Annotated in this window: 56 protein-coding genes and 2 riboswitches (2 of these 58 running past the window's edge); of the genes, 26 read left to right on the top strand and 30 right to left on the bottom strand. The window is 54.8% G+C overall.

The genetic code is table 11. From position 1 onward, the window contains the following. The 12 genes from ACIGCM_RS09500 to ACIGCM_RS09445 all read right to left on the bottom strand — a co-directional run. Positions 1 to 207, bottom strand: the 5' end (the start) of a protein-coding gene (locus tag ACIGCM_RS09500) for a VWA domain-containing protein (RefSeq protein ID WP_397501795.1). Its footprint begins 315 nt before the window's first position; 207 of the gene's 522 nt are visible here — the first part of the coding sequence; its start codon is at positions 205 to 207; its stop codon lies off the left edge, out of view. A gap of 131 nt (positions 208 to 338) precedes the next feature. Further along, the gene (locus ACIGCM_RS09495) at positions 339 to 1,340 is read right to left on the bottom strand and encodes an ATP-binding protein (protein ID WP_397501794.1); all 1,002 of its coding nucleotides are present in this window, start codon (positions 1,338 to 1,340) and stop codon (positions 339 to 341) included. Further along, entirely contained in the window at positions 1,337 to 5,113 is a 3,777-nt protein-coding gene (cobN, locus tag ACIGCM_RS09490) for a cobaltochelatase subunit CobN (protein WP_397501793.1), read from the bottom strand. Before cobN ends, ACIGCM_RS09495 begins: the two co-directional genes overlap by 4 nt. Positions 5,114 to 5,116: 3 nt before the next feature. Next, positions 5,117 to 6,181: a cobalamin biosynthesis protein CobW gene (gene cobW / locus ACIGCM_RS09485; protein ID WP_397501792.1), complete on the bottom strand. Its 1,065-nt coding sequence runs from the start codon at positions 6,179 to 6,181 to the stop codon at positions 5,117 to 5,119. An 18-nt stretch (positions 6,182 to 6,199) separates the two neighbouring features. After that, positions 6,200 to 6,562 carry a DUF1636 family protein gene (locus tag ACIGCM_RS09480; RefSeq protein ID WP_397501791.1) on the bottom strand — a complete coding sequence of 121 codons (363 nt, stop codon included), beginning with the start codon at positions 6,560 to 6,562 and terminating at the stop codon, positions 6,200 to 6,202. After that, positions 6,559 to 7,347 carry an ABC transporter ATP-binding protein gene (locus ACIGCM_RS09475; protein WP_397501790.1) on the bottom strand — a complete coding sequence of 263 codons (789 nt, stop codon included), beginning with the start codon at positions 7,345 to 7,347 and terminating at the stop codon, positions 6,559 to 6,561. The genes ACIGCM_RS09480 and ACIGCM_RS09475 overlap by 4 nt, the downstream gene beginning before the upstream one ends. After that, the gene (locus tag ACIGCM_RS09470; RefSeq protein WP_397501789.1) at positions 7,344 to 8,354 is read right to left on the bottom strand and encodes a FecCD family ABC transporter permease; all 1,011 of its coding nucleotides are present in this window, start codon (positions 8,352 to 8,354) and stop codon (positions 7,344 to 7,346) included. Before ACIGCM_RS09470 ends, ACIGCM_RS09475 begins: the two co-directional genes overlap by 4 nt. Continuing rightward, entirely contained in the window at positions 8,351 to 9,196 is an 846-nt protein-coding gene (locus ACIGCM_RS09465; protein WP_397501788.1) for an ABC transporter substrate-binding protein, read from the bottom strand. The genes ACIGCM_RS09470 and ACIGCM_RS09465 overlap by 4 nt, the downstream gene beginning before the upstream one ends. Then, positions 9,196 to 9,801: a cob(I)yrinic acid a,c-diamide adenosyltransferase gene (gene cobO / locus ACIGCM_RS09460; RefSeq protein WP_397501985.1), complete on the bottom strand. Its 606-nt coding sequence runs from the start codon at positions 9,799 to 9,801 to the stop codon at positions 9,196 to 9,198. The genes ACIGCM_RS09465 and cobO overlap by 1 nt, the downstream gene beginning before the upstream one ends. Before the next feature lie 177 nt (positions 9,802 to 9,978). Continuing rightward, a riboswitch (cobalamin riboswitch) is annotated at positions 9,979 to 10,189 on the bottom strand. Positions 10,190 to 10,482: 293 nt separating this feature from the next. Then, entirely contained in the window at positions 10,483 to 11,163 is a 681-nt protein-coding gene (locus ACIGCM_RS09455) for an energy-coupling factor ABC transporter permease (protein WP_397501787.1), read from the bottom strand. A gap of 50 nt (positions 11,164 to 11,213) precedes the next feature. Then, positions 11,214 to 11,421: riboswitch (cobalamin riboswitch) on the bottom strand. Positions 11,422 to 11,718: 297 nt separating this feature from the next. Continuing rightward, entirely contained in the window at positions 11,719 to 11,946 is a 228-nt protein-coding gene (locus ACIGCM_RS09450) for a hypothetical protein (RefSeq protein WP_397501786.1), read from the bottom strand. Between the two features lie 91 nt (positions 11,947 to 12,037). Beyond that, positions 12,038 to 13,027, bottom strand: coding sequence for a sulfate/molybdate ABC transporter ATP-binding protein (locus tag ACIGCM_RS09445; RefSeq protein WP_397501785.1), 990 nt, complete (start codon positions 13,025 to 13,027; stop codon positions 12,038 to 12,040). Positions 13,028 to 13,445: 418 nt separating this feature from the next. On the opposite strand from ACIGCM_RS09445, the gene cysP reads away from it, so the two are divergent. From cysP to ACIGCM_RS09425, 4 genes are all read left to right on the top strand, one after another. Continuing rightward, positions 13,446 to 14,459, top strand: coding sequence for a thiosulfate ABC transporter substrate-binding protein CysP (gene cysP, locus ACIGCM_RS09440; RefSeq protein ID WP_397501784.1), 1,014 nt, complete (start codon positions 13,446 to 13,448; stop codon positions 14,457 to 14,459). Positions 14,460 to 14,529: 70 nt separating this feature from the next. Then, positions 14,530 to 15,378: a sulfate ABC transporter permease subunit CysT gene (cysT, locus tag ACIGCM_RS09435; protein WP_397501783.1), complete on the top strand. Its 849-nt coding sequence runs from the start codon at positions 14,530 to 14,532 to the stop codon at positions 15,376 to 15,378. Next, positions 15,375 to 16,205, top strand: a complete 831-nt coding sequence (gene cysW, locus ACIGCM_RS09430) for a sulfate ABC transporter permease subunit CysW (RefSeq protein WP_397501782.1) — start codon at positions 15,375 to 15,377, stop codon at positions 16,203 to 16,205. Before cysT (ACIGCM_RS09435) ends, cysW (ACIGCM_RS09430) begins: the two co-directional genes overlap by 4 nt. 111 nt (positions 16,206 to 16,316) lie before the next feature. Beyond that, on the top strand, positions 16,317 to 16,718 hold the full coding sequence (locus tag ACIGCM_RS09425; protein ID WP_397501781.1) for a hypothetical protein: 402 nt from the start codon (positions 16,317 to 16,319) through the stop codon (positions 16,716 to 16,718). 12 nt (positions 16,719 to 16,730) lie between these two features. Here the strand turns inward: ACIGCM_RS09425 and cysW (ACIGCM_RS09420) are convergent, their stop codons facing one another. The 4 genes from cysW (ACIGCM_RS09420) to ACIGCM_RS09405 all read right to left on the bottom strand — a co-directional run bounded on the left by cysW (ACIGCM_RS09420) (position 16,731) and on the right by ACIGCM_RS09405 (position 19,819). Then, positions 16,731 to 17,576 carry a sulfate ABC transporter permease subunit CysW gene (gene cysW / locus ACIGCM_RS09420; protein ID WP_397501780.1) on the bottom strand — a complete coding sequence of 282 codons (846 nt, stop codon included), beginning with the start codon at positions 17,574 to 17,576 and terminating at the stop codon, positions 16,731 to 16,733. Between the two features lie 9 nt (positions 17,577 to 17,585). Next, entirely contained in the window at positions 17,586 to 18,404 is an 819-nt protein-coding gene (gene cysT / locus ACIGCM_RS09415; protein ID WP_397501779.1) for a sulfate ABC transporter permease subunit CysT, read from the bottom strand. 83 nt (positions 18,405 to 18,487) lie between these two features. Further along, positions 18,488 to 19,486, bottom strand: coding sequence for a sulfate ABC transporter substrate-binding protein (locus ACIGCM_RS09410; protein ID WP_397501778.1), 999 nt, complete (start codon positions 19,484 to 19,486; stop codon positions 18,488 to 18,490). Between the two features lie 150 nt (positions 19,487 to 19,636). Beyond that, a complete protein-coding gene (locus tag ACIGCM_RS09405; RefSeq protein ID WP_397501777.1) occupies positions 19,637 to 19,819 on the bottom strand; it encodes a DUF2292 domain-containing protein in 183 nt (60 codons plus the stop codon). Between the two features lie 249 nt (positions 19,820 to 20,068). Here ACIGCM_RS09405 and ACIGCM_RS09400 point away from each other — a divergent pair, with 249 nt between their 5' ends. The 5 genes from ACIGCM_RS09400 to ACIGCM_RS09380 all read left to right on the top strand — a co-directional run bounded on the left by ACIGCM_RS09400 (position 20,069) and on the right by ACIGCM_RS09380 (position 24,799). Next, positions 20,069 to 20,650, top strand: coding sequence for an RBBP9/YdeN family alpha/beta hydrolase (locus ACIGCM_RS09400; protein WP_397501776.1), 582 nt, complete (start codon positions 20,069 to 20,071; stop codon positions 20,648 to 20,650). Between the two features lie 109 nt (positions 20,651 to 20,759). Continuing rightward, positions 20,760 to 22,052 (top strand): homogentisate 1,2-dioxygenase, encoded by a 1,293-nt coding sequence (hmgA, locus tag ACIGCM_RS09395; RefSeq protein ID WP_397501775.1) that lies wholly within the window; start codon positions 20,760 to 20,762, stop codon positions 22,050 to 22,052. Positions 22,053 to 22,447: 395 nt separating this feature from the next. Beyond that, complete coding sequence (locus ACIGCM_RS09390) at positions 22,448 to 23,242, top strand: outer membrane protein OmpK (RefSeq protein ID WP_397501774.1); 795 nt, start codon at positions 22,448 to 22,450, stop codon at positions 23,240 to 23,242. Positions 23,243 to 23,368: 126 nt separating this feature from the next. Continuing rightward, positions 23,369 to 24,217 (top strand): DMT family transporter, encoded by an 849-nt coding sequence (locus ACIGCM_RS09385; RefSeq protein WP_397501773.1) that lies wholly within the window; start codon positions 23,369 to 23,371, stop codon positions 24,215 to 24,217. Between the two features lie 99 nt (positions 24,218 to 24,316). Beyond that, on the top strand, positions 24,317 to 24,799 hold the full coding sequence (locus ACIGCM_RS09380; protein WP_397501772.1) for an LEA type 2 family protein: 483 nt from the start codon (positions 24,317 to 24,319) through the stop codon (positions 24,797 to 24,799). A 9-nt stretch (positions 24,800 to 24,808) separates the two neighbouring features. On the opposite strand, the gene ACIGCM_RS09375 is transcribed toward ACIGCM_RS09380, so the two are convergent. Next, positions 24,809 to 25,894, bottom strand: coding sequence for a GGDEF domain-containing protein (locus ACIGCM_RS09375; RefSeq protein ID WP_397501771.1), 1,086 nt, complete (start codon positions 25,892 to 25,894; stop codon positions 24,809 to 24,811). Positions 25,895 to 26,486: 592 nt separating this feature from the next. Between ACIGCM_RS09375 and ACIGCM_RS09370 the strand changes: the two genes are divergently transcribed. The 4 genes from ACIGCM_RS09370 (at position 26,487) to ACIGCM_RS09355 (ending at position 28,479) form a co-directional block, all read left to right on the top strand. After that, on the top strand, positions 26,487 to 26,882 hold the full coding sequence (locus tag ACIGCM_RS09370) for a hypothetical protein (protein ID WP_397501770.1): 396 nt from the start codon (positions 26,487 to 26,489) through the stop codon (positions 26,880 to 26,882). Between the two features lie 134 nt (positions 26,883 to 27,016). Next, complete coding sequence (locus ACIGCM_RS09365) at positions 27,017 to 27,358, top strand: zinc ribbon domain-containing protein YjdM (RefSeq protein WP_397501769.1); 342 nt, start codon at positions 27,017 to 27,019, stop codon at positions 27,356 to 27,358. A 182-nt stretch (positions 27,359 to 27,540) separates the two neighbouring features. Next, a complete protein-coding gene (locus tag ACIGCM_RS09360; RefSeq protein WP_397501768.1) occupies positions 27,541 to 28,266 on the top strand; it encodes a substrate-binding periplasmic protein in 726 nt (241 codons plus the stop codon). Positions 28,267 to 28,317: 51 nt separating this feature from the next. Beyond that, positions 28,318 to 28,479 carry a hypothetical protein gene (locus tag ACIGCM_RS09355; protein WP_397501767.1) on the top strand — a complete coding sequence of 54 codons (162 nt, stop codon included), beginning with the start codon at positions 28,318 to 28,320 and terminating at the stop codon, positions 28,477 to 28,479. Positions 28,480 to 28,491: 12 nt separating this feature from the next. On the opposite strand, the gene ACIGCM_RS09350 is transcribed toward ACIGCM_RS09355, so the two are convergent. Then, the gene (locus ACIGCM_RS09350; RefSeq protein WP_397501766.1) at positions 28,492 to 29,019 is read right to left on the bottom strand and encodes an AAA family ATPase; all 528 of its coding nucleotides are present in this window, start codon (positions 29,017 to 29,019) and stop codon (positions 28,492 to 28,494) included. Further along, complete coding sequence (pnuC, locus tag ACIGCM_RS09345; protein WP_397501765.1) at positions 29,016 to 29,582, bottom strand: nicotinamide riboside transporter PnuC; 567 nt, start codon at positions 29,580 to 29,582, stop codon at positions 29,016 to 29,018. Before pnuC ends, ACIGCM_RS09350 begins: the two co-directional genes overlap by 4 nt. A 562-nt stretch (positions 29,583 to 30,144) precedes the next feature. On the opposite strand from pnuC, the gene ACIGCM_RS09340 reads away from it, so the two are divergent. Then, complete coding sequence (locus ACIGCM_RS09340) at positions 30,145 to 30,975, top strand: hypothetical protein (RefSeq protein ID WP_397501764.1); 831 nt, start codon at positions 30,145 to 30,147, stop codon at positions 30,973 to 30,975. A 358-nt stretch (positions 30,976 to 31,333) separates the two neighbouring features. Here the strand turns inward: ACIGCM_RS09340 and ACIGCM_RS09335 are convergent, their stop codons facing one another. The 4 genes from ACIGCM_RS09335 to ACIGCM_RS09320 all read right to left on the bottom strand — a co-directional run bounded on the left by ACIGCM_RS09335 (position 31,334) and on the right by ACIGCM_RS09320 (position 35,279). Next, entirely contained in the window at positions 31,334 to 31,702 is a 369-nt protein-coding gene (locus tag ACIGCM_RS09335) for a hypothetical protein (protein ID WP_397501763.1), read from the bottom strand. Between the two features lie 340 nt (positions 31,703 to 32,042). Then, positions 32,043 to 33,539 (bottom strand): CoA-acylating methylmalonate-semialdehyde dehydrogenase, encoded by a 1,497-nt coding sequence (locus ACIGCM_RS09330; RefSeq protein WP_397501762.1) that lies wholly within the window; start codon positions 33,537 to 33,539, stop codon positions 32,043 to 32,045. 100 nt (positions 33,540 to 33,639) lie between these two features. After that, positions 33,640 to 33,933: a cupin domain-containing protein gene (locus ACIGCM_RS09325; RefSeq protein WP_397501761.1), complete on the bottom strand. Its 294-nt coding sequence runs from the start codon at positions 33,931 to 33,933 to the stop codon at positions 33,640 to 33,642. Then, positions 33,933 to 35,279 (bottom strand): aspartate aminotransferase family protein, encoded by a 1,347-nt coding sequence (locus tag ACIGCM_RS09320; RefSeq protein ID WP_397501760.1) that lies wholly within the window; start codon positions 35,277 to 35,279, stop codon positions 33,933 to 33,935. The genes ACIGCM_RS09325 and ACIGCM_RS09320 overlap by 1 nt, the downstream gene beginning before the upstream one ends. A 278-nt stretch (positions 35,280 to 35,557) precedes the next feature. Here ACIGCM_RS09320 and ACIGCM_RS09315 point away from each other — a divergent pair, with 278 nt between their 5' ends. The 4 genes from ACIGCM_RS09315 to ACIGCM_RS09300 all read left to right on the top strand — a co-directional run bounded on the left by ACIGCM_RS09315 (position 35,558) and on the right by ACIGCM_RS09300 (position 40,362). Next, positions 35,558 to 36,478 carry a LysR family transcriptional regulator gene (locus tag ACIGCM_RS09315; protein WP_397501759.1) on the top strand — a complete coding sequence of 307 codons (921 nt, stop codon included), beginning with the start codon at positions 35,558 to 35,560 and terminating at the stop codon, positions 36,476 to 36,478. 198 nt (positions 36,479 to 36,676) lie between these two features. Further along, the gene (locus tag ACIGCM_RS09310; protein ID WP_397501758.1) at positions 36,677 to 38,071 is read left to right on the top strand and encodes a nucleobase:cation symporter-2 family protein; all 1,395 of its coding nucleotides are present in this window, start codon (positions 36,677 to 36,679) and stop codon (positions 38,069 to 38,071) included. An 84-nt stretch (positions 38,072 to 38,155) separates the two neighbouring features. Next, complete coding sequence (locus tag ACIGCM_RS09305; protein WP_397501757.1) at positions 38,156 to 39,079, top strand: aldo/keto reductase; 924 nt, start codon at positions 38,156 to 38,158, stop codon at positions 39,077 to 39,079. Between the two features lie 2 nt (positions 39,080 to 39,081). Then, positions 39,082 to 40,362 (top strand): NTP/NDP exchange transporter, encoded by a 1,281-nt coding sequence (locus ACIGCM_RS09300; RefSeq protein WP_397501756.1) that lies wholly within the window; start codon positions 39,082 to 39,084, stop codon positions 40,360 to 40,362. On the opposite strand, the gene ACIGCM_RS09295 is transcribed toward ACIGCM_RS09300, so the two are convergent. The 6 genes from ACIGCM_RS09295 to ACIGCM_RS09270 all read right to left on the bottom strand — a co-directional run bounded on the left by ACIGCM_RS09295 (position 40,359) and on the right by ACIGCM_RS09270 (position 46,809). Then, positions 40,359 to 41,321 carry a PDR/VanB family oxidoreductase gene (locus ACIGCM_RS09295; RefSeq protein WP_397501755.1) on the bottom strand — a complete coding sequence of 321 codons (963 nt, stop codon included), beginning with the start codon at positions 41,319 to 41,321 and terminating at the stop codon, positions 40,359 to 40,361. The genes ACIGCM_RS09300 and ACIGCM_RS09295 overlap by 4 nt on opposite strands. After that, on the bottom strand, positions 41,318 to 42,754 hold the full coding sequence (locus tag ACIGCM_RS09290) for an amidohydrolase family protein (protein ID WP_397501754.1): 1,437 nt from the start codon (positions 42,752 to 42,754) through the stop codon (positions 41,318 to 41,320). Before ACIGCM_RS09290 ends, ACIGCM_RS09295 begins: the two co-directional genes overlap by 4 nt. A 232-nt stretch (positions 42,755 to 42,986) precedes the next feature. Then, complete coding sequence (locus ACIGCM_RS09285; RefSeq protein WP_397501753.1) at positions 42,987 to 43,790, bottom strand: ABC transporter permease; 804 nt, start codon at positions 43,788 to 43,790, stop codon at positions 42,987 to 42,989. Between the two features lie 55 nt (positions 43,791 to 43,845). Beyond that, a complete protein-coding gene (locus ACIGCM_RS09280; RefSeq protein ID WP_397501752.1) occupies positions 43,846 to 44,682 on the bottom strand; it encodes an ABC transporter ATP-binding protein in 837 nt (278 codons plus the stop codon). After that, on the bottom strand, positions 44,679 to 45,713 hold the full coding sequence (locus tag ACIGCM_RS09275; protein WP_397501751.1) for a Rieske 2Fe-2S domain-containing protein: 1,035 nt from the start codon (positions 45,711 to 45,713) through the stop codon (positions 44,679 to 44,681). Before ACIGCM_RS09275 ends, ACIGCM_RS09280 begins: the two co-directional genes overlap by 4 nt. Before the next feature lie 64 nt (positions 45,714 to 45,777). Continuing rightward, positions 45,778 to 46,809 carry an ABC transporter substrate-binding protein gene (locus ACIGCM_RS09270; RefSeq protein ID WP_397501750.1) on the bottom strand — a complete coding sequence of 344 codons (1,032 nt, stop codon included), beginning with the start codon at positions 46,807 to 46,809 and terminating at the stop codon, positions 45,778 to 45,780. A gap of 533 nt (positions 46,810 to 47,342) precedes the next feature. Here ACIGCM_RS09270 and ACIGCM_RS09265 point away from each other — a divergent pair. The 6 genes from ACIGCM_RS09265 to ACIGCM_RS09240 all read left to right on the top strand — a co-directional run bounded on the left by ACIGCM_RS09265 (position 47,343) and on the right by ACIGCM_RS09240 (position 52,993). Beyond that, the gene (locus ACIGCM_RS09265) at positions 47,343 to 48,008 is read left to right on the top strand and encodes a TetR/AcrR family transcriptional regulator (protein WP_397501749.1); all 666 of its coding nucleotides are present in this window, start codon (positions 47,343 to 47,345) and stop codon (positions 48,006 to 48,008) included. Next, the gene (locus tag ACIGCM_RS09260) at positions 48,008 to 48,592 is read left to right on the top strand and encodes an IMPACT family protein (protein ID WP_397501748.1); all 585 of its coding nucleotides are present in this window, start codon (positions 48,008 to 48,010) and stop codon (positions 48,590 to 48,592) included. Before ACIGCM_RS09265 ends, ACIGCM_RS09260 begins: the two co-directional genes overlap by 1 nt. Further along, complete coding sequence (locus tag ACIGCM_RS09255; protein WP_397501747.1) at positions 48,589 to 49,152, top strand: DUF922 domain-containing protein; 564 nt, start codon at positions 48,589 to 48,591, stop codon at positions 49,150 to 49,152. The genes ACIGCM_RS09260 and ACIGCM_RS09255 overlap by 4 nt, the downstream gene beginning before the upstream one ends. A 212-nt stretch (positions 49,153 to 49,364) precedes the next feature. Beyond that, positions 49,365 to 50,906: an ABC transporter ATP-binding protein gene (locus tag ACIGCM_RS09250; RefSeq protein ID WP_397501746.1), complete on the top strand. Its 1,542-nt coding sequence runs from the start codon at positions 49,365 to 49,367 to the stop codon at positions 50,904 to 50,906. A 10-nt stretch (positions 50,907 to 50,916) separates the two neighbouring features. Further along, positions 50,917 to 52,014, top strand: a complete 1,098-nt coding sequence (locus tag ACIGCM_RS09245; RefSeq protein WP_397501745.1) for an ABC transporter permease — start codon at positions 50,917 to 50,919, stop codon at positions 52,012 to 52,014. Between the two features lie 52 nt (positions 52,015 to 52,066). Next, on the top strand, positions 52,067 to 52,993 hold the full coding sequence (locus ACIGCM_RS09240; protein ID WP_397501744.1) for an ABC transporter permease: 927 nt from the start codon (positions 52,067 to 52,069) through the stop codon (positions 52,991 to 52,993). Between the two features lie 33 nt (positions 52,994 to 53,026). Here the strand turns inward: ACIGCM_RS09240 and ACIGCM_RS09235 are convergent, their stop codons facing one another. Then, on the bottom strand, positions 53,027 to 53,740 hold the full coding sequence (locus ACIGCM_RS09235) for a Crp/Fnr family transcriptional regulator (RefSeq protein ID WP_397501743.1): 714 nt from the start codon (positions 53,738 to 53,740) through the stop codon (positions 53,027 to 53,029). Between the two features lie 242 nt (positions 53,741 to 53,982). On the opposite strand from ACIGCM_RS09235, the gene ACIGCM_RS09230 reads away from it, so the two are divergent. Further along, on the top strand, positions 53,983 to 55,950 hold the full coding sequence (locus tag ACIGCM_RS09230; RefSeq protein ID WP_397501742.1) for an alkyl/aryl-sulfatase: 1,968 nt from the start codon (positions 53,983 to 53,985) through the stop codon (positions 55,948 to 55,950). 154 nt (positions 55,951 to 56,104) lie between these two features. Further along, a protein-coding gene (locus tag ACIGCM_RS09225) for an SDR family oxidoreductase (protein WP_397501741.1) crosses the window boundary here: on the top strand, positions 56,105 to 56,242 show its beginning. Its footprint extends 549 nt past the window's final position; 138 of the gene's 687 nt are visible here — the first part of the coding sequence; it begins with the start codon at positions 56,105 to 56,107; its stop codon lies beyond the right edge, outside the window.

Below are 56,242 nucleotides of genomic sequence, written 5' to 3'. Positions count from 1 at the left end.
CTTTTGCAGCACACGAGCCTGACCGCCAGCGAAGACAATCACCGCCAATTCGCTGCGCTGTTTGTAGAGCTTGCGCGTCCAGTGCAGCAGCAGCCCCTTGGCCAGCGCCAGGTTCTGTCGTTTGAGCATGGAGCCGGAACAATCGAGCAGCAAGCAATGCAGTTGCCCCGCACCGCTGGGCTGAGGCTGAAACTGCAAATGTTCCATGCGCAGCCCTTGGTTGGCTTTTTTGAGCAGGCTGCGAGGCCAGTGAACCCTCGAACTTTGCGCCAGCCCTGCCCCGCGAATACGGCTAAAACCCAAGCCTTTGGCCGGCTGCTCACCTGTGGCAGCCGGTTTCAGGACTTTTTTGCGGGCAGTTGCCTTATCCCTGCGAGGGCTTGAGTCGGCACAGGCTGTGGCGGCATTTCTCCCCAATTGGATTCGCTAGTTTGATTGCCGTCAGTACTACCCGCAGCAGATGACTGTGGGGCAGAAGGCGCTTGCGCTGGATTCTTGCGGCGATGGGCCAACACCAACTCAGCAACCGCCTCGACATCTGCCGAACCGATCTCATCCTGGCCTTGCCACGCCGCATGGGCGCAGGCAGCGCGCAGTAACACCAAATCAGCTCTTACACCTTCCACTCCAGCAGCGACGCATAACTCACTCACCTGGCGGTGCAAGGCATCACTAAATTCCAACTGATTAAGCCGCTGGCGGCCTTGATGTAACTGGCTGATCAAATGTTGCTGGGCGAGCCCATGACGCTCAATAAAGGCAAGTGGATCACGGTCGAAAGCCAGACGGCTGCGCACAATCGCTTCGCGGGTCGGGCTATCAATATGTGCAGCCAGACGCACGAATAATCCAAAGCGATCAAGCAACTGCGGGCGTAATTCGCCTTCCTCCGGGTTCATGGTGCCGACCAGTGCAAAGCGCGCCGCATGTTGATGAGAAATGCCGTCGCGCTCGATACGGTTGACCCCGCTGGCGCAGGCATCGAGCAGCAGATCAACCAGACTATCGGCAAGCAGGTTGACCTCATCGACATAGAGCACGCCCCCATCGGCGTGGGCGAGCAAGCCAGGCTTGAAGCAGACTTCGCCGTTTTGCAGCGCGGCCTGAAGGTCCAGTGAGCCGATCAATTGCTCTTCACTGGTCCCCAGCGGCAAGTTGACGAAACGATCCTGCGGCAACAGGGCTGCCAGCGCCCGCGCACTGGTCGACTTTGCAGTGCCACGCGGGCCCTCAATCAATACGCCGCCGATTTGTGGATCGATGGCAGCGAGTTGCAGCGCCAGTTGTAACTGCGGCTGGCCATGTAGCGCAGCAAAGGGGTATTGCAGGCTTATGCTCATCGTTCCTCCAGAGAATGTTCAGCGCCAAGCAGGTGCTGCTCTATCTGCTCGCGGTATTCGCCGGGTTCCTGCCACAGCCCACGATGTATGGCCTCCAGCAAACGTTCAGTGATTTCCAGCAGCGCGTCAGGGTTGTGTTGCTGGAGAAATTCAAGGGTTGCCGGATCATTCAAGTAAGCGTCAGTCAGGCTCGCGTATTGGTCGTCACGCACCACACCTGTGGTGGCGTCATAGGCGAACAAGTAATCGACAGTGGCAGCCATCTCGAATGCGCCTTTGTAGCCATGGCGCTTGACCCCGTCGATCCATTTGGGATTGGTCACCCTCGCGCGCATTACCCGGCTGATTTCCTCACCCAGGCTACGAATACGTGGAGCTTGCGGGTTGCTGTGATCACCGAAAAGAATTGTCGGTTGGACGCCGCTGAGATGGCGCACAGCAGCGCTCATCCCCCCTTGAAACTGGTAGTAGTCATCCGAGTCGAGCAGGTCATGCTCACGGTTGTCCTGGTTTTGCACCACCGCCTCAAGTTCCGTCAGGCGGGTGACAAAACTGTCGCGCCGCTCTTCGCCGTAGACTTGCTGGCCGTAGGCGTAACCGCCCCAATTCAGGTAGGCACGGGCGAGGTCTGCGTCGCCTTGCCAGTCACGCGAGTCGATCAAGCCTTGCAACCCCGCACCGTACGCACCGGGCTTGGCACCAAAGATGCGAAAGCCAGCACGGCGGCGAGCACTGTCTTGATCCAGGCCCTGCGCCTGTAAGTGCGCGGTTTCTCGACGAATGCGCGCACGGATCGGATTGACCTCGTCCGGTTCATCCTGCTCAGCAACCTTCTGCACAGCCGCATCGAACATCTGCATCACATTAGCGAATGCATCGCGGAAAAAGCCTGATACACGCAACGTCACATCAACCCGTGGGTGATTCATACGCTTGGCTGGCATGACCTCGAAATCACTGACACGCCAACTGCCCTCTGCCCATTTCGGCCGCACACCAATCAAGGCGAAGGCCTGAGCGACATCATCACCACCTGTGCGCATGGTTGCCGTGCCCCAGACCGACAGCCCCAGGCTGCGCGGGTAGTCTCCGTGATCTTGCATATAGCGCTCGACGAGCAGCGCGGCAGACTTTTCACCCAACGCCCAAGCCGTTGGCGTGGGGATCATCCGGGTGTCCACAGAAAAGAAATTTCGCCCCGTTGGCAACACATCCGGACGCCCACGTGATGGCGCGCCGCTTGGTCCCGGCGGCACAAAACAGCCACTTAGCCCACGTCCCAATTGGTAGAGCTCTTGCTCACCGCAGGCGAGCAAACGCGGACGCAGATCAGTTTCAACACGCTGCAGTACCGCGCGGGTCTGCGGCAGATTTGCAACCAACGCGCAATCTGCCGAGCTGACATCTTCCAATAGCTGCAACGCCAGCAACTCCAACCGCTCACGCGTATCGCCGAGGGTACGCCAGGCTTGCTCGCTAACGGCCTGCAACAGGCTTGGCTGTTCACCATTCCAAGGCTCGCCCCATTCGGCATCCAGCGGATCAAAGGGGCCAGGCACTAGGTCGGCGGCCAAAGCACGAATCAGACTGGCGTTAGCGCCCTGACCGTCACCAACCCCATGCCTGGCCAACGCCAAAAGCGTGTCACGCAGCAGTCGGCCTTGCGGTGAACTGCCGAACACATGGAGCCCATCGCGGATCTGGCTTTCTTTGAGCTCACACAGGTAACTGTCCGTGCGGTTGAGTAGTAACTGTTCTTCGACCTCATTGGTCGGTGCACTCAAACCCAGATCAGCGTTAACGTTATGTTCGACGATCAACGCCAGTACTTGTTTGCGCAGCAGCGCGGCACGTCGAGGATCAAGAGTAAGCGCCTCATAGAACTCGTCGATCAACCGCTCCAGATCACGGGTCGGGCCGAAGCTTTCGGCGCGGGTCAAGGGCGGCATCAGGTGATCAATAATCACTGCCTGAGTCCTGCGTTTGGCTTGGCTGCCCTCACCCGGGTCATTAACGATAAAGGGATAAAGGTGCGGCATAGGCCCGAAAATCAGATCCGGCCAGCAGTTTTCGCTGAGCGCCACGCTCTTGCCCGGCAGCCATTCCAGATTACCGTGCTTACCGACATGGACGATTGCGTCACAGCCCCAACTGCGCCGCAACCACAGGTAGAACGCCAGATAATAGTGCGGCGGAGCCAGGTCCGGGTCGTGATAGTTGGCATAGGCGTCGAGCTGATAGCCTCGTGCAGGCTGGATGCCCACAAACACATTGCCCATGCGTAATCCGGCAATCATAAAGCGGCCCTGACGGAGCATGGGATCGGCCTCGGCAGCCCCCCAGCGCTCGATAATGGCGTTGCGATTGACCTCAGGCAGATCAGCAAAAAACGCCAAGTAATCAGCCAACGCCAGACTCTGCTGAGCCGGACGCAAGGCCCATTGCTCAGCGTCGTTGGTGATCCCCTGTTGCAGCAGACGCATGAGGGCATCACCGTCTTCAGGGATATTCTCAACCCGATAATTCTGCTCATGCAAACGCTGGAGGATGCCAATCATCGAGGCTGGTGTATCCAGCCCGACACCGTTGCCAAGGCGGCCTTCACGGGTTGGATAGTTGGCCAGAATCAACGCCAGTCGCTTGTCGGCATTGGCCAAGCCACGCAACCGACACCAGCGCTGCGCCAACTCGCTGACGAAGGCAATGCGCCCGGCCTCGGGTTGATACTCCACGATATCGGTTTGGGTCAGCTCACTGCGCTGACCAAGCCCTTTGAAGCTGATTGCACGCGTGATAATCCGTCCATCAACCTCAGGCAGCGCCACATGCATGGCCATGTCTCGCGGCTGCAAGCCATGTGCATCAGCACGCCAACTGGCCTCATTACCACCGCAAAGCACTACTTGCAGTACCGGGATATCCCCCACTAAAGCATGATCGCCAGGATCATCCATCGCCGAGGCGGCAAAGGCGGTGGTATTGAGAATCAGCGCCACACTCTGCTCAGTACAGAGTTGCCGCAAAGCCTCCAGGCAGTGGCCATCTTTCAGCGACAGCAATGCAATCGGTAGCGGGTTCAGACCATGGGCCAACAGGCTATCGCACAGCGCGGCGAACACCTTGGTATTGCCCGCCTGTAAATGCGCTCGATAAAACAGTACTGCAACACAGGGCGCATCTGCCAGCCAACGTGCCTGAACATCTTCCAGCACCGCGACATCGCGCTGCGAATCAAACAGCGCGAATGGCGGCAGCGCTCGCGGCGGCAATGGTTGGGCCGACAGTTGGAAAAACTGCGCGCCGATAAACCGATACAGCTCACGGGCGTTGCCCGGTCCGCCTTCGCGCAGATAGCGCCAAAGCTGATGACAAACCGCCGGCGCCACAGTGCTCAGCGCCGTAAGGTTGTGATCCTCGGTCATATCGCCAGAGAACATTGCCAGCGCAATGCCCTTGCGCTGGCACAGGCTGACCAACTGCTCAGTCCCGTAGGGCCAATAACTCTCGCCGCCCAAGTGATCGATGACTATCAAGCGCGCGTGCTGCAGCACCTGATCCAGATACAAATCGATCGACGCATGCTGGCGCAGGTGCAGCAGGTTCGCCAAACGCACAGACGGAAAATCCGCCTGTGGACAGGCCGCTGCCAGCAACGCCAGCGTCGTATCGGCGGCGCTGAGGATGACAATATCGGCAGGGTCTTGTTCGACCGTGGTGAGGGTCGCACCGCTGTCATCGACGTATCCACCGGGCAGCGCGGTCAGCATATGCATCGCTTAACCTTCGACCACCGCGGCCTGTAACGCTTGCTCCAGAGCCGCTGAGTCAAGGTTCTGGCCAATCAGAACCAAGCGCGTGACAGGGGTTTCATCCGCAGCCCAACGACGGTCGAAATATGCATCAAACCGTTGGCCTACACCTTGTACAACCAAGCGCATTGGCTTGTCGGCAAGAGCCACGAACCCTTTGATACGAAACAATGTGTGCTGCTCAACAAGGTCGTGCAAGACGCTAAGCAGACGCTCACGGTCTACCACAGGCAAATTGACGACCACTGAGTCGAACTGGTCATGGTCGTGGTCGTGCTCATCACCTTCACCGTGATCGTGATGGCTCTGACGCTGGTCAATGGTTGTCTCCGAGGCGCTGGATAATCCAAGGATCAAATCAAGATCGAGTCGCCCCTGATGACTGGTGACCAGCTTGACCTGTGCCGGAACTTCCTCACGCACCAAGGCTTCGACGCGCGCCACGGACTCAGCATCGGTCAGATCAGTCTTACTCAGAACCACCAAATCGGCGGCCAGCAACTGGTCTTCGAACAGCTCGTGCAAAGGCGACTCGTGATCAAGGTTCGGATCGGCACGACGTTGCTCGTCAACCGCTTGAGGGTTGGCGGCAAACTGACCGGAAGCGGCAGCTGGCACGTCGACCAGGGTAACCACCGCATCGACGGTGCAAGCGTTCTTGATTTCTGGCCAGTTGAACGCCTGTACCAAGGGTTTAGGCAACGCCAGGCCGCTGGTTTCGATGAGGATATGATCGATGTGATCACGACGCTCGATCAGCTCACGCATCACCGGGTAGAACTCTTCCTGAACGGTGCAACACACACAACCGTTGGACAATTCGTACAGTTGGCCAGCGCTCTCGGCAGCCTCATCATCACAGCCGATACCACAACCACGCAGAATGTCGCCATCAATCCCCAACTCGCCAAACTCGTTGACGATAACCGCAATGCGCCGGCCATTGGCATTATCCAGAATGTGACGCAGCAAGGTAGTTTTACCGCTACCGAGAAAGCCTGTGACAATAGTGACGGGGATCTTGGCGGACATAACAAGCACTCCAGTGAGTCAGTCTTCGAGCACGGGAATTCGTGCGATAAATTTACCTTTGATACCGCTCGGCCAATTGCGAAATGGGACCTGACCGGTTTCAGAAAGTTGGTACTGGCGGGCGTAATCAAGCAGTGCCGTAGCCGCCTCAGGCTCGGCCTGAAAATCACCGAGTACGTAGGTGATTTTGCCGGGCGCGCGTAACAGTCCTGCGCAATGCCGCTGGCAAGCCATCAGGCAGCGAGTGCGCTGAATGCGCAGTTCATCGTCAGCCTTGAGCTGACGCTCGACCTCACGAACAAAGCGGGCACCGGGCCGCTCTGCCTCAGGCTGGGCAGCGTCGTACCCACAGGTCTCGCAAAGCGTCAACGTGACGGTCATGGATGTTCCTCATCAGGGCGACAGGTCCAGGGCAACACAAACGCTTCCTGCTCATGCTCGCCAAGCATTGCGTGCACGCGGTACACCTGTTGCAGATTCTTGGGGGTAAGCACTTGGCGCGGGGGGCCATAAGCAATCAGGTTGCCGTGGTCGAGTAATAACAGGCGGTCGCAAAAGCGGCTGGCCAGAGTAAGGTCATGCAGAACCACCAGCGCGCTGCGACCTTGGGTGCATTGGCGGCGTAACAGCGCCATGACATTTAGCTGATGAAATGGATCGAGCGCAGCGACTGGTTCATCGGCGAGCAACAGTGGGCAACCAACCGCCAAGGCCCGAGCCAACCGAGCACGGGCGCGTTCGCCACCGGATAACTGATCAAATCGTCGCGCAACTAATCCGCTCAAGCCCATCTGCGTGATAGCGGCGTCGACTGCTTGCGCATCGTCGGCACTGCTGCGCTGCCATGGCGACCGGTGGGGCAAGCGGCCGAGCGCCACGTAATCACGCAACAACAGGGGCCAGCCACTGCTGTCACCTTGCCCAAGGTAAGCCAGACGCAGAGCACGCTGGCGAGGGGTCAGGGTTTGCAACACCACTGCATCCTGCTCGATCAGCCCGGAGTAAGGCATCAAGTGAGCAATGGCCTTGAGCAAACTACTTTTGCCCGCGCCATTGGGGCCAATAATGCCCAGCAACTCACCCGCAGCCAGCGCGAACGACAGATCATTGACCCGGTTTTTACCGTCAATCGCAACGCTTAGCTGTTCAATGCGTAAGCCGCTCATGATGCAACCAACCGTTGACGCAGCAACAGAACAAGAAAGAACGGTGCGCCCAGTAAAGCGGTCACCACACCCAGCATCAGTTCCTGTTCACCACTGACCACACGCAGCAAGATATCAGCGGCCAGCAACAGCACAGCGCCGCCAAGGGCACTACTTAATAGCAAGCGTGAGGGGTGGTAACCGACCCATTTTCGCAGCAGATGTGGCACCACTAGGCCAATAAACCCAATAGCGCCGGTCACCGCTACACTGGCGCCAACGCACAGCGCTGTGCCGAGAATGATCTGCCCCCGCAAACGCGGCAGGCTGACCCCGAGGCTGCTGGCCTCGTCCTCGCCAAGGGTCAACGCATCCAGTTGCGGGCCACAGGCCAGCAGCAATAAAACACCTGCCGCAATAAATGGCAGGCACAGGCGGATATCCGCGAAGCTGCGGTCACTCAACGACCCCATCAGCCAGAGTACGATGTCCTGCATATCGGTTGGATTGGGTGCCAGGCTGATGGCTAATGATGTGAGTGCCGAGCACAAGGCAGACAGCGCGATACCAGCAAGAATCAGGGTGAGATTACTCGCACGACGACGCGCAATCAGATAAAGCACCAAGGTTGCCAGTGCTGCGCAACTCATGGCCGCAACCGGGAGCAACCAAGCACTGAATGCAGTAAGCCCGTAGTACAAACACACCACCGCACCCAAACTGGCGCTGGAGCTGACGCCAAGCAAACCGGGTTCAGCCAAGGGATTGCGCAGCAGCCCTTGAAGGGCGGCACCCGCGGCACCCAGCGAAAGCCCTACCAGGATTGCCAGAATGACCCGCGGCAGACGAATCTGGTTAACGATAATCTGATGCTGCACGGCAACATCGGCCAGATCAGCGCTGGAATCTGCCGACCGCAGCAGGGCTCCAGCAACATCTGCGAGGCCAAGCGGCACGGCACCAATGGTCAACGACAGCAGAAACAACCCCAGCAGGATTACCAGCAGCAATGCGTTTAAGCGGCTCATTGCTGCCCCAACTGCAGCGCAGTCAGCGCAGTCAGCGCATCGATCTGCGCTGCTAAACGCTCGGCACTGAAGATCAGTTGCCAATCACTGCAACCCCAGCGATTGCCTTCAACCTGCAACACCGGACGGGTCGCTGTCAGTTGCTGCAGGAACGGGTGGCGCGAAAACGCTGACTTGGCATAACCTCGATCGATCGGCATGTCGGCACTGACGAAGACATCGGGCGGCTGGCGCACCAAGTCTTCCAGATTAAACCGTCCCCAACCGCTGCGCCCCAACGCGGCTTGATGGTTGATTACTCCCACCGCTTGAAACACGGTATCGACATAGGTGTCGCGCCCGGCACTGCCACCGTTAGGCCGCAGATACAGCGCACGCAGCGGTCGGGGATGTTGCTTGAGTCGATCAAGCCGCGCCTGGACGTCAGCAAGCAGCGCCTCACCCTCTTCTACGCGCCCTAGTTTTGCCGCAACCAGCCGCGTACTGGCGAAGATCTGCGCCCAGGTAGTGGGGTATGGCACCACCACGACCTCGATGCCATGCTGACGCAATAACTCAGCTTGATTGTGGCTTTGCCAGCGCCTTGAAGCGAGGACCAGGTCCGGGTGCAGCGCAATGATTTCCTCGCTGCTGGCATGATTCACCGGCACCCTTTGTGCCTGTCCGGCCATCGAGGACAACTGCGGGTCACGGCTCTTGCTCGACACCGACAACAATTGCTCTGGCGCAGCAAGGCGCAACGCCAACATATCGGCACACTGATTAGTCGAGACCACTCGCGGCAGCGCTGCCGATACGCCAGGCACGCAGAGTACTGCAACCAAAACGAGCCAGGCTCGCATCAGAAATCAATGCCCATCTGCGCCCGGACACCCTGTTTATAGGCATGTTTAACGTCGCGGATTTCACTGACGGTGTCTGCCAGCTCAACCAACTCGGGCTTAGCCGCGCGACCGGTGATGATAACGCTCTGCAGTGGCGGACGCGCCCGAATCGCCTCCAGCACCATTGAGGTGTCGAGGTAGTTGTATTTGAGCATGTAAGTCAGCTCATCGAGCAGCACCAGATTCAAACTGGGGTCCTGCAACATCTTTGCAGCATGTGCCCAGGCTTCATCGGCTGCCGCCTTGTCCTGATCCCAGTCTTGGGTGTTCCAAGTGAAACCGGTTGCCATGGCGTGGTACTCAACCAATGGCGCATGCTGACGCAAATAGGTGATCTCGCCGGATGCCTGAGTGCCTTTGATAAACTGCACCACACCAGCGCGATGACCATAGCCAAGCGCGCGGTACAAAGTCCCGAAGGCTGAAGTGGTTTTACCCTTGCCATTACCGGTGATCAGAATAACGATGCCCCGCTCTTCTTGGGCACGTTCGATACCGGCATCGACCACGGCCTTCTTACGTTGCATCCGCTCATTGTGGCTGCGTTTTTTGTCATCATCGATCACTTGGCGACACTCCTGAAATCAGAAAATGCGCACGCGACTAGGCGCACACAATTCAACGGAGCGCAGCAACAGGGGATGGCAGGACGTGGCAATGCCAAGACCTGAAAGACAACTACTGGAAATATTTGCCCGCGAAGGCAATACACAGCATCGGCAAACCCACACCCCGGGGTACGCACCTATTGTCGATCAGGCCGGTCTTCTGGCTCGCCTTCATTCGCTAATCGCACCTTCCCGGTTGCCCAGTGGTATATCGCGATTGCATCAGGCTCTACAGCAGCGGGGGCTGCGCCGGAATACGCCATGTTTAACCATGCGATCACCGGACTTCCCGTTTCACCCGTTGCGCGGTTGCGCTCGGGGCACCTGTTCGATGCCACGCAGAGTACCCGAGTCGCCTATGCACGGCAACCGTTCAACAGGGCGTGACAGCTGGATCGAACGCCTCTTACAAAGGCGATTTCAGCTAGATCGAAGAATTGCACCCAGCAGCCATCGACTCGCAATTGGCAAGCATCGCAATCAAGTGATTGGGCTGTGCGCTAGCACCCGACGTGAGCGCTCGGTGCACGCGCAAAAATACAGCGCGACACCTGTCGGTCTTCAACCAGACAGGCATCAATCAAGCGTTCACTGCATGGCGCCAAGCATCCGCCTGAGCGCCGCAGGACTCACCCTTTAAGCAGGTTGATGCAGGCGCACATTAAACGCCGGACCACTGCTGTAACGGGCTAATGCCTTGGCACCGGCCAACACCGCCAGATCAATCAAGGGCTCGACAATAATCACCGTCATGTACGCCAAGCCAAAGGTGCCAACGCTGGCAAGGTTTTCCACACTAAAGCCGTGACCATAGAATGCCCAAAACGCGACCCACAGAACGATGCCACCCTGATACGCCGTCGACAGCGCCAGCACTTGACTGTAACGGGTGTCTACGTAGGCCGTGCTTTGCGGAATGATCCGTTGAGCCAAGGCATTAATCGCCCATAGCGGCACCAGTAACGTGGTCACATTCATGCCGTATTGAGGCAAGTCGAAAGGGGCAAAAAATACACCCTGGATCAACAAGCCAGCAGCCAGCCCAATCGCCGAGGCACCGGCACCAAACACCAATAACAGTGTAGAGCCCAGAATCAGGTGAACCTCTGACACCCCAACAGCATGGTGTGGCAAGACTTCAAAGAAACAGAACACCAGCGTAGTGGTAATCAAACTGCGTAGCAGTAGCGCCGCAACGCCGCCGTTATTGCGAACGCTATCAATGGCCATTTTTGCCGCCAGACCAAAACCACCTACTGCTGTTGCATAACTAAGAATGATTTTGGCGCCATCAACGACACCCGGTTCGATATGCATAGTGAATCCTCCATCGCACCCACCGTGCGATAAATATGAGCGAATGACCGGCAAAATCCGGTTTTGATGACAGGTTTCCTGGCTTGCGCGTCATCGCTTCACCCACCTTCCCAGCAATGCCAGTGGTGTTCGGGTGTCACTCTTCGCTTACAGTTGCGGAGGCAGCTGAGGGTTCAAGCGCTAAAGCCTTCACCCCATTCCCTTTTTCATTTCGCCCCCCAGAGAAGGGGGCCGAAAACCATCGGCGGCTACTTTACTGATGAACCCAACAAAAGCCTAGAAACAAACTGAAATGGTGCGGTGCAGTAAACGTATCGCCTGCGGTGTAACTGCCAGAAACCACGCGCAACCAGGCGCTGGGGGCTCGCCTGATTGGTAGTTGGGAAAGGAAGAAGGGAGATATGTATTTGATATGTATTTAATGACGAATGATGGGATTGTGGACAGGCCATGCGTGGTGGCAGCAAACAGGCACAGCAATGCCTGGCTCACATAGGAGGGTCGAGGAAGCACTGGCCTATTTTGACACGCCCCCTCCCTCCCTCTTACTGCAACTCAGCTAACAACACGTATATCGCTGATGGCCAACACCTCGGCCTGCGCGAGCAGTTCATCTTCGGTGGCGTCGGCTGCTGGCATCAGCAAACTGTTTTCGGCATCGGCGTGATGCAGTTCAATCAGATGGCGAGCAGCTTCGCCTTCACTCAGTTGGGATTGCTCTAATTCGAGCCCATGACTGCGTGGTTGGTTGTGGAACCTGTAGTTAAGGGTGAATTGGGACATAAGGATTACCTCTGCAGGTTAAGCGGGATAAAATACTGACCCGGAGGTCAGCTTATTAGTTCCAGCTGTTTCAGCAGAGGCAAATTGCTCATCAAGGATTGATTAGCGCCTGGCCACCCTTGGGTTTGAAATACAGTGTTTCGCCACGATTAAGGTCATCAAGGCTCATATGATCCTTGGCCACCTCAGCTTCAATCAGATCAGTCTGCCCAGCCACCTTGAGGGTGACGCGGGTGATTGCGCCCAGCGGACGGATATCGCGTACTTCACCAGCCTGATGCCCTTCTTGTGGCTGGCGCGACAAATGGACTTCATGGGGACGGAACAAGACGTGGTGGTCTTCGCCGATATAGAGGCGGTTGGCATCCCCCAGGAAGTGGTAAACGAAGTCACTGGCAGGGTTCTCATAGACCTCGCGAGGTGAACCGATTTGCTCAATCACTCCCTTATTCATCACGACGATGCGGTCTGCCACTTCCATGGCTTCCTCTTGGTCATGAGTCACGAACACGGAGGTTAGATGTACATCTTCATGCAGGCGCGCCAGCCAACGGCGCAGCTCCTTACGCACCTTGGCATCCAGTGCACCAAAGGGTTCATCAAGCAGCAATACGCGGGGCTCAACGGCCAGCGCACGGGCCAGTGCAATACGTTGGCGCTGACCACCGGAAAGCTGCTCTGGGTAACGGTCAGCAAGCCAGTCCAGTTGCACCAGGCCCAGCAGTTCATGCACCTTCTGTGCAATCACAGCTTCAGTGGGACGCTCGCGCTTGGGCTTCATGCGTAAGCCAAATGCGACGTTATCGAATACCGTCATATGCCGAAAAAGTGCGTAGTGCTGGAATACAAAACCCACATTTCGGTCACGCACATCGTGCTCGGAAACATCCTCACCGTGAAACTGAATGCTGCCGCTATCAGGTGTTTCGAGGCCGGCAATGATTCGCAGCAAGGTGGTTTTACCGCACCCGGATGGCCCTAACAGAGCGACCAGTTCGCCACTCTGAATGTTCAGGTTGATCTGATTTAGCGCCTTGAACGCATGGAAATTCTTGCTGACGTTAGTGATTTCAATCGACATGCGTTGCGTCCTCAGCCTTATGGCGCGGGCAGTTAATTCTTACGTGCTCTGCAACCAAGGTTGCGGCTAGACAATGTCATAGACGGCAGGTGGACCAAGGCGATGCAAGGGTGTGCGGATCATAGCGCCGGCTTTATATTCTTAAAAATATCGTTTAGTCAGATCAATATTCATTTAAAGAATAAGAATTTATACCGACTCCCATCAAATCCGCGGACACACTAGCCAAGACGCTGCGCTGTGTAAATCCACTCGCCGGGAATGGAAGCCACTGAAATTCTATTTAGATCTATACATAGCGCTAAAAATTACTTTTTAAGAATAAAAAACCTAGGCAGTATCAGCCGACTATTTTTGACCTAATAATCGAATTATATGCCTGATTTAAACAGGCATCGCGACGGGGAACGTCTTGATCATGCTAAAGAAATTGCTTCTAGCCAGTGTTGTCTCCACAAGCCTGCTCGGCAGCCTGTCCGCTCTGGCAGCTGATAAGCCGATCCTTAATGCATCTTATGACGTCGCTCGTGAGGTGTTTGCAGCGATCAACCCCAAGTTCGTCGCCAAGTGGAAAGCCGAAACCGGTAAAGACCTGGTGATTGACCAGTCATTTGCTGGCACTTCACGCCAGGCACAAGACATCATCCAAGGTAAAAAGGTGGATATCGTCACCTTCAACCAAGTTACCGATATCGACATCCTCGCCAAGCGCGGTTTAGTGCGCAAAGACTGGGCGAAGCAATTCCCGAATAACAGCTCGCCGTATTACAGCACCACGGCGTTTCTGGTGCGCAAAGGCAACCCGAAGCACATCAAGAACTGGGATGATTTGGCCCGTGACGATGTGAAGCTGGTGTTCCCTAATCCGAAAACATCTGGTAATGCGCGTTACAGCTACCTGGGTGCTTGGCTCTATGCCAACGAGAAATTTGATGGTGATGAAGGCAAGATCAAAAGCTTCGTCGGTAAAATTCTGCACAACGTGCAAAACTTCCCTACTGGCGGTCGCGCTGCCACTGTAGCCTTTGCTCAGAATGGCCAAGGCGACGTGCTGCTGACGTTTGAATCTGAAGTGGTCAACATCGCTAACAGTGATGAATTCAAGTCCGGCGAATATGAAATCGTGGTCCCGCCAGTGAGCGTTCTGGCTGAGTTCCCAGTTGCCTTGGTCGACAAGGTTGTTGATTCCAAGGGCACCCGTGACGTCTCCAAAGCCTTTCTTGAGTTCCAATACACCAAAGAAATCCAACAACTGCTGACCACCTTCAACTACCGCGTACACAACCCGGAAGTCGTTGCAGCCACTGCCAGCCAATTCCCGCAGGTGCGCCTGATCAACCCGAATGAAGTACTCGGCACTTGGGATGAGATCACCGCGAAGCACTTTGCCGCTAACGGTGTGCTGGATCAGTTGCTGGCTGAAGGCCGCTAATTGATTTGTAGTTTTGAGTAGTACAATAAGCCGCAGCTTTGCTGTGGCTTATTCGTTCAGGAACCTTAGTGTGCAAACCTCTTCGCGTTTTTTTCTGCAGAAACCGCTGCTTCCAGGTTTTGGCCTGAGCTTCGGCTTCAGCACGTTTTATATCTCTCTGGTGATCCTATTTCCGCTGTCGGCCTTGCTGGTTTATGTCAGTGACATGGGTTGGGCCCAATATTGGCAGGCAATCAGTGATCCACGGGTGGTACAGAGTTATGAGGTGACTGTCAGCGGTGCCTTTTACGCCACCATTGCTACCGTGCTTATTGGCATGTTGCTGGCTTGGATCATTACTCGCTACGACTTCCCAGGCCGTCGTTTGGTCGACGCATTTATCGACCTGCCCTTCGCCTTGCCGACCTCAGTTGCGGGCTTAACCCTGGCAACGCTACTTGCTCCCAGTGGGTGGCTGGGTGCCTGGCTTGAACCTATGGGCATCAAACTGGCCTATGCCTACCCCGGCATCATGATCGCCATGGTCTTTACCAGCCTGCCCTTTGTGGTGCGCACGGTGCAGCCGGTGATGCAAGACATGGGGCACGAGTATGAAGAAGCGGCCAGAACCCTGGGTGCAAATCGCATGCAGACCTTCTTCCATGTAATTCTCCCGACGTTGCTACCTGCATTATTGACGGGAGCATCGCAATCGTTCATTCGCAGCCTCGGTGAGTTTGGCGCAGTCATCATGCTGGCTGGCAATATCCCGTTCAAAACCGAAGTGTCGTCGCTGATGATCTTTATCCGCCTCCAGGAGTTTAACTACCCTGCTGCTGCAGCCATCGCCTCAGTCATTCTGCTGGCCTCGCTGACACTGCTGTTTAGTCTCCAGGTACTACAGGGCCATCTGTTCAAATGGCAACGGCAGGGCAAATGAAAAAACCTCAACACTGGCATCAATGGCTGTTGATCGGCCTCGGCTTAAGCCTTGTCGTCTTGATTTTGCTGGTGCCCTTATTGCTGATTTTCAGCAAGGCGCTGTCAGGTGGATTGGCCTTGTTATGGGGCAATCTCAATGAAGACTACATGGTGCACGCCATTGGCCTGACGCTTATGGTTGCCGCCATGACCGTTCCAATCAATCTGGTATTCGGCATCCTGCTGGCGTGGTGCATCACCCACTATGACTTCCGTGGCCGCAAGGTGCTGACCACCTTTGTCGACATCCCTTACGCGGTTTCACCTGTTGTCGCCGGGTTGTGCTATTTGGTGGTGTATGGCATTGAAAGCACACTGGGTCAGTGGTTCTACGATAACGACATCCAGATCATGTTCGCTTGGCCTGGCATCGTCATGGTTACGGTATTCGTCACCGCGCCCTATGTTGCTCGTATCCTCATCCCTGTCATGCAAACCCAAGGGCAGGATGAAGAAACCGCAGCGCTGTGCCTGGGCGCAAATGGCTGGCAGATATTTCGTAACATCACTCTGCCTAAAATCAAATGGGCGCTGCTCTATGGCGTGGTCGTCACCAACGCTCGGGCAGTCGGTGAGTTTGGCGCAGTATCGGTGGTATCAGGCACCATTATTAACCAGACCCTGACCCTGCCTTTGCTGGTTGATCAACTGAATAACGACTACAAAACCGCAGCCGCCTTTACCGCAGCTGCACTGCTGGCGTTGATGGCGCTACTCACGCTGTTGCTGAAGACGTTTATGGAATGGCGTCAACGTAGCTTGATGCAAAAGGCAGAAGCCCAGTAGTTGTTAACCGCCAAGCCACTCCAGTTGGCTTTATGGCTACTCCGCCCGGCTCGTTGAATGCGTGCCCGGGCATATGGTCAATGCCCCTTCTGGCCGCTATGATCGGAGCCCATGAGCGAATCCTTTCAAACTCGGCAACCCTGCCCACCCGGCGCCTGCGACTGCGGGCGCGAACAATTGGCGCAGACCCCGGGCTCAGATGTACGCATCCTGCGATTGACTCGCCAAGAAGAAAAACGCCTGATTGAGCGGCTGGAAAACATTCAAAGCCTTGAAGATCTTGAGCGCCTGCAGGTGCGCATTTATGAACAACTGGGTGTACGCGTAAGTGTCGCTCCGGGGTTTAACGAGGTGCGCAGCATGCGCGGTATTGCCATTGAGATCGCTGAGCTGACCGGACTGTGCCGCAAGACTCGCCAATCCATTCCGGCAGCCATCCGTCGTGGGCTGGAAAAGAATCCCGAAATCGCCTTCCGCTTGCTCGACAGCCACGACTTGCTGCGTGACGCATAGTGGCTCCCATTCTCATCCTTTGCCTACGCGGGCGTTGAGCCGATGTTCGCTAAACTGTTTTAGCAGCAAGATTATCAGCGCCATCAACAGCAACAGGCTGGCCACACTGAAGGCTGCAACATGGTTGTATTCGTTGTAGAGAATCTCGACATGCAGCGGCAGCGTGTTGGTGTAACCGCGAATATGACCAGACACTACCGACACCGCGCCAAACTCACCCATGGCCCGAGCGGTACAGAGCACCACGCCATAGACCAAGCCCCATTTGATGTTCGGCAAGGTCACGTGCCAGAACATTTGCCAGCCATTGGCACCGAGCAGGCGAGCGGCCTCCTCCTCCTGAGTGCCTTGCTCTTGCATCAGCGGGATCAGTTCTCGGGCGACAAAGGGCACAGTGACAAATACCGTTGCCAGAATAATGCCCGGCAACGCGAAGACGATCTGAATATTGTGAGCCTGTAACCACTCGCCAAAAAATCCTTGAGCGCCAAACAGCAACACATAAATCAAACCGGCAATCACCGGCGACACCGAAAATGGCAGATCAATCAGAGTGACCAACAAACTTTTACCGCGAAACTCGTACTTGCTAACCGCCCAGGCGGCGCAAACCCCAAATACCAAATTCAGGGGCACTGAAATACCCACTGCAAGTAAAGTCAACTGAAGCGCTGACAACGCATCGGGCTCAAAAATGGCGCTGAAAAACACCGTCCAGCCTTGTTTCAACGCGGCACTAACCACCACGCCCAAGGGCAACAGAAGAAATAATCCAAACACCACCCATGCTGCGATTATCAGCAGGGGTTGCCCAAGCACAGTGTTGCGCCTGGCACTGGCAATTGCTTGCGAAGACATGGTTTACCCTTAGTTTTGTCTGATTCTGCGCTGCAGCAGATTGATCAGCAGCAGCAAAGCAAATGAAATCACCAGCATCAGCACGCCAATGGCCGTGGCACCTTGATAGTCGTATTGGTCAAGTTTGACCATGATCAGCAGCGGCAAGATTTCAGTCTTCATCGGCATATTACCGGCGATAAAAATCACCGAACCGTATTCACCAACACCACGGGCAAACGCCAATGAGAAGCCAGTCAACCAAGCCGGCAACATGGCGGGCAGCAGCACATAACGCACTATCTGCAAGGGCTTGGCACCCAGACAAGCAGCGGCCTCTTCTATTTCACGCGGCAAATCAGCCAGCACTGGTTGCAGTGTGCGCACCACAAAAGGCAGTGTCACAAAGGTCAGCGCCAGAGTGATACCCAGCGGGGTGTAAGCAATCTTTAAACCTATGTCGGCTGCCAGCTTGCCAATCAAACCGTTGGGTGCATAAAGCGCAGTCAAGGCAATACCGGCAACAGCGGTTGGTAGGGCAAATGGCAGGTCAATCATTGCCTCGATGACCTTACGCCCGGCAAACTCATAGCGCACCAGTACCCAAGCCAACAATGCGCCAATAACAGCATTGATCAGCGCCGCAGCGAAGGCAGTACCAAAGCTTAATTTAAGCGCGGCTATAACCCGTGGCGAGGTGACTATCGCCCAGAATTCAGCCCAACTTAGCTGCGCCGCATGCACGAACATCGCCGCCAAGGGGATCAGCACCAACAAGCTCAGGTACAGCACGGTGAAACCCAGCGTAATCCCGAAGCCGGGTATAACTGGGGATGTTCGACGCAACATGTTCAATCCTTAGTGAAGGCATGCGCACAGGCAGCGCACAGCCTTATTCAGGCCATGCTCCGCCACGTCACATGGGCGTTGAGTTACTGCACCTGATAGATCTGATCGAACACACCGCCATCGTTAAAAAACTTCGGTTGCGCGGCTTTCCACCCGCCGAAATCTTTATCAACGGTGACGAGCTTCAAGGCCGGGAATTGCTTGCTAAATTCAGCTGCAATTTGATCATTACGTGGGCGATAAAAGTGCTTGGCTGCCAGGCGCTGCCCTTCATCGCTGTACAGGAAATTGAGGTAGGCCTCTGCGACTTCCCTCGTGCCTTTGCGCTCGACGTTCTTATCGACCACGGCCACCGGCGGTTCGGCAAGAATCGACAACGAAGGCGCAACAATTTCAAACTGATCACCCCCCTCTTCTTTCAGCGCCAGGAAGGCCTCGTTCTCCCACGCCAGCAACACATCGCCAATTTGATTGTTGACAAAGGTGATGGTCGAACCCCGAGCGCCAGTGTCCAGCACGGGTACGTTGCCATAGAGCTTCTTCACAAAATCCTGAGCTTTTTCATCACTGCCAAAATGCTGTTTGGCATAGGCCCATGCAGCGAGAAAATTCCAACGAGCACCACCGGATGTTTTTGGGTTTGGGGTGATAACTGACACCCCAGGCTTGATCAGGTCATCCCAGTCTTTGATGGCCTTGGGATTGCCTTTACGCACCAGAAACACAATGGTCGAGGTGTATGGCGTGCTTGATTGTGGCAAGCGTTCTTGCCAGTTTTCAGGAATGAGTTTGCCGATACGGTTCAGTTCGTCGATATCACCCGCCAGCGCTAGGGTGACAACATCCGCAGGCAAGCCATCAATGACTGAACGGGCTTGTTTACCTGAGCCGCCGTGGGATTGCTGGATGGTGATACCGGGATGGCCTTCGGCCTGCCAATGCTTGTTAAATGCTGCATTGAATTCGCTGTAGAACTCACGGGTTGGGTCATAAGAGACATTCAGCAAGGTTTGCGCTGCAACAGCAGGCCCTGCAATCAGTGCGCTCGCCAAGGCGGCGAAAGTGAAACGACGAATGGACATGTTGCTGCTCCTAAAAACGTTTAGTTCTTTTAATCGGGGCATGGCTGCCTGCAGCAAAAGCTGCATGACAGTCGCAATACCGGTGCGTGTTGGACGTCACGCCCTCCGGTTGTCCAGTCGGGCTGCTATAGCAGGTGTTTCTTGAGAAACCTAACGGGGGTTTTGCTTTGCCGTGAGTAGCCTGAATTTCTCTTTACGCTCGATTTGCACCACTTGGCCGTTGTGTACGGCTATTTCCAACGAGCCATATTGCAGGCCGCTCAGTGCGTTTTTAATTTCACGCAATACGCTGACCTCATCGACGGCACCATGGGTTGTGTTTGTCACAGTCATCGCAAGTGTCCTCTCCAGCTATGCAGACTTATTCAGCCGCTACGAGTGGCTGTCGATTGATAGTAGGAGACCTTTTATATTCTTAAAAATACTAGTTAATTACATGAATATTACTTTTTAGAATATAAAATCACTGGCTTAGCATCACCAAAATCAACAAAAAAGAATAAGAACATATTTTTTTATTCTTTTATTTGATTTTAAAAAATGCCTAACCTGCTCATGTCATCGACTCAACGAGCCAAGTACATGTCCGAGCAATCGATCCGCTACCTCATCATTCCAGGCTGGAATGGCTCACCTGCAGAGCACTGGCAAAGCCATTGGCAACGGGTACTGCCAAACAGCATCCGGGTTGAACAAGGCGACTGGCAGTACCCGCAAAAAACTCACTGGGTCGAACAACTGCATCAAGTGATTGCGGAGGATTCGCGCCCTGCTGTGTTGATCGCACACAGCTTGGGTTGCATAACCGTCGCGCATTGGGCCGCGCATGCACCTAAACACCTGATTAACCGAGTACTCGGCGCTCTATTGGTCGCCCCAGCTGATGTAGAGCGATTAAATTGCCCTGAGCCACTGCGTAACTTTGCACCTATCCCAAGTGCCAAGCTGCCCTTCCCCAGCCAGCTAATTGGTTCGGATAATGACTCAGCTGCATCGCCACAACGCGCCCTGCAACTGGCTCACGACTGGGGCAGCGAAGCCTCGATCCTGCGCGGCGTAGGCCATATCAATGTGTCTTCCGGGCATAGTCGTTGGGAGCAAGGCTTCAGCCACCTTTACCGCCTACAGCGCCAGCTCGAACAAGGTGGCCTAAAGCGCGCTTAGTGGCCCTGACAACAGCCGTGGCGACGGACACTCGCCGCGGCCTGGATTGTTTGACGATCTGCATATCGCGAGTTACGCTTATCGTAATTCAATTACAAAAAATAAAATCATGAACACTGACGACCTCGCCTACTTATCAGGCTTTGCCAATCACTTCAGCAGTGAAGCGCTTCCGGGTGCTCTGCCGATCGGTCAGAATTCACCGCAGAAAGTCCCCTTTGGCCTCTATACCGAGCTGCTATCGGGCACCGCCTTTACGGTGCCGCGTGCAGACTCGCGGCGTACTTGGATGTACCGCATCAAGCCGTCGGCTAATCACCCGGCGTTTGTGCGTATGGACAAACAAATAAAGGGGGGTGAATTAGGCCCCGTCACGCCGAATAGGCTGCGCTGGAACCCGCTGCAAATACCTGAAGCGCCGACTGACTTCATCGATGGTTTAGTCACCCTTGCCGCGACCTCTGCCGCCGATCAGGCATCCGGTGTCAGCGTGCATATCTACCGGGCTAACTGCTCGATGAAGCGGGTGATGTTCAATGCCGATGGCGAGTTATTAATCGTCCCTGAGCAGGGCCGTCTTCGTATTGTCACCGAGCTGGGAATGCTTGAGGTCGAGCCACTGGAGATCGTAGTAATCCCACGCGGCATGAAGTTTCGAGTGGAGTTGCTTGAGGCCGTCGCGCGCGGCTATGTCTGTGAGAATCACGGTTGCGCATTCCATCTGCCTGAACTGGGGCCAATTGGCAGCAACGGCTTGGCGAATGCCCGTGACTTCCTCGCGCCGGTTGCCCACTTCGAGGACACAGACCAGCCGGTCCAATTGGTGCAAAAGTTTCTGGGTGAGCTGTGGGCCACTGAGCTTGATCATTCACCACTGGATGTCGTCGCGTGGCACGGCAATAACGTGCCTTACAAATATGACCTGCGCCGTTTCAACACCATTGGTACGGTCAGTTTCGATCATCCAGACCCATCCATTTTCACCGTATTGACCTCGCCGAGTCACATCCCTGGCCAGGCAAATGCTGACTTTGTGATATTCCCACCGCGCTGGATGGTGGCCGAAAACACCTTCCGGCCACCCTGGTTCCACCGCAACCTGATGAATGAGTTTATGGGCTTGATTAAAGGCGCATACGACGCAAAGGCGGACGGCTTCTCCCCCGGAGGCGCTTCCTTGCATAACTGCATGAGTGCCCACGGCCCGGATAACATAAGCACGACGCAGGCGATTGCTGCCGAACTGCAGCCGCACAAAATAGATAACACCATGGCGTTTATGTTTGAGACCTGCACGGTGTTGCGCCCGAGCCAGTACGCAATGCAATGCCCTGAGCGACAGACTGACTACGACGCGTGTTGGTCTGGAATGAGCAAGACATTCAACCCGGAACAAGCCTAGTCCTGCCCATTGATAGTGCTCATACGGCATCGCCCATGAGCACTATCAACTCTCCGCCGCCCCTCTTCGCTTGACCTTTGCGCCCGATTCCTTAGTATCCCGCCCGCTTAAACCACAGAGAGCTAAAAGCCCGACGCGGCGCATCACTGTGGGCATAAGAAATGACGCCCCAAACTGATGCAAATCTGTCCTTTTGGTCAGAAAAAGGGCAACCAAATGTGGCAGAACGATTGATCACTCTGTGACCAAACACGGCAAAAACCCTTGAGAAATTGCGTTTTAACGGCTCAAACGCAGAAAAAATCCTAATTGGCTTTGTTTTTGCTCTAGAACCTGCAGCCTGACCGATTAGACAGGTTTAAAACTATAATTCTGCGCACCAGGAGCACCACTTGATGAAGCGTTTTATCCCCACTTTGATGTTAGCCGGCGGGCTTCTGGCAGGCGGCCAGGCTGTTGCTGGTGACTTAATGCAATGGCAAAACAACAGCCTCACGTATCTGTACGGTGAAAACTTCAAGGTTGATCCCGACAAGCAACAAACGCTGTCGTTTGAACACGCCAGCGGCTGGAGTTTCGGTGACCTGTTCTTCTTCGTCGACGGCATCACCTACAACAGCGCTGAACGCAATGGCGCAGGCGATGCAAGCACGTTCTACGGCGAATTCGCACCCCGTTTGTCGTTCGGTAAAATGTTCAATACCAAACTGGAATTTGGCCCAGTCAAAGACGTGCTGCTGGCCATGACCTATGAATTTGGCGAGGACGACACTGAGTCCTATTTGATCGGCCCAGGTTTCGACTTGGCTATTCCGGGCTTCGACTACTTCCAGATCAATACCTATTTGCGCACCACTGACGGCGATCGCGATGGCGATAACGTCTGGCAGATCACACCCGTGTGGAGCTATACCATTCCAGTGGGGAACTCAGACATCTTGATTGATGGTTATATGGACTGGGTTGTTGATAATGACGACAGCTACCACGCTAACCTGCACTTTAACCCTCAGGTTAAATATGACTTGGGTAAAGCGCTCAGCTGGGGCGAGAAGCAGCTCTATGTCGGTATCGAGTACGATTACTGGAAAGACAAATACGGCATCGATAACGACAGCTTTCTCGGTGACACCATTCTTGATGGCACCAACCAGAGCGCGACCAACTTTATCGTAAAAGTGCATTTCTAAATGCAACGCCGCGCAGGCCTGAAGGGCCTGCGCGATATGCCAGCCTCCCCCTCTTTAGTCCTTCAGTCCAATGCCCCTGCTGCCACTTGTGTGTTTAGATACCCCATCTGCCTACAAGGATGGATCATGTCTTCACCCACGTTGCTGCTGACCGCACTGGCCATGCTGGCATTTGCCGGTAACTCGATTCTTTGCCGAATGGCCCTCAAAGCGACTGAAATAGATGCAGCAAGCTTTACCAGCGTGCGCCTTGTCGCTGGGGCATTTACCCTGCTGATTATCCTACGTTTGAAAACCGCAGCTCAGCCATTGTCTGGCAGTTGGCCGGGCGCACTGGCCCTGACCGCTTATGCAGCGGCATTTTCATTCGCCTACATCAATCTCGATGCAGGAAGTGGTGCATTGCTGCTGTTCGGTGCGGTGCAACTGAGCATGATTGCCTGGGGTTTCTATCGCGGCGAACGCTTCGGTATTGCGACAGCTGTGGGTTTGGCTTTAGCCCTCATCGGCCTGATTGCGCTATTACTCCCAGGCGCTAATACGCCTGCGCTTGGTAGCGCACTGCTGATGTTGGTCTCCGGTGTTGCTTGGGGCGCATACTCACTCATGGGCCGCGGCGCTGTGGACCCACTGGCAACCACAGCTGGGAATTTTTTACGGGCGGTGCCAATCGCGCTGTTAATCAGCCTGGCATTGATCAGCCGTTTGCAGTGGGACGTGGCAGGCTTGGGATACGCAGTGCTTTCAGGCGCGCTTGCTTCGGGTATTGGCTACGCGATCTGGTACAGCGCATTGCGCGGTCTAAAATCCTTTCAGGCGGCCACCGTACAATTGAGCGTACCAATACTGACCGCACTGGCTGGTAGCCTGTTGCTCGGTGAGGCCCTAACCTTGCGCCTTCTGCTAAGTTCAGCAGCAGTGCTCGGCGGTATCGCCATTGTGCTCACGGCCAAGCAGCGCAGTCCTCAAACCTGAGCGGTTATTTGTGGTCTATAGCTGTAACCTTGTTGCCTTGGCATGGGTTGTTCGCTCTGCGCCATGCAACTGCCATTAGAATTGAACGGAATCTCAGCCATGCTCAGTTTCACCACCGCATCCTTTAAATCACTGTTTCGAGCAGCACTGGCCAGTGTTTGTATTCTCAGTCTGGTGGCCTGTAGCACCCTGAGCCCCCGAGACCCGGTCAAGATCGACCTTGTCGGACTTGAGCCATTACCCGGCGAAGGTTTGGAGATGCGCTTTTCAGTAAAACTGCGGGTGCAAAACCCCAACGACAGCGCCATCGACTACAACGGTATTGCCCTCGACCTTGATGTGAACAATCAGCCATTGGCCAGCGGTGTAAGCGATCAGAGCGGCCAAATACCGCGTTTCGGTGAAGCCGTTATCAGCGTACCGGTGACTATCTCCGCGTTTTCAGCCATGCGCCAAGCAATGGGAGCATCACTCTATAAGCCGGGTCAGGACTTGCCTTATGAAATCAGTGGCAAGCTTGCTGGCGGCCTGTTTGGCACCTCGCGCTTTAGTGATTCGGGTACATTGAACTGGCCACGTTAGCGTCTTAGCTCAGCTTTCCTGCGGATCACTTTCAACCACCCGATTACGCCCCGCCCGCTTGCCTTCATAGAGCGCGGCATCAGCACGCATAACCAACTCAATCAGCCCCTCATCTGGCATCAACATCGCGACACCCAATGTCAGTTGCATCTCAAGCTCAACCTCAAGCGCTTTTAAAGGCGTTGCAGCGACCTTTTCCCTGACCCGTTCAGCCACTTGCATGGCACCAGAAAGGTTTGTGTGCGGCAATAAAAGCAAAAACTCTTCACCGCCCCAACGGCAACAACTGTCTGTATCGCGAGCTATAGAACGGATCAAGTCACTGATGTGCCGTAAAGCTGCATCGCCAACAGGGTGGCCATGGCGGTCATTTATCATTTTAAAATTATCGATGTCCGCCAGAATCACAGACAGTGGGTATTGCTGACGACGGCTTTGAGAAATGGCCTGCTCTGCCAACTGCCCGATTGTGCGGCGGTTAACCAATTGCGTGAGCGGGTCATACGCTGCCAAGTGTTGCAATTCGGACTGAATTCTTGAGACGGTAACAAAGTGGGTAAACGTCAGCAGCGATATGGTCACGAAGCAAATCAACAAATTCAAAATGCGAAACTGCTCCAGCCCAGCAGCAGTCATAGAACGATTCGCACCCGCTGCCATCTCCAGTTCGAACTTGAACATGCCGATGGCCATCACCAAACAAATAAAGACTTTGAGCTTAAGGCCGATCCGACCGGCAAATACCACCAATGGAATCAATGCCATTACCAGATAATGGACCCCAGCCCGAGAGCCAAAGTGCTCTGAAAACTGGACGATATAAAGCGTAACAATGGCAAACAGCGTGAGCACACTGGGTAGAAAAACTGCAAATGAACGCTTACGCGCGCACAGCGGATATAACGGCATTTGAACCAGCATCGCCAAAAGGCTGAACTGCCACCAGTCACTGTGGTTGAGCCATAACAAAATCGCGTGCAGTGGATTGACCACCATCAGAATAAGAATCCCTCGCTGCACAAATGAGCGAAAGGTCATTCTTATAAAATCAGTATCGAGTGGATCGCGTTCAATCCCTGACAAGAAAGACGACATACGCGTGCTCCCCAGCAATCCAACTGCCGCTGGTGTACCGGCATGGATACGGCATCTGTATAACAAGTGAAGTACTAAATCCGTCTCACGTCAGGCCACACAGACGAATTAAATAGCGTGCGCCAATTTGAGATCGATTTTAGCCTTGTGAAATGACGTCACCCTAAGGAACCTCTGAAAAACTACTGCGCTAGGTATTACTGCGTTAAAAAACTGCTCAAAATGCTCATTTACACCTCGTAAACTCCGCTTTTTCACAGCTTTTTGCCCTGTACTCCCGTCGCTCGCTACCTTTTTCAGAGGATCCCTAAGCGTTTAAATCACCACGCTGAATGACTAATAAACGCCCTACAGAGCCTGTTGTTAACGCCGTTATCAATAGCACAGCGTTAATGCCTTCAACCCAACCAAAAGTTCTGACTCAATTAAACACCAGAGCGGCCCGAATACCCTTAAGAACGCCGCCCTTCAACCACGCACCAAAATTGGGCAAAGTACTTTACACAAGCTTTACACCCTCTCTCGTGCCGAATTCGCATAATCAGAGTCAGAATATACAGGCGGCATTTGTCCGCATTGTAGGAGTCATAAAATGATTAAGCGTATTTTTCTGCCAATTGTATTAATAGCCAGTTGGCTCATGGCCAGCCAAGCTTCGGCCCACGGCCACAACGACGGTGCAGTGATTGCAGGCGCCGTTGCAGGCGCAGTCATAGGTGGGGCCATCGTCGCCAACAGCCAACCTGCGCCGCAGCCTGTGTATGTCCAGCCGGCACCGCCACCGCCAGTCTATTACCCACCGCCGCAGCCAGCTTATTATCCGCCACCGCAGCCGGTTTACTACCAGCCACCACCGGTGTACTACCAACCCTACCCAGTGGTTGTGGCACCAGCCTATCGTCCGCGCACTGTAATTTACTATGGCGGCCGAGGAGGCTATGGCCACTACAACAACTATCATCATGGCGGTGGTGGCCACCATCACTAAACAGCTTGTCAGCCTCGCGTTTGCGGGGCTTTTTTCTGCCCGCTCGCCAGCACCGAACAGAGTTACTCGCCGCAGACTCAGCAAAACCCTATATAATATACGGCCATTTGACAGCCTGAACCCGAGGTCGCTTCGTGAGCACTCTGCCGCCATGCCCTAAATGCAATTCTGAATACACCTACGAAGACGGCACCATGCTGATGTGCCCTGAATGTGCTCACGAGTGGTCAGCTAACGCCGAAGATACTGCGGCTGAAGACGCCAAAGTCATCAAAGACTCCGTCGGCAACCCATTGCAAGATGGCGACACCATCACCGTTATCAAAGACCTCAAAGTCAAAGGCTCATCGCTGGTGGTTAAAGTTGGCACCAAGGTCAAAGGCATTCGCTTATGCGAAGGCGATCACGATATTGACTGCAAGATTGACGGCATCGGTGCAATGAAACTCAAATCAGAGTTCGTCAGAAAGGTTTAACCCCCTCCCCTTCGTGCCTGAGCGAGCCCGAACTCGTTCAGGAACACACTTCAAAATCGGCATTTATCCTGAGCACCTCCCGCGCTAACTGCACATTTTTGTCAGCATTGGCTAGCATTCGTATAAACCACAGTTTCAAATAAGCCTCGTCTAGTCCCATTCAAGACCAATTGGAGCTCAGGATGCGCTACCTTTTTATCGGTCTCTTGCTGTGCCTCAGCGTGCCTGTATCCGCAGAGCCGTTGTTGGCGGTCGCCGATGAACAATTCGCCCCATACAGCTTTACTGAGGCTAACAGTGAAAAGCCAATGGGCATGGATGTCGACCTCGTTAGCGCAATTTTGAACGAAGCAAAATTAGATTTCAGAATCCGCCTATACCCTTGGCAGCGCGTTAAGCAAATGCTCGAACACCATGACGCAAATCTGGGATTTGCTTTTGCAGGAACGGCTGAGCGCAAAGAGCAATATCTGCTTGTCGGCCCAATACGCAGTGGCTCTACGGTCTTTATGACCACCCATAAAACGGCCATAACTGATTGGCAAACCCTTGATGACTTGATGCCCTATGTCATCGGCCAAGTACGGGGCTATGCCTACGAAACCGAGTTTGATCACGCGGATCTTTCACGCGACAGCAGTGCCCAAAACCCCAGGCAGCTGGTGTCGATGTTACTGGCAGGCAGAATCGACATCATCATTGGTGACAAAACTCAGTTGATGTATTTCGTCCATGAGCAAAAGTCAGAGTCGAGCGTGCGAATCCTCCCCCACGTACTGGTCGACATGCCCCGCTACGCTGCCTTCAACAAAAATGATGAGCAAAATGCAAAAGCGTTCGCCAGCGCACTCCAGCGTCTAAAAGATAACGGCAAGCTGCAAACTATCTTGCAACGCTGGCAGTACTGAGGCGCAGACCCACAAATGAAGAAAATTTGCCTACTAACGAGCTTGTTACTTATGACGGGCTGCGGTGCCGGTGAAACGGCGGCAACTGCTTCGCTACAGGCCAAGCAGGCACAAAAAGCGCAACAACAAATGGCGCAGATGCAAAAGCAAATCGACGAAGCCAATGCGGCCAGTAACCAGCGCCTGGAGCAGCAGCTTAAAAACTCGAACTGAAGCCGATTTATCTCAGCCCTCCGCCAACCACTGCTGCACAGCATTCACTGCTTGAAGCTGACGCTCAGACCAGTCGCCGTGCAGCGTGATAAAGCGCTGTTGGTGGCGTAACAACCAGTCACGGCACCCCTCAAAGAAGTGCATACGCTCAGCTAACTGGGGCTGGCAACGCTGGCCATCATCGACCCAAGGCACACCTTGTGGATCGAGCAATAGGTTGAGGTCATAACGGCGGGCTAACAATGCCGCTTCGATCCAGGCCGGGCAATTGCCGAACAGCTCACGGCTCCACAGCATGTTGCTGAGCAGATGAGTGTCAAGAATCAAAAGTTGTGGCTGAACGGCACGGGCTTTATCTTCCCACTCAAGCTGACCCTGAGCGATTGTCGAGATGTCGGCGTAACAGGTATCGCGCTGCTGCTGATCAATAAAATAGCGCACATATTCGCCGACCACGACGCCGCCGAACTGCGTTTGCAAGGTCGCAGCCAACCAACTTTTACCGGTCGACTCTGGCCCGGTTAGCACCAGCACCTTCATGCGTATGCAGGCTCAGGCGCTCGCCGCCAACTGCGCCAGCCTTGAACGGCCAACAGGGTGAACAGGGCATACAGCGCTGCCGTCAGATACAATCCTTTACTGATAAATAAGCCGACAAAAATCAGGTCAACGATAATCCACAGCGCCCAGCATTCGAGGCGCTTTTGCGCCATCCATACTTGTGCGACCAGGCTGAAAGCGGTCAGCGCAGCATCTAACCAAGGCGCAGCGGCATCGGTGTGAGTGGCCATTACGTAGCCCAAGGCGGCACTGCCCAGCGCCCCTATCATCAGGCTCCCGACCAGACCCGTTGAACTCAACCGACTGACCTCTCGCCCGTTATGCTCACCGCCACCACGTGTCCACTGCCACCAGCCGTAGAGTTGCAGCGCAGCATAGACGACCTGCAAAAGCATGTCTGAATAAAGCTTTATGTCGAAGAAAATCCAGCTGTACATCAAGACCATCACCAGCCCAATAGGCCAGCACCAGATGTTCTGTTTAACCGTCAGCCACACGGCAATAACGCCGAGAGCGGCAGCTACAATTTCAAGGGGCGACATACAAACCTCAGATGCAGAACAGCTTTGCGCCGCGCTGTAGTTCTTTGATCCAAGGATTGTATCCAATTCTGCACATCACTGCGCGCAGTGATCAACCCGTGCAAGCTTCCCTGAATATGGCGACGTAAAGCTTGCCCACCAAGACGCTGCAAATCGCCGAAATGGCCGATGAAAAGCGTCTGCCACCGACATCAGCATTTAATGCGCAATTGCATGGACTTGATCACCCAATTGCATTGCCACTGACCCATCAATTGCATTCGACTTGACCATGTTGACGACAGGCAAAGAACGGCCAGAAGCAGTCAATGGCGACAGGCCGTGCTCGGCAGGGAGACGCATTACCGTATGTAACTTGCTATGGTTTCTCAGTCCGGTGGAGTTTGGGGGGAAATGCGAGCAGTGGCTCTTGACTACGATTCCATTGGCTTCGGCATAGACCATCTATTCGCAGTTACTGGAGCGAAACTGTAAGCGGTTTCATGGCAGGTCGCTCTATTCGACTTGTACTGCGATGCAACATTACGCACAATGTGCGCACATTGTGCATTAGGAGTATAAGATGGCGTGGAACTATAATTTTTTAAGTGGAATTGCACGACATTCAGAGACGGGGAAGGAATTTCGAGTTGAACGCTCAATGCCCGAGGATCGTGTCACCGTATCCACAGTCGATGGCCAGCCCCATGATCTCGAACCTTCAAGTTTGGAGGCCTTAGAGAACCACTGCGTAAGTGAAAAGAACCGCCACGAATTGCAGAGACTTATTCAAACCCTTTTTCAGAACGACTTTTCAAGGGCCGTTGTGACCTTGAATAAGGCAGATGGGCGCAAAGCCTCTGTGAGAACCCTTCAGGCTTGGCTGATGCCACCAGACAGACAAAGCAGCAGGCGCTGTCCAACATGGGCGGTAATCTACCTAGAAAACTACCGTGATACTCACGCGGAAGATATACGGATCTATCGTGAATTCAAAGACAGTCAGGTTGGGCTCAGAAGCCCGACACGTGTCGACAGGGTCTACAACGGGAGTGCGCTCCAGGATGTTGAGCGGCAGCTAGCCTTTGAAGAACGGTACCGCCGAGAGTTGAGAACCAGCAGTATTTCGGCGCTTCCAGACTTGCTCGCGGACAAGCTGCTAAAGATAGAAAGCAACTATGAACGCCTTCTTTCGAGCCATTTCGCTCTTCTTCAATCCGTCAGGAGCGCAGAAAGCCTTGAAGACCTGAAAGTTAAGCTTAACGCAGAGGAAGACGATCTAAGTCGATCTAACCAATTCGTAGCTACTGCGCGCGAAGCTCTTCTAAGCAACTCCGAAGAGTTTGCCTCGGATGATGGGACTTTGCCGGAAGATGCGTCATTTACGAAGTGTGTGTTCCCCGGGAGCGGTTGAGTCTCACGCAGGTAGAGCCATTTCGTTTGTGCTCATTTAGTGGTCATGTCCTACCAAAAAAAACAGAGCCGATCATAAGTGGACCGAATTGACGTGCTTATCCACCTGATCCCGGCCCTTGGAGTGCAAACGATTACGCAAGATTTGACGAGGCCGCCGTTAAATTACTGAAATCCATCCAACAGAAACTGGGTGAAGAATTCGAGGTGGTGTACGAAAAACTTTAACTTATCGGTGTGAGTCTTCGACCTGATAACGAAAGGATGCAGCTATAGATCGGTAGCCACCTTTGCAATAGGCCGCCACAACCCAAAGTAAACATTTCAGCTTCTTGTTCAGTAGGCAGCCCCCGCCAGTCCTAAAATCGAGACGGCGGTTCATTTCCAGTTTTGATCTGTGAAAAGACAAGGTCTGGGTCTGCTTGGCACCAATATCTGAACAAAAGGCGAGGTTCGGTATCCCCAAAATACTGACTCAGGAAGCTTTCGGCGGGGATTAGCAATTTAGTTTGTGGCCATTGCTGAGCTAAAACGCCTATGTGTTTGCCAGACGAACAAATAATCCACGTCGCCTTGCCTCCACTGATGCGAGGCAGGTAACCCATACCTTGGATCGCTTCGAACAAAGCGCGCAGTGTTACTGCTGGATCAAGCCTGATTGATGTCCTATGGCTTTCGAGATCATCCCCTGCATGCACGCTATCCCGATCAATTTCAATAACCAACATGAATGTTCCTTGTTAGCGTTGTGTGGTTACTAGAATGCCAGCGTATGGATGCCAGCAGCTATCTGTCTACAGTCCGCTCTGGGCCGATCTCAGCCCTTAGCCACAGAGCGCTATGGGTCGATAGAAGCTGGTCGCGGCAGGTAGCTATTGGCGGATATTTTTCTTGTCATCAATGCGCCGTGTGCTGGTCAAGTCGAATGCAAACGCTTAGTCAGCACCCGTGCAATTAACGGGTCAGTGGGAACGCAAGCGGTGGTCAAGTGAAGTGCAATTTCCCATTTAAAGTACAGGAAAAAAAAGACCCGCCAAATGACGGGTCCTTCTCGTTCAAAGCCGGGCTTTAACCGTTGCTTGGGAATGCAAAGGAAGCCGCTTCATGGCTGGCACGTTGTGGCCAGCGCTGAGTGATAGCTTTGCGGCGCGTGTAAAAACGCACACCGTCTGGACCATAGGCGTGCAAGTCACCGAACAGCGAACGCTTCCAGCCGCCGAAGCTGTGGTAAGCAACCGGAACAGGCAGCGGCACATTGACGCCGACCATGCCGACTTCGATTTCGTCGCAGAACAGACGCGCAGACTCACCGTCACGGGTGAAGATGCATGTGCCGTTGCCGTACTCGTGATCATTGATCAGTTGCATCGCTTCTTCGAGGCTGTTGACGCGCACAACGCAGAGCACCGGCCCGAAGATTTCTTCTTGGTAGATGCTCATCTCAGGGGTTACCCGGTCGAACAGGCAGCCGCCGAGGAAGAAGCCGTTTTCGTTACCTTCAACACTGAAGCCACGGCCATCGACAACCAGTTCAGCACCGGCTGCCACGCCGGCATCCACATAGCCCTTAACCTTGTCACGAGCAGCGGCCGTGACCAGTGGGCCCATGTCCAGGCCTGCCGAGGTGCCTGCACCAATTTTCAGCGCTTTGATCTGTGGCATCAGTTTTTTGATCATCGCGTCGGCAATCTGGTCGCCCACACAAACAGCAACAGAAATCGCCATGCAACGCTCGCCACATGAACCATAAGCAGCGCCCATCAAAGCGCTGACTGCGTTATCGAGGTCTGCATCTGGCATCAGTACGGCGTGGTTTTTAGCGCCGCCCAAGGCCTGAACGCGCTTACCGCGCTTAGTGCCTTCGGAATAGATATATTCGGCAATCGGTGTGGAACCCACAAAGCTCAATGCTTTAACTTCTGGCGCTTCGATCAGGGCATCAACGGCATCTTTATCACCGTGAACAACGTTCATCACGCCTTTTGGCAAGCCGGCTTCTTGCAGCAACTGGGCGATATACAGCGTCGAGCTTGGATCACGCTCAGACGGCTTGAGGATAAAGCAGTTACCGCAAACGATGGCCAGCGGATACATCCACAGTGGCACCATCGCTGGGAAGTTGAACGGGGTGATACCCGCCACTACGCCCACCGGCTGGAAGTCGCTCCAGGCATCGATATTCGGGCCAACGTTACGGTTGTATTCGCCCTTGAGAATTTCGGGTGCGCCACAGGCGTATTCAACATTCTCGATCCCGCGCTTCAATTCACCGGCAGCGTCTTCAATGGTTTTGCCATGTTCTTCGCTGATCAACTTCGAGATAGCGGCTTCATGCTGCTCAAGCAGTTGCTTGAAACGGAACATGATTTGCGCACGCTTGGCTGGCGGAGTATTACGCCACGCTGGGAAGGCTGCTTTGGCCGAGTCGATGGCTTTCTGGACAGTTGCACGATCAGCCAGTGCAACCTGATGAATAACCTCACCTGTAGACGGATTAAACACGTCTGCGGTGCGGCCTGTGCCGGCAACTGGCTGACCATCGATTAAGTGATTAACTTGGCTCATGGAATACTCCGTTAGCAATTAGGTTAAGACGGTTGAACAGGTTCAACTCGCTTGGAAATTAAGTGACGGAGGCCGCCTACAGCGCCCCCGTCAAAATCAATTAGGCACCTTTGATTTCAGTCTCGACAAAGACCACTTCATGGTCGCTGGCGTTAACCACATTGTGCTCAACACCCGCCTTGCGAAAGTAGGACTGACCGGCAACCAAGGTTGCATGTTTCTCGCCCTCTGGCGTTTCCAGCAGCAGAGTGCCCGCTGTCATGGGCACCACTACATAATCGTAGCCGTGGCGATGAGCACCGGTTTCACTGCCCGGAGCAAAGCGCCATTCGGTGACAATAACATCAGCATTATCAACCTGAACGGTGGGTACGGCTTGCATGCGCTTGGTCATTAATCAACACCTTGCAAAGCTTGGCCAACGGCATCGAAGACGCGATCTAGGTCTTCGCGCTTAGCATTAAAGGTTGGGCCAAACTGCAGCGTATCGCCACCAAAGCGTACATAAAACCCAGCTTTCCATAGGGCCATGCCCGCTTCGAATGGGCGAATAACGGCGTCACCATCGCGTGGAGCCAACTGAATAGCACCCGCCAAACCGCAGTTGCGAATATCAACAACGTGCTTGGCACCCTTCAAGCCATGCAGTGCATTAGCAAAATGAGGCTCGATTTCAGCGGCTTGCTGCACGAGGTTTTCACGCTTTAGCAACTCAAGTGAAGCCAGGCCCGCAGCACAGGCAACCGGATGCGCCGAGTAGGTGTAACCATGGCTGAATTCGACCATATGCTCAGGCGATGGCTGGTTCATGAAGGTTTGATAGATTTCGCTGGAGGCGATCACTGCACCCAGCGGCACGGCACCATTGGTGATTTGCTTGGCGGTGTTCATGATGTCTGGGGTGACACCGAAGTATTCAGCGCCCGACCATTTGCCCATACGACCAAATGCGGTGATCACTTCATCGAAAATCAACAGAATATTGTGCTGGGTGCAGATCTCACGCAGGCGCTGCAAATAACCCACTGGCGGCACCAGCACACCAGCCGAACCTGACATGGGCTCAACGATAACCGCCGCGATGTTCGAGGCATCGTGCAGCTCAATCAGTTTGAGCAGCTCATTGGCCAGTTCAACGCCGCCTGTTTCGGCCATGCCCTTGGTGAAGGCCATACCCGGCTGCAGCGTATGTGGCAGGTGATCGACGTCCATAAACTGGCCGTACATTTTGCGGTTGCCGTTGATACCCCCCAAGCTGGTACCGGCAATGTTGACCCCGTGGTAACCACGAGCACGGCCGATGAACTTGGTCTTGGCAGGCTGACCTTTCAAGCGCCAATAGGCCTTGGCCATTTTCACTGAAGTATCGGCGCACTCAGAGCCTGAGCTGGTGAAAAACACATGATCCAGCCCGGCAGGCAATAAATCCGCAAGCTGCTCGGCAAGCTGGAACGACAGCGGGTGGCCGTATTGGAAGCCCGGGGAGTAATCGAGAGTACCCAGTTGCTTGGCGACGGCATCCTGAATTTCTTTACGCGAATGCCCCGCACCGCATGTCCACAGACCCGAAAGGCTGTCATAGATTTTGCGACCCTTGTCATCAGTCAACCAGCTGCCTTCAGCCGACACAATAAAACGTGGGTCGCGGTGGAAGTTACGGTTGGCGGAAAACGGCATCCAGTGAGCATCCAGCTTGAGCTGGCTGGTCAATGGCGGAGTAGCAGTCTGGGGCATATTCATGGGGCAGCCTCGCTGAGAAGACAATGTTCGGTTAAGGAATCTGCGAAAAACTACTGCGCTAGAGATTACTAGGTTAAAAAAATGCTCAAAATGCTCATTTAGGACAACTAAAGTCGGCGCGACCCCGAGCGGTTCTCGCATCTTTACGCCTTGTACTCTCTTCGCTCGCGACCTTTTTCAGAAGATCCCTAGAAGTACGCTTGCCAGTAAAGGTGCCACGGGCATAAAGTTGGTAAAACTTAACTCTTCATATCTTTAGTTAACCGGTTACTAAACTAATGAGCACCCGCCGCCCAGATCCCCTTGCCCAAGTCAGCGACTTCGATATTCGCCTACTCAAACTCTTTCGCAGCGTCGTCGAATCCGGCGGTTTTTCGGCAGCCGAGAGCGTGCTGGGCATCGGTCGCTCAGCCATCAGTCAGCAAATGAGCGACCTCGAACAACGCTTGGGTTTGCGCCTTTGCCAGCGCGGGCGTGCCGGTTTTGCGCTGACTGAAGAAGGCCGCGAGGTGTTTCAGTCAACTCAGCAATTACTCGCGGCATTGGAAAGCTTTCGCACCGAAGTTAATGGCCTGCACCAAAACCTGCGTGGCGAACTGAATATTGGTTTGACCGACAACCTGGTCACGGTACAGCACATGCGCATCACCAATGCCCTTTCGCGGCTCAAGGAGCGCGGCCCGGATGTGCGAGTCCATATCCGCATGACGCCGCCAAGCGAAGTTGAGCAAGGTGTCCTCGACGGCCGCCTGCATATTGGTGTGGTGCCGCAATCCGGTGCACTTTCAGGACTCGATTATCAGCCGCTGTATGATGAGCGCTCACTGCTCTACTGCGCAGTGGGCCACCCGCTGTTTTATGCCGATGATCAACTGCTTGATGATGAGCGTCTGAACGCTCAAGACGCCATCGCCCCGACGTTTCGCTTACCACCGGAAATACAGACCTACTACCAAGCGCTTAACTGCACCGCCAGTGCGTCTGATCGCGAGGGCATGGCGTTCTTAATTCTGACTGGCCGCTACATTGGCTATTTGCCGGATCATTACGCCAGTGCCTGGGTTCAACAAGGTCGCCTGCGCGCACTAAAGCCAGATTCACACTTCTATGACCTGAACTTAGCCGCTGTGACCCGCAAAGGCCGTCGCCCGCACTTGGTCCTTGAGAGTTTTCTTGAAGCCTTGGCTGCCGTCAGCTGACAAGCGCCCCAATTAAGGGCGCACCGACACCAACAGGGGCAAAAAACAGCCATTTAACCTGCCAGCCACCCCGTCAACACCGCGCAAGACTCAGTAAATCTGGAGCTCGACAAAAAACTGTTCAAGTGGACAGCTTTTTGCATTGGGATTGGAAATACACCTATCCAGCCCAGCAGCCTGCGCTGCCCGGAGAACTGCATGTCGACTGATGCACCGCAATCAGACTTGATCTACGGCCTAGACGCCCGCCCTGCCCCCCTTGCCGCGTTCTTCGCTGCGCTGCAACATGTGCTGGCCTGCTTTGTTGGCATCATCACCCCAACCCTGATTATCGGCGGTGTACTCGGTCTGGGCGATCAGATTCCGTATTTAATCAGCATGGGCCTGATGGTTTCCGGGGTTGGCACCTTGATTCAAGCGCGCCGCCCGCTGGGCATCGGTGCCGGAATGATTTGTGTACAGGGCACCAGCTTTGCCTTTTTAAGCGCGGTGCTCGCTGCCGGATTCATCGTTAAACAACGAGGCGGCGGCCCGGATGAAATACTCGCGATGATTTTTGGCGTGTGCTTTTTCGGCGCATTTATCGAAATGGTACTGAGCCAGTTCATCGGCCGTTTGCAACGCGTAGTCACACCATTGGTGACCGGGATTGTCATCACCATTATCGGTATTAGCTTGATCAAGGTTGGCATTACCGATGTTGGCGGCGGCTTTAATGCCCCGGATTTCGGCGCCCCCGTCAACCTAGCCTTGGGCGGCTTGGTGTTAGCGGTGATTATTGCCTTGAACCGCCTAAGCAACCCATGGCTGCGTCTCTGCGCCATCGTTATCGGCTTGCTGGTAGGCAGCATCGCCGCCTACTTTACTGGTGTTCTGGTACCCAAACCCATCAGCAGCCTGCCTTGGGTAAGCCTGCCAGTGCCGTTCATGTACGGTTTTGATTTTGACTGGATGGCGTTTTTCCCGGTCGCCCTGATTTATCTGATCACAGCGATTGAAACCTCTGGCGACCTGACCGCCAATTGCATGATCTCGCGCCAGCCGATCAAAGGCCCGGAGTACCTCAAGCGAATAAAAGGCGGCGTATTGGGTGACGGCGTTTGCTCATTGATCGCTGCGGCATTTAATACCTTCCCCAACACGACATTCAGCCAGAACAACGGAGTCATTCAACTAACTGGCGTTGCCAGCCGCTATGTCGGTTACTACATCGGGGCGATCCTGATTCTGCTTGGCCTGTTTCCAATGGTGGGTGCAGTCTTGCAGCAAATTCCCAAGCCTGTGTTGGGCGGTGCAACCTTGGTGATGTTCGGCACCGTTGCTGCGGCAGGTGTGCGTATTCTCGCGCAGGCCCCTCTGGATAGACGCAGCCTGTTGATCATGGCGACGTCTTTTGGCATTGGCCTCGGTCTATCGAGCCAACCCGAGTTACTAAGTCAGCTGCCTAAACTGGTGCAAAATATTTTTGGCTCCGCCATTACCAGTGGCGGGCTGACAGCGATCATTCTCAATCTCGTGTTGCCGATGGAAGGTCAAAGCACGGCCACTGATAGCGTAGAAATAGCCGAGGTAGACACAGCCGGTAACAACTAGTTGAAAGCGGCGTTCTGTGACTGACAGTCAGCAGGCTATGATCCTACGATGCGCCTGCTGCGCACCGTTCAAAAAGGAGGACCTATGTCCAGCCGCCGCCACTTCATTCAACGCAGTGCAGCCTTACTGGGTTTAGCTGCTGCAGCACCTTTACTGCCGAGCTTCGCCTTCGCCAGTGAGCCCAGCCAATTACTTCGCCGCAAAATACCAGGCAGCGGCGAGATGCTTCCCGCGATTGGCATGGGCACTTCAGGCACCTTTAACGTTACCCCTAATGCAGAGGGCATTGAGCCGCTCGACTTGGTCATGCGCAATTTTATCAATGGTGGCGCAACCCTCATCGACACCGCCCCAAGCTACGGCACGGCCGAGGTGGTCACCGGCCTTTTGCTCAAGCGCATTGATACTCAGCGCAAAGCCTTTTTGGCGACCAAACTATCAGCGACCGGCCGCGACAATGGCCTCGCCCAATTCAACGACAGCCTAAAAGCGTTGCAAACCGACAAAGTCGATCTGCTGCAGGTCCACAACCTGCAAGATACCCAAACGCAAATGGCGCTGATGCGTGAACTGAAAGAACAAGGCAAGATTCGCTACACGGGAATCACCCACTATGTTGAGTCTGCACACGATGACTTACTGGCGGCGCTGAAGAAACACAAACCCGACTTTGTTCAGCTCAACTATTCGATTGGCGAACGCAATGCCGAGAAACAGTTGCTGCCATATTGTGCGGACAACGGCATTGCCGTACTGGTCAACCGCCCGTTTATGCGGGGTCAGTTGCTGAGCAAGGTCAAAGGCCAGTCCTTGCCGGGCTGGGCAATTGATACCGATGCCACGTCATGGGCGCAACTACTGCTCAAGTACATTCTCGCTCACCCAGCCGTGACGGCCGTACTCCCGGCCACCTCGACACCGCGCTATGTCACCGACAACATCAAGGCAGGCATGGGACGATTGCCTGATGAAGCATTACGTGAGCGGATCATTCAGGCATTTAGCTGAGGATGGAGCGGCTAGCCAACGCCATCAATGCCAAACCTAATGAGCTGCTGGCCGCCTTAAGTGGTTTTGCCCTGTTTCTGTGTCTATTCAGTGGCTATTTCATGCTGCGGCCGATTCGTGAGGCAATGGGCATTGTTGGCGGAGTGGAGAACCTGCAATGGCTGTTCAGTGCCACTTTTGTCCTGATGCTGATTGCCGTGCCGCTGTTCGCCTGGCTCAACTCCCATGTCCCGCGCGAACGCTATATCGACTGGGTCTACGGCTTTTTCATCCTTAATCTGCTGGGCTTTGCCGGGCTGTTTAGCCTGATTGAACAAGACGTATGGCTGGCTCGCAGTTTTTACGTGTGGCTGTCGGTCTACAACCTCTTCGTAGTGTCGGTGGCGTGGAGCCTGATGAGCGATGTCTTCGACAGCCAGCAAGCCAAGCGCCTGTTCGCCTTTATCGCGGCCGGTGCCAGCTGCGGCGGGCTGATTGGTCCGGCCTTTGGTGCGCTACTGATTGATCTACTTGGCGAAAGCGGCTTAATGATTTGCGCTGCGGCCCTGCTTGCACTGGCCCTGCTGAGCAAAGGTTACTTGATGCATTGGCGCGCCATCGATGGTGCAGGCCGGCCGGGCGCTGAGCACAATGAAAGCCCGCATAAACCAGTGCTCGGCAACCCTTTCAGTGGTTTCACTCAGGTACTGCGCTCACCCTATTTATTAGGTATCAGCGCTTTTGTGATTTTGCTCGCCACGGCCAGCACCTTTCTTTACTTTGAGCAGGCTCGCCTGGTTGCCGAAACCTTCACCGACCGCAATGAACAGGTGCGTGTCTTTGGCCTGATTGACTTCACCGTACAGGCGCTGTCATTGCTCGCGCAGTTGTTTATCACCGGTCGTATTGCCCAACGCTTTGGCATTCGCGCTCTGCTCGCCGGCGTGCCGTTTCTGGTCTGCCTGGGCTTCATCGGTTTGGCGTTGGCACCGACCTTTGCCATGCTCGCCGCCTTGATGATTGTGCGAAGGGTGGGTGAATATGCTTGCGTGCGTCCGGGCCGTGAAATGCTCTTTGCACCCTTGGATGCGCAGACCAAGTACAAAGCCAAGAATTTCATCGACACCGTGGTTTATCGTGCCGGAGATGCCGCCAGCGCCTGGGCCAAGGCGCTGATCGACAATCTGGCCAACGGCGTAATGATCGCTGCAATTGCGGGGGCCGTGTGTGCAGCTGTTTGGGCACTGCTTGGTTGGTATCTGGGCGGCCAACGCAAAAAACAGTCGCCAGCCCCGGAGCCTTAAAGGTCAAGCACCAGTTCATTCCCCGAACAGCCGGAAACACAGGGCATTATCCACATGCCTGAAGCGCGCTCAGCATCAGACAGGTACTGGTCTTGGTGATCAACTTCACCGCTGACAACCCGGGTCATGCAAGCGCCGCACATGCCCATGCCGCAAGAGGTCGTGATCTCCACCCCCACCCGCGCTGCGGCGGCCACCAATGTTTCGCCCGACTGAACAGCAACCTGCTTGTCGCTCTTGGTGAGCATCAGCTGCACGGCTTGTGCCTGATTGGCTGGCGCATCAGCTAATTGCAACGGTGCCTGGAAGTGCTCACGGTACAGCACATCCCTCGGCCAGCCCGCGACGATTGCTGACTCAAACACGCAATCCATAAAACCATGGGGGCCGCAGCTGTACAGCTGACTACCGGGCTGGCGGCCGGCCAAGAGCCCAGGTAATTGCTGAGCAATTTCAGCACTGGATAAACCGCTAAACAAACTCACATCAGGTTGGCTTTGTAGTTGGTCGAGAAAAGCACTGTGCACGGGGCTGCGGCTAAAGTAATACAAATGAACCGGCCGCTGCTGCGCTCGACAGGCGCGGTACATGGCCAATAATGGCGTAATCCCAATCCCCGCTGCGGCCAATACCACCGGGCTGGTTCCCGGCTGCAAGGCAAATAGATTACGCGGCGTGCCGACCTGCAAACGAGTCCCCAGTCTCAGTTGCTCATGCAACCACTGCGAGCCGCCACGCGATTCTGGCTCGCGCTTGATAGCCAGACGAAGACAGCCTTCCTCGGCCAGATTGGTCAAGGAATATTGGCGCACCAGACCGCTGCCCATTTGCAGATCCACATGAGCGCCTGGGGTCCAACCAAAGGGCAAGCCATCGCCACTAACCGAGCACAATTCAAGGCCAAGAATGCCTTCGGCTTCCTCGCGTAAGCCACGAACTTTCATCTCGACCCAACTCATGTGCGAAGCCCCGCACGCTGCTGCAGCCCGCGCACGGCGGCAGCCGCTTCACGGCCTAAGGCAAGCATATCCAGACCGGCGATTTGATCATTCTCTACCACCCGTTTTCCGCCGACCAGCAGCGCCTGTAGACGAGCACGGCCACCGCAGGCTACTGGCGCAATGGCTAAGTCATGCAGGCCGAAATAACGGGGATCATCCAAACCATAGATTGCCAGATCCGCCGCCATGCCGACGGCCAAACCACCCAGCGCATCCAGCCCAAGCACCTTGGCACCCCCGGTTGAGCCCCAGCGCACCACGTCTTCAATACTCGCCGCGTCAGCCCCACCTTCGAACTGGCCTCCTGCATAACGCGGCTCGGCCAATTGGCCTTTACGGGCGCGCTGCAACAGCCAAGCCGCATGGGTTTCACTGAGCATGTCGGCGGCTTCATTCGAGGCCGCGCCATCAACGCCGATTGACACCGGCACCCCTGCTGCCTCCAATGCAACGATGTCCGCTATTCCACTACCCAATCGCCCATTACTTTGCGGGCAATGGGCGATACCGGTACCGGTCTGGCCAAGCATGCGGATCTCTTCGGGCAGCAACTTAACCAGGTGAGCAAACCAAACATCGTTGCCCAGCCATTCATATTCAGCGCAGAACTGCACCGGGGTCATGTTGAATTTGCCGCGCGCAGCATCTAGATAATCCACGGTTTCCGAGAGGTGGCTGTGCATACGAATGCCCAACTGGCGGGCAGCGCGTGCGGTTTCACGCAGCTCATCTGGAGTGGTGGAATGCAAGGTGGTGGTCGGTGCCATCACGATACGGCGGCGCGCGTCTGCTGCGGGGTCGTGATAGCGCTGAGTCAGGCGCTCGACATCGGCCAGATAGGCGTCGAGTTTTTCCGGGCGCATAGCTTGCGGCAAGTCGGCTTCAAGCTGACGCGTTTGGGTGGCACCACCACGGCACAGCACAAAGCGCAAACCTAATGCATCGGCCTCTTCAAAGAGTATCGCCGCGCTATCGAAGGGCATGCCCGGGTAATACAAATAATGGTGATCAGCCACCGTGGCGCAACCCGAACGGGCCAGCTCAACCAGGCCAATGCGTACCGCCAAGCGAAAGCTTTGCTCATCAAAAGCCCCGCGAAACCGATAGGGTGTTGCAGCCAACCAAGGGGTCAGGCTCTGGTTGAGTCCCTGCGGCTCTCCCTTGAGCAAAGATTGAAATAAGTGATGATGAGTGTTGACCCATGCCGGGTACACCACGCAATCGCGGGCATCAATTTGCGCCTCGCCGACTTGGGGTTGTAACTGGCCGATTGCAGCAATGCGCCCATCTACCACCCGAATATCCGGCCCGGCAACGCGTGCTGCGCTGCCAGACAACCCCGTCATAATCGCGCTGGTATTACGTATAAGCCAACTGGTGTTAGCGCTCATAGAGCATCTCCTGATCAAGCTGGCCTTTAATAAACCAACTGATACGGCCCGCCGTTTCAATGCGAGGCCATTAATAGGTTAATCAGTATCAGAAAAGCGTAGCGAGCGACGGCAATGCTGGATAAGACGTTGAGCAAGAACGACCGGGGGCGCACTCGACTTAACGCCCTAACATGAACATCTTAAGCAGCGTCTCAACAGCGGGTGTGCACTCGGCGCAGTCGCTATTGGCTTAGCCTTGTTCGCTGTCGTGCCAATGCCCCAGACTCACCCGAGCCAATGCCGCCATCAAACTGAACAGCAGTACCCCAGTCAGAGAGATCAACACCAGCGCAGCGAACAAACGCGGGATATTCATCTGAAACCCAGCCTGCAAGATCTGATACGCCAGCCCCGCCCCCGTACCTCCGGTACCTGCGACAAACTCAGCCACAACCGCACCGATCAGTGCCAGGCCGCTGGCAATGCGCAGCCCGCCAAAGAAGAACGGCAGCGCACTGGGGATACGCAAGCGCAACAGGGTTTGCCAGCGGCTTGCACGGTTGAGCTTAAACAAATTAAGCAGCCCCGGATTAACGCTGCGCAGCCCCAATACCGTGTTTGAGATCACTGGAAAGATCGCCACCAGCGTCGCACAGACCACCAGCGCCAACGTGGTATTGCTGACCCAGATGATGATCAGCGGCGCAATCGCTACCACCGGTGTGACCTGCAACAAAATGGCATAGGGGAACAAACTCGCCTCAATAACCCGGCTCTGCACAAACAGGAATGCAGCCAACACACCCAGCACCACCGCTAGCAAAAACGATAACAGGGTGATTTTTAGGGTGACCCACAGCGAACCCAATAACAGTGGCCCGTCAGTGACCAGAGTACGGCCTATGTCCGCCGGACTGGGCACCAGATACACCGGGACTTGCAATACGACACACAAAATCTGCCAGATCCCAAGCAAGACAGCCCCGACCAGCAACGGCGCAGCAATGCGCTGCACGCTGGGGTTGGCCAGTAATGGCACATGCGATGCAGTCATTTCCCACCTCCACAAGCCGCCAATTCGCGCTCAAAAGCCCAACCTAATTGAATCTTCAATGGCCGCCCTCCGCGTTAGCTTCAGCCAGCAATGCCGAAAGCTCTGCGCATTGCTGAATAAACTCGGCTGAAGTGCGGTACGCATCATCGCGCTGTTGCGGCCCTTTGATCGCCACGTCGGCTATCACCCGGCCGGGCCGAGCGCCCATCACCACCACGCGCGACGAGAGGTACACCGCCTCGTAAATGCTGTGGGTGACAAACACCACGGTCAGGTCTCGGGCGGCCCAGAGCTTACGTAAATCGCTATCAAGACGATTACGGGTGAACTCATCAAGCGCACCAAAGGGCTCATCCATCAGTAGCAAGTTCGGCTCGGTGGCCAGGGCCCTGGCGATTGATGCACGCATCTGCATGCCACCCGACAATTCCCGTGGATACACATGGCCGAATTCACCCAAGCCAACCAGTTGCAGCGCCTCATCCACCCGAGGCTGACTTTGTGTGCGGGGCACACCGGCCAGATCAAGTGGCAGGCGCACGTTATCGGCCACTTTCGCCCAAGGCATCAGCGTGGCTTCCTGAAAGACCATCGCCAACTTCTGCTCAGCAGCACTGTGGTTGATCTGGCCCTTGCCCCACCAGCGCACGTGCCCGGCCGACGGCTGCTCAAGACCCGCAAACATTTTCAGCAAGGTACTCTTGCCGCAGCCAGAAGGCCCCAACAGAGAAACAAACTCGCCGCGACCGATTTCCAACTTCAGCCGCTGTAAGGCGTGAGTGCCATTGGCGTAGGTTTTCTCGATACCATTGGCCAACAACACAGGCACATCCGGCCCGGCACTGTGCGGAACGCTCTGGTTAAGCATCGCTGCATTCAACGCCGCATTCATAACGGCAGACCGGCTGGGCGGAACTGCTCTTCTTCGCCATGCTTTTGCAGCAACTCGAAGAGCATCTTGCGCATGATTAATCCCGGGCGATCAGACTCCATGTGGAACTCCACGCGGCGGCGCGTATCAACGCAGGCGTCGTAGTCCGTGGCTTCAAGAATCTCTTGATCCTCACGGGTGATGGGCGCGTCCCAGGCAATCAACTCTTCAGTGCTGATCGCCTCTTCACTGTCATTGCGATACAACCACTGCACCAGTTGAATGCGCTTGTCATCAATCGGTGTCGCGCAGTTATAAATGATGTGGTGAATACCGCTGTCGGGGTAGGTGCAGCCGAAGCGGCGCACAAAGGGTAAGTGCCAGCGGTTAAACAGATGCCGTGTGGTGGTCGGGGTATCGGTGCCTGTCACACGGAATCCGGCAGGCGGGTTGTTGATTGGCACAATGGTTTCAGCCTCAAAGCCCCACTCGGTTTGTTCGAGGTTGTACTTCGACGGTTGCGGCTGGTTAATCATGCCAAAGTTGGCTTTGTGCACGAAGGAGAAGTGCGAGTTATCGAAGCTGTTTTCCATAAAGCGCAGCGGGCTGGTTTTCCACTCTTCATAAAACTGGAAGATGCGCCGGTACGCTGGGGCACCATCTTCTTCAAACACCGGTATATCTTGCAGGGGCTCGCCCAAGCAGACCCATACATAGCCATATTTTTCAGCGCAATGATAAGCGTCGGTGCGAGCACCAGCGGGAATAGGTGCGCCTTCAGCCTGCTGCGGAATGCATACACAAGCGCCGCTTTGGTCGTAGCGCCAACCGTGGTAACCGCAAACAATGACCCCGTCTTCTACCCAGCCTTTGGACAACTGTGCGGTGCGGTGACAACAACGATCTGCGAGCGCTACCGGCCCTTGTTTGCCCATGAAAATAACCAGGCGTTCGCCTAACAAGGTGAACGGTTGCGGGCCTTCAGCCAGTTGGCTGACAGGCATCAGCGCATACCAAAAACGACGCAATACGGGTTGTTGAGTAACTAACATAGAACATTCCTCTAGCTCGGTTCTACACGCTGCCAATACGTTGCTGGCAGCGCGGAAATAGGGGTCAACGTGCAGCGGTTTCGTTAGCCTGTGGCAACACCTTTAAGTCGCGTACAAACGCCGTGCTATAGGCTTTTTTCCAGTCAGTGTCGTTTCTGAGCAGCTCGCTTTTGACCATAAAGTCGCGGGTGGCCTGCCAGCGCGCATCGGTCATCACGCCGATGCCTTGAGTGGCTGCATCACCGCCCTCAACCAGCTTCAACTCCTTGAGCTTGGTTACGCCCCATGCGAGCAGTTCATCGTCCATGCTTGGGTTGTCTTTCTTAATCAGTGCATTTCCCGGTGCAGGGTCCGCCAGATAGCTTTTCCAGCCCTGCATGGTGGCGGCAACAAATCGCTTAAGCACTTCAGGGCGCTGGGCAATCACATCCTCGCGGGTCACCAGAGTTGAGCCGTAAGGTGGGTAACCGGCATCAGCAAACAGGAAGAACTTTGGGTTCTTTCCCGCCTTGGTGGCTTGGAACAGTTCAGAACTGGCGTAAGCCTGCTGCACCGCATTGGGGTTATTGAAGAATGGCTGCAGGTTGAAGGTGTAGGGACGCGCCTGCGCATCACTCAAACCATATTGGCTTTTCAACCATGGCCACCAAGTGGTTTGCCCAGAGGTTGAAACCAGTACGGTTTTGTCTTTAAGACCATCAAGCCCGCTAACATCGTCATGGGTCAGCATGCCTTGCGGATCACCCTGAAATGGCGCACCAATGGCCACCACCGGCATGCCCTGCTCAACACTCTTGAGCACTTGCAGGTCGTAATTGACGATGACATCGGCTTGTTTGTTGAGCAGCAACTGCATGCCATTGACCTGAGGCCCACCCATTTTGATGGTCACATCGAGGCCGTTCTCGGCATAAATGCCCTTGGCAACAGCCTGATAAAAACCACCATGCTCGGCCTGGGCATACCAGGATGTGAGCAAGACGACTTTGTCATTAGCTTGAGCCAGAGGTGCTGCCACGCTTGCGCTGAGCAGCGCCACTGGCAGTAAGCGGCGAAGTAAAGAAGCGGTAGAACCCAAAGCACTGCGTGATTTCATGGCGAAACTCTCCCAAGGGGAAGACACATTGAAAGCCGCGCCAAACTCGATATGAGTCTGACTGCGAGGGAAACCGGCGGGGTGCTGTTGAGCACGCGCAACAACGCCGAATGGCTGAGATTGCACTGAGGTAGAGCGAGGAAGTGGCAAGTAGCGCATGTCTGACATCTCTCTCGTTCTCGGCTCTAAAGCCAGAATCAAGCACCCCAATACCGGGTGTGTAACCGGGTGGCTACAAGAGCAATGTCCCGCGTCGTTATCGACACTGACCGCTTCTACTCACATCAGCTCTTGCAGAGGCTGTGCCAAGATCTACAAAGTCGCGCCGCAGAGCACTTGCATAAACTAGACTGGAAATTCCAGACAACGAACAGCATCAAGATTGCGCACTCACAAATAAGTACGCACCAGATCCGTGCAGATTTACGTCGATAAGGTGCCCGCAGTATTTTTTTAGCTGTCGAGCTTGTCACCTAAGCGCCACTCGGGTATCTGTTCACTAGCACAGCTCACAGATTAATTCGGAACTGCCCATGACTCTCGAAGTGCCAGCCCATCACGCCAACAACACCGGTAAACCTGCAGGGCGCATCCGTCAGAAGAATGAAGAAGCCATTCTGCTTGCAGCGGAAGAAGAATTTGCCCGCCATGGTTTCAAAGGCACCAGCATGAATACCATCGCGCAGAATGTGGGCCTGCCAAAAGCCAACCTGCACTATTACTTCACCAACAAACTCGGGCTTTACCTTGCGGTCCTGAGCAATATCATCGAGCTCTGGGATAGCACCTTTAACAACCTGACGGTGGATGATGACCCTGCGGAATCCTTAAGCCGTTACATCCGGGCAAAGATGGAGTTTTCCCGACGCCAGCCCAAGGCTTCGCGGATTTTTGCCATTGAAGTAATCAGCGGTGGCGAATGCCTGAATGAATACTTCAATGAAGATTACCTCAGCTGGTTTCGTGGCCGTGCCGCAGTGTTTGATGGCTGGATTGCAGCGGGCAAGATAGACCAGGTTGACTCCACTCACTTGATTTTCCTGCTGTGGAGCAGCACCCAACACTACGCCGACTTTGCTGCCCAAATCTGCCGGGTTAGCGGGCGCTCACGCCTGACCAAACAAGACTTCGAAGAAGCAACCAATAACCTGATCCATATCATACTCAAAGGGTGCGGGCTGACGCCGCCAACAGTCTGATGGTCCATACCCTCGCCAATCCTTGTGAGTATCAGGAAGAAATCCGTAAGAGTCGCTTTATCACGCTGGCCGCGGCCGCTGACAGCCCAGCGGCCGCCCAAGCCTTTATTGATCAGTTCAGTGACAGCAACGCTACCCATAATTGCTGGGCCTGGAAGGTCGGCCAGCAATACCGCTTCAATGACGACGGCGAACCGGGCGGCACTGCGGGCCGGCCAATTCTGGCGGCGATCGAGGGCCAGGGTTTCGACCAAGTGGTGGTGCTGGTTATCCGCTGGTACGGTGGCATTCAGCTGGGTACGGGGGGGTTATCCCGTGCTTACGGGGGTGGTGCCAATAAGTGCCTACAAGCGGGCGAGCGCTTGCAACTGGTCGAGCGTGTGCATTGCAACTGCCATTGCTACTTTGCCGAGTTACCACGCCTTAAAGCCCGACTGAGTGAGTTTGATGTGCTGATTGAACACGAAGAATTCACCGCCCAAGGCGTCGATTTGAACTTGGCGATTAATCCTCAGCGCTTCGACGAATTCGCCCAGTTGATGGCCGACCTCACCCGGGGCCGTGAATTGCTTAGCGCACCATGAGCCACCGGTTTGGCTTGTGCCTATTGTGTGCGGCCCTGCCCACAGCGGCGCAAGTCAACGAACGCCTTGAGCGCAGCGAATACACTGTTTGGGCTAACGCCCAACCGACACTGGCGCAAGCAATCTCAGCCGCATCGCCGATAAAAATCGACGGCAAAACCTACCACGGCTACACCCGGTGGCGGATCGACTGGTCATTCACTTGGAACCCGCTTGCCGATGGGCGCTGCCAGATCGACCAAGTCACCACCAAGCTCTACGGTCACATCACCTTGCCTGCGTTATTTCTGGCCAGCAGCGATCAACAACAGCGCTTCGACACTTACCTCAAGGCCCTTAACCAGCATGAACTGGGTCACTACGCGATCGGCCAGTCCGCCGCTCAGCGTATCGACCAACAACTGGCGAAATTGCCCACGCAACCTGATTGCACAAGCCTTGAACGCACAGCTAACCAACTGGGCCACGCCATCCTGCAAGATGCTACCGAGCAAGGCAAACGCTACGACCAAGACACCGAATACGGTAAAACCCAGGGCGCTTACCTCTCCGCCCCCTAAGCCGCGAGTCAGGCAGTAACACTCGCACGCACTGAAAATGCTCCCCCAGCCCACATCGACGCCCCGAATTGGCGCAATAACAGATTCAGCAATACAACGCCCAGAGCACGGCACCGCTGCCAGGGGCTTTTCTGACCTACCGGCCAAGTTTTTACGCTGACTGGCCAAGTTTTTGCTTTAGTTGCGGCAGTCGTTTTTTTGAGTCACTGCCTATGTCTAGCTCAACACCACTTGCGCGTTTACAAATGCGCGGCATCACCAAGCGCTATCCCGGTTGCGTGGCCAATGATCAGATTGATCTGAACATTCAGGCCGGTGAAATCCATGCATTGCTTGGCGAGAACGGCGCTGGCAAAAGCACCTTGATGAAAATCATCTACGGCGTCACCCAGCCCGATGCCGGTGAAATACGCTGGCAGGGTGAAACGCTGACCATGCGTGATCCATCTATGGCGCGTAACCTCGGCATCGGCATGGTGTTTCAGCACTTCTCGCTGTTTGAAACGCTTACCGTCGCGGAGAACATCGCACTGGCCATGGGTAGCCAAGCTGGCACACCCAAACAGCTGGAGCCGAAGATCCGTGAGGTTTCAAAGCGCTACGGCATGGCGCTTGAACCAGAACGGTTGGTGCACAGCTTGTCGATTGGTGAGCGCCAGCGCGTCGAGATCGTGCGGTGCTTGATGCAGGACATCAAACTGTTGATTCTCGATGAGCCCACATCAGTACTGACGCCGCAAGAAGCTGACGAATTGTTCGTCACCCTGCGCAGACTGGCTGATGAAGGCTGCAGCATTTTGTTTATCAGCCATAAGCTCGGTGAGGTTCGCACCCTTTGTCAAAGCGCCACCGTGTTACGTGGGGGCAAAGTCTCCGGCCATTGCATTCCGACTGACTGTACAGATTTGGATCTGGCCAGGTTAATGGTCGGCGAGGCCGAAGGACTGCAGACGCGCCACCCGAAAGTCAGTGGCGGTGAACACTTCCTGCAAGTCGATAAACTGTCCTGGCACAACCCAGACCCATTCGGCACCTCACTGCGTGATGTACACCTTGATGTACGCAGTGGCGAGATAGTGGGAATCGCTGGCGTCGCAGGTAATGGTCAAGATGAGATTCTGGCCTTGCTCAGCGGTGAACAGCCACTGTCCAAGCGTGACGCCACGCGTATCAAGTTCGCCACTCAGCCAGTGGCACACCTAAAGCCCGATGCAAGGCGCGAACTGGGCTTGGCATTTGTCCCGGCTGAGCGCCTGGGTCACGGCGCAGTGCCGGACATGAGTTTAAGCGACAACGCCCTGCTCACTGCATTCCAACAGGGTTTGGTCAGTAACGGCTTGGTCAAGCGCAATGCGGTGGTGGGTTTTGCTGAAGAGATCATCCGCCGTTTTGCCGTCAAAACCCCGAACGCCGAAACGCAAGCGCGGAGTTTGTCTGGCGGCAACTTGCAGAAATTCATTCTGGGCCGCGAGATCATGCAAAACCCTAAATTACTGGTCGCGGCCCATCCTACCTGGGGCGTTGATATCGGCGCGGCCACGGCGATTCACCGCGCCTTGATTGCTTTGCGTGATGCTGGCGCGGCAATTCTGGTGATCTCAGAAGACCTCGATGAGCTGTTCCAGATTTGCGATCGCATCGGTGCACTCAGCAGCGGCAAGCTGTCGGCACTGGCCAATACCCTTGAGACCAATCCGGTTGAGGTTGGCCGCTGGATGGCCGGCCAATTCAATACTGACGCAGTTCTGAGCTGACGGAGTTTTTATGTTGTTATCCCTTGAACCTCGCGGTCAGCAATCGCGCGCCATGCTCTGGCTCTCACCTCTGCTGGCTGCTGCACTGACATTACTGAGTGGCTCGCTGCTGTTTCTAGTGCTCGGCCTCGACCCATTGCTGACCTTGCATACCCTGCTGATTTCGCCCCTGAGCGACTGGTACGGCGTGTCTGAATTACTGGTCAAAGCTCTGCCGATTCTGCTCTGTGCTTTGGGGCTGGCGGTGGCTTACCACGCCCGCATCTGGAACATCGGTGCCGAAGGTCAACTCTTACTTGGCGCATTGGCAGGCAGCGCCGTGGCGGTACATATCATTGACTGGGAAAGTCGCTGGGCACTGGTTCTGGTCATCAGTGCCGGGGTTGCCGCAGGCGCTGCATGGGCAGGACTGACGGCGTGGCTGCGCACTCAATTCAATGCCAATGAAATCCTCACCAGCATCATGCTCAATTACATCGCCCTGAACCTGCTGCTGTACTTCGTGCATGGCCCGCTGAAAGACCCGGAAGGTTACAACTTCCCGGAATCAGCCATGTTTGGTGATTTCAGCCGACTCCCGCTGCTAACTGAAGACGGTCGTGTCCATGCCGGCCTGTACTTCGCCCTGCTCGCCCTTGTCGCGGTCTGGGTATTGCTGCAAAAGAGCTTTCTGGGGTTTCAGATCAAAGTACTCGGTCTTGACCGCCGCGCCGCTGGTTTTGTCGGCTTCCGTGAAAAACGCTTGGTCTGGTTCGCCTTGTTAGTCAGCGGCGCATTGGCGGGGCTTGCCGGTGTGGGTGAAGTCGCAGGGCCAATTGGTCAACTTGTACCGCAGGTATCACCCGGCTATGGCTACGCGGCAATCACGGTGGCATTTCTGGGTCGTTTAAATCCGTTAGGAATCGTATTTGCCAGCTTGCTGATGGCGCTGCTTTATCTGGGCGGCGAAACCGCGCAAATGGCAATGAACCTGCCGCAAGCCATTACCCAGTTATTCCAGGGAATGATGCTGTTCTTCCTGCTCGCCTGTGACGTGCTGATTTTGTACCGCCCACGCGTTAAGTGGAAATGGACAAAACGCACAGTCGCGCAAAACGCTTTGGCCTAAGAACAGTTGCGTTGGGTTTTCCTGACGCATTAGCAGAATGTGAGGATGCTGTATGGATATCGACTTACTGAGCAATATTTTCTTCGCCATGGTGCGCACCGGCACGCCGCTGCTGTTGGTCGCACTGGGTGAAATGGTCTGCGAGAAAAGCGGCGTGCTCAATCTGGGTCAGGAAGGCATGATGCTGTTTGGCGCGGTGATCGGTTTTATCGTCGCGTTCAGCACCGGCAATCTTTGGCTGGGGGTGATTCTGGCGATGGCTGCCGGCATGCTCTTGTCGCTGCTATTCGCTGCAGTTGCCTTGGGCTTCAATGCCAATCAAGTAGCCACAGGCCTTGCCCTGACTATTTTCGGCGTGGGTTTATCGACATTTGTCGGCGCGGCATGGGTGGGTAAACCACTGACTGGTTTTGAGCCTGTAGTCATTCCTTTGCTCAGTGAAATCCCGCTGATTGGGCGCATGCTGTTCGCTCAGGATTTACTGATCTACCTGTCATTTGCATTGTTTGCGCTGGTCGCTTGGGTGATGTTGAAAACCCGTATCGGCCTTATTGTTCAAGCCGTGGGGGAAAACCCGGACGCTGCCAGCGCCATGGGCTTACCGGTACTGCGCGTACGCACACTGGCCGTGGTATTCGGCGGAGCCATGGCCGGTTTGGCTGGCGCATACTTGTCACTGGCCTACACGCCAATGTGGGCGGAAAACATGACCGCCGGGCGCGGCTGGATCGCCTTGGCATTGGTGGTGTTTGCCAGCTGGAGAGTATTCCGTGTGTTGCTGGGTGCTTACTTGTTTGGCTTGGCCAGCATCATTCATTTGGTCGCCCAGGGTGTGGGTTTGTCGATCCCCTCAAACCTGCTGGCGATGCTGCCGTATGTGGCGACCATTGTGGTGTTGGTGTTGCTGTCACGGGACCCCATCAAAACCCGTTTGTTTGCGCCAGTATCACTGGGTAAACCTTGGCAGCCGGGTCACTAGTTAGCACTCCAAGGCAGATCAGCAATGGTCTGCCTAAGAGCTTATGGCTGTTGAATTCATGCTGCTGATGCTCCCCCCCTGAATAACCTGCTCCAGCCCCTCGCGACAGAGAATCTCAACGGTTCCATAACCACAGCGCACAACGCCCATTTTCTCTAGGCGCTTTAACGCGTCATGGGCACCTTTGCGTGAAAGCCCTGCCATTGCTCCAATATCAGCCTGCGAGGTTCTCGGCAGGCTGGTCGTTTCGCTAATAATTGCTAAGCGCTTTAACGTCTTTGCGATTCGGGTTGTGGCATCAAAGGTGGTCAGCGCATCGAGGGTCATCAGGGTTACATCGAATGTAAGCGCCGTGAGCAAGTTGCACCACTGCCAGTAACCGGGTTGGTCCTGAAGAATTTTGTCCAGATTGGCTTTCGTCAGGCGCATGCAATAGCTGTCCGTATAAGCCATGGTTTCAACCCGGCGAACGCCACCACAAAAAAATGCCAGCTCCCCCGTCCAAGCCCCAGGCGCAAACAAGTGAACCAAACTTGAAGCATCCGCTCGCGGCGGCAATTGGCAAGCAAGGCAGCCACTCACTAGCCCGACAATAGCGTTGCCAGGCGTTGCATAACGCAAAATAACTTCGCCCGCCGGATAGTGATGAAGTGTCGTGCGACTGAGCACCGCATCTTGAAATTCAGTCGGTGTATTTGACAGCCATCCATTGGATCGCAACGTATGTGCAGCCTCAAGAAACTCCATTGCTTCGCCTTTTTTACTAATTGTCACTTTCGATACAGTTGCAAGCATTTTCTTCAACTACTGTAGTTGAAGTCTTATCCATGAGTACCTTGTAAAGGACGAGATAGACACTAAAACCCTCAGGTGCTCCAAGGAATAAGCAGCCTTGGCACACCGCTATACATATGCAGTTTTTGGCCGCTGAAATAGTAGCCAGGACTTCCACGAGTTGTTGGAAGAATGAAGATCAAGGAGTTGTAAGCATGCTTGCATTTGTATCAAAACGTTTATCCCTCGCAATAGTTTCCAGCATGGTAATTGCGAGCACGGCCTTCGCCGCACCGAATGAAGCAACCGATGCGACCAAGAAAGCCAACGACGCCATCGCGAACTATTTGCCCTTTAGCAACAAGCAAGATTTCGAAGACGCCAAGCGCGGCTTTATCGCTGACTTGCCAAGCCCGGTAATCAAAGGCAAAGACGGCAACACAGTCATCGACCTCGGCCAATATGACTTCCTCAAAAAGGATGGCGACACCCCGGCTACTGTGAACCCAAGCCTGTGGCGTCAATCCCAACTATTGGCCATTCGCGGCCTGTTTAAAGTTGTCGATGGCATTTATCAGGTTCGCAACATCGACCTGGCGAACATGACCTTCATTCGCGGCAAGACCGGCTGGATCGTGATCGATCCACTGACCTCAGACGAAACCGCCAAAGCTGCACTGGACCTGATCAACGAAAAAGTTGAGAAGCTGCCTGTTTCCGCAGTGATCATCACGCACTCCCACGTTGACCACTTCGCGGGTCTGCGTTCAGTTGTCGATGAAGCTGATGTGAAATCGGGCAAAGTCCCGCTGATCGTGCCTGAAGGCTTTATGGAAGAAGCTGTCAGCGAGAACGTCTTCGCGGGCACAGCCATGAGCCGCCGCGCTTCGTACATGTATGGCAACCTGCTGCCGAAAAACCCGCAAGGCAACGTCGGTGGTGGTCTTGGGATCACAACTGCTGCCGGTGATATCACCCTGATTGAACCGAACAAGCTGATCAGCAAGACTGGCGAGAAGTTGACCGTTGACGGTATCGACGTCGAGTTCCAAATGGCGCCTGGCACAGAAGCGCCAGCAGAAATGCTCTTCTATTTCCCGCAATTCAAAGCGCTGGATTTAGCCGAAGATGCTAACCACACCCTGCACAACATCCTCACTCTACGTGGGGCCAAAGTGCGTAGCGCACAAAAATGGTCGACCACACTGGGCGAAACCATCGACATGTGGGGAGACAAAGCTGAAGTTTCCTTCGGTAGTCACCACTGGCCACAATGGGGTCAGGACAACGTTGTCGAGCACCTGGAAAAACAACGCGACCTGTATAAGTACATCAACGATCAAACCCTGCGCATGGCCAACCAAGGTATGACCATGCATGAGATCGCTGAAGAGTTCGTGCTGCCAGACACGCTGGCAAAAGAGTTCTACAACCGTGGCTACTACGGTGACCTGAAACACAACGTTCGCGCGACCTACCAGCTGTACCTTGGTTTCTGGGACGGCAACCCAGCCACCTTCGATCCACTGCCTCCAGTGGAAGAAGCCAAGAAGTACGTGGCAATGGTAGGTGCCGACAAGATGCTGGCAACCGCCAAGGACGCCTATGCTCAAGGCGATTATCGCTGGTCTGCAACGGTGTCCAACAAGCTGGTGTTTGCGGATCCGAAAAACCAAGCGGCACGCAATCTGGAAGCAGATGCATTGGAGCAAATGGGTTATCAGGCCGAGTCAGGTCCAGCGCGTAACTTCTACTTGAGCGGTGCTCAGGAACTGCGCAACGGCGTCAAAGAGATGGCAACGCCGAACACTAGTTCGCCTGACATCATCCGCGGCATGACCACTGAAATGTTCCTCGATTTCTTGGCCATCCACCTCAATGGTCCTAAGGTTGGCGACAAGAGCTATGCCTACAACCTCACCTTCCCAGATACCAACGAAAAGTATCTGCTAACCGTGAAAAATGGCGTGTTGAATTACAACAAGGACAAAGTCAGCGACAAGGTTGACGGTTCTGTAACACTGAACCGCAGCGTTCTCGATAACATTGCTCTGGGCAACCTGAAAATGGGCAGCCTGACCGAAAGCGGCGACGTGAAAATCGACGGCGACAAGGCCAAGTTCAAAGACATGCTGAGCAACTTCGACACCTTCGGTTTCTGGTTCAAAATTTCTGAACCTTAAGCATTAGGTCGTGATTAAAAAACGCTCCGAATTCGGGGCGTTTTTTATTGCCTGAAATCTGTGCAGGTAAAATCGTGCACACTGTCGCCCTGGCCAATGATGGCAAACCAACTCAGCAGGTCCGCCCTTCAGTCCAATCACTCAGGAGCTTTAAATGGCCCAGCAACAAACAGCGTTAATCATCGGTGCCTCGCGCGGCTTGGGGCTTGGCTTGGTCAAGCAACTGGTCCAACAGCAGTGGGCGGTCACCGCAACAGTGCGCGCCCCGCAATCGGCGGATGAACTTAAAGCC

It is taken from the genome of Pseudomonas sp. NPDC078700 (assembly GCF_044542375.1).
Classification (GTDB): Bacteria; Pseudomonadota; Gammaproteobacteria; order Pseudomonadales; family Pseudomonadaceae; genus Aquipseudomonas.
Note: the sequence above shows the minus strand (reverse complement) of the source record. Positions and strands in the feature narration are given on the sequence as shown.

Coding starts and splice junctions, on each gene's coding strand:
- ACIGCM_RS09235 (WP_397501743.1), bottom strand. CDS start 53,740: ATGGAGTTTCTTGAGGCTGCACATACGTTGCGATCCAATGGATGGCTG.
- pnuC (WP_397501765.1), bottom strand. CDS start 29,582: ATGTCGCCCCTTGAAATTGTAGCTGCCGCTCTCGGCGTTATTGCCGTG.
- ACIGCM_RS09335 (WP_397501763.1), bottom strand. CDS start 31,702: ATGTTGGTTATTGAAATTGATCGGGATAGCGTGCATGCAGGGGATGAT.
- ACIGCM_RS09320 (WP_397501760.1), bottom strand. CDS start 35,279: ATGAATATGCCCCAGACTGCTACTCCGCCATTGACCAGCCAGCTCAAG.
- ACIGCM_RS09330 (WP_397501762.1), bottom strand. CDS start 33,539: ATGAGCCAAGTTAATCACTTAATCGATGGTCAGCCAGTTGCCGGCACA.
- hmgA (WP_397501775.1), top strand. CDS start 20,760: ATGAACACTGACGACCTCGCCTACTTATCAGGCTTTGCCAATCACTTC.
- ACIGCM_RS09445 (WP_397501785.1), bottom strand. CDS start 13,027: ATGTCGATTGAAATCACTAACGTCAGCAAGAATTTCCATGCGTTCAAG.
- ACIGCM_RS09390 (WP_397501774.1), top strand. CDS start 22,448: ATGAAGCGTTTTATCCCCACTTTGATGTTAGCCGGCGGGCTTCTGGCA.
- ACIGCM_RS09245 (WP_397501745.1), top strand. CDS start 50,917: ATGTTGTTATCCCTTGAACCTCGCGGTCAGCAATCGCGCGCCATGCTC.
- ACIGCM_RS09455 (WP_397501787.1), bottom strand. CDS start 11,163: ATGCATATCGAACCGGGTGTCGTTGATGGCGCCAAAATCATTCTTAGT.
- ACIGCM_RS09280 (WP_397501752.1), bottom strand. CDS start 44,682: ATGAATGCGGCGTTGAATGCAGCGATGCTTAACCAGAGCGTTCCGCAC.
- ACIGCM_RS09370 (WP_397501770.1), top strand. CDS start 26,487: ATGATTAAGCGTATTTTTCTGCCAATTGTATTAATAGCCAGTTGGCTC.
- ACIGCM_RS09230 (WP_397501742.1), top strand. CDS start 53,983: ATGCTTGCATTTGTATCAAAACGTTTATCCCTCGCAATAGTTTCCAGC.
- ACIGCM_RS09300 (WP_397501756.1), top strand. CDS start 39,082: ATGGAGCGGCTAGCCAACGCCATCAATGCCAAACCTAATGAGCTGCTG.
- ACIGCM_RS09400 (WP_397501776.1), top strand. CDS start 20,069: ATGTCCGAGCAATCGATCCGCTACCTCATCATTCCAGGCTGGAATGGC.
- cysW (WP_397501780.1), bottom strand. CDS start 17,576: ATGTCTTCGCAAGCAATTGCCAGTGCCAGGCGCAACACTGTGCTTGGG.
- cysT (WP_397501779.1), bottom strand. CDS start 18,404: ATGTTGCGTCGAACATCCCCAGTTATACCCGGCTTCGGGATTACGCTG.
- cysW (WP_397501782.1), top strand. CDS start 15,375: ATGAAAAAACCTCAACACTGGCATCAATGGCTGTTGATCGGCCTCGGC.
- ACIGCM_RS09360 (WP_397501768.1), top strand. CDS start 27,541: ATGCGCTACCTTTTTATCGGTCTCTTGCTGTGCCTCAGCGTGCCTGTA.
- ACIGCM_RS09385 (WP_397501773.1), top strand. CDS start 23,369: ATGTCTTCACCCACGTTGCTGCTGACCGCACTGGCCATGCTGGCATTT.
- ACIGCM_RS09340 (WP_397501764.1), top strand. CDS start 30,145: ATGGCGTGGAACTATAATTTTTTAAGTGGAATTGCACGACATTCAGAG.
- ACIGCM_RS09450 (WP_397501786.1), bottom strand. CDS start 11,946: ATGTCCCAATTCACCCTTAACTACAGGTTCCACAACCAACCACGCAGT.
- ACIGCM_RS09295 (WP_397501755.1), bottom strand. CDS start 41,321: ATGAGTTGGGTCGAGATGAAAGTTCGTGGCTTACGCGAGGAAGCCGAA.
- cobN (WP_397501793.1), bottom strand. CDS start 5,113: ATGCATATGCTGACCGCGCTGCCCGGTGGATACGTCGATGACAGCGGT.
- ACIGCM_RS09410 (WP_397501778.1), bottom strand. CDS start 19,486: ATGTCCATTCGTCGTTTCACTTTCGCCGCCTTGGCGAGCGCACTGATT.
- ACIGCM_RS09240 (WP_397501744.1), top strand. CDS start 52,067: ATGGATATCGACTTACTGAGCAATATTTTCTTCGCCATGGTGCGCACC.
- ACIGCM_RS09275 (WP_397501751.1), bottom strand. CDS start 45,713: ATGTTAGTTACTCAACAACCCGTATTGCGTCGTTTTTGGTATGCGCTG.
- ACIGCM_RS09325 (WP_397501761.1), bottom strand. CDS start 33,933: ATGACCAAGCGCATGCAAGCCGTACCCACCGTTCAGGTTGATAATGCT.
- ACIGCM_RS09265 (WP_397501749.1), top strand. CDS start 47,343: ATGACTCTCGAAGTGCCAGCCCATCACGCCAACAACACCGGTAAACCT.
- ACIGCM_RS09355 (WP_397501767.1), top strand. CDS start 28,318: ATGACGGGCTGCGGTGCCGGTGAAACGGCGGCAACTGCTTCGCTACAG.
- cysP (WP_397501784.1), top strand. CDS start 13,446: ATGCTAAAGAAATTGCTTCTAGCCAGTGTTGTCTCCACAAGCCTGCTC.
- ACIGCM_RS09315 (WP_397501759.1), top strand. CDS start 35,558: ATGAGCACCCGCCGCCCAGATCCCCTTGCCCAAGTCAGCGACTTCGAT.
- ACIGCM_RS09495 (WP_397501794.1), bottom strand. CDS start 1,340: ATGAGCATAAGCCTGCAATACCCCTTTGCTGCGCTACATGGCCAGCCG.
- ACIGCM_RS09380 (WP_397501772.1), top strand. CDS start 24,317: ATGCTCAGTTTCACCACCGCATCCTTTAAATCACTGTTTCGAGCAGCA.
- ACIGCM_RS09475 (WP_397501790.1), bottom strand. CDS start 7,347: ATGAGCGGCTTACGCATTGAACAGCTAAGCGTTGCGATTGACGGTAAA.
- ACIGCM_RS09465 (WP_397501788.1), bottom strand. CDS start 9,196: ATGCGAGCCTGGCTCGTTTTGGTTGCAGTACTCTGCGTGCCTGGCGTA.
- cobW (WP_397501792.1), bottom strand. CDS start 6,181: ATGTCCGCCAAGATCCCCGTCACTATTGTCACAGGCTTTCTCGGTAGC.
- ACIGCM_RS09285 (WP_397501753.1), bottom strand. CDS start 43,790: ATGACTGCATCGCATGTGCCATTACTGGCCAACCCCAGCGTGCAGCGC.
- ACIGCM_RS09310 (WP_397501758.1), top strand. CDS start 36,677: ATGTCGACTGATGCACCGCAATCAGACTTGATCTACGGCCTAGACGCC.
- ACIGCM_RS09290 (WP_397501754.1), bottom strand. CDS start 42,754: ATGAGCGCTAACACCAGTTGGCTTATACGTAATACCAGCGCGATTATG.
- ACIGCM_RS09350 (WP_397501766.1), bottom strand. CDS start 29,019: ATGAAGGTGCTGGTGCTAACCGGGCCAGAGTCGACCGGTAAAAGTTGG.
- ACIGCM_RS09255 (WP_397501747.1), top strand. CDS start 48,589: ATGAGCCACCGGTTTGGCTTGTGCCTATTGTGTGCGGCCCTGCCCACA.
- ACIGCM_RS09425 (WP_397501781.1), top strand. CDS start 16,317: ATGAGCGAATCCTTTCAAACTCGGCAACCCTGCCCACCCGGCGCCTGC.
- ACIGCM_RS09375 (WP_397501771.1), bottom strand. CDS start 25,894: ATGTCGTCTTTCTTGTCAGGGATTGAACGCGATCCACTCGATACTGAT.
- ACIGCM_RS09470 (WP_397501789.1), bottom strand. CDS start 8,354: ATGAGCCGCTTAAACGCATTGCTGCTGGTAATCCTGCTGGGGTTGTTT.
- ACIGCM_RS09305 (WP_397501757.1), top strand. CDS start 38,156: ATGTCCAGCCGCCGCCACTTCATTCAACGCAGTGCAGCCTTACTGGGT.
- ACIGCM_RS09480 (WP_397501791.1), bottom strand. CDS start 6,562: ATGACCGTCACGTTGACGCTTTGCGAGACCTGTGGGTACGACGCTGCC.
- ACIGCM_RS09405 (WP_397501777.1), bottom strand. CDS start 19,819: ATGACTGTGACAAACACAACCCATGGTGCCGTCGATGAGGTCAGCGTA.
- ACIGCM_RS09250 (WP_397501746.1), top strand. CDS start 49,365: ATGTCTAGCTCAACACCACTTGCGCGTTTACAAATGCGCGGCATCACC.
- ACIGCM_RS09260 (WP_397501748.1), top strand. CDS start 48,008: ATGGTCCATACCCTCGCCAATCCTTGTGAGTATCAGGAAGAAATCCGT.
- ACIGCM_RS09270 (WP_397501750.1), bottom strand. CDS start 46,809: ATGAAATCACGCAGTGCTTTGGGTTCTACCGCTTCTTTACTTCGCCGC.